Origin of the sequence: Campylobacter concisus (assembly GCF_015229965.1) — a bacterium.
In the GTDB taxonomy this organism is placed as follows: domain Bacteria; phylum Campylobacterota; class Campylobacteria; order Campylobacterales; family Campylobacteraceae; genus Campylobacter_A; species Campylobacter_A concisus_BD.
This window is the reverse complement of sequence record NZ_JAAKZB010000010.1, coordinates 1-57,671: the sequence shown is the minus strand read 5'-3', so window position 1 is coordinate 57,671 and position 57,671 is coordinate 1. Positions and strand designations below refer to the sequence as shown.

Below are 57,671 nucleotides of genomic sequence, written 5' to 3'. Positions count from 1 at the left end.
AGATGGCAACCGTTGGGCAAACCTCGGCACAACGACCGCAAATTTCGGTCCTGCGCTCGTGATACTGGCAGATTGATGAGTCGTATTGCGTAAAGCTTTTGTATCTAAATTTTGGGCTTTTTGCATTTAAAATTTCAAGCACTTTTTCATCTTTTAGCCCTGAAATTTCATAGCAGCCGCTTTGCTTTAGCATATAATCCCTTGCGTTTTCAACCAAGAAAAAGTCGCAATCAACCTCAAATTCATCATTTGCTCTAAGCACCAAAACGCTTAGCTCGCCAGCAGCGCCATATATAAATTTAACCTCAAAGTGCGTAAGCTCTATCACTTTGTAGCCATTTTCTTTTAGTAAATTTGCTAGCTCTGCTCGGCCTGAGTTGCTTACTATCACAACATTTTTGCCGACCTCTTTTTCGTAATCCACATCCTTTGCCATATCAAAGGCGCTCGCTCTTGCCTCGTAGAGTAAAAGGGTATTTTTGGCTTTTTCTAAGACGCTTGCGGTGGTATTTTTAAGGTAGAAATTTATCTCAGGTGCGACGACATTTGCCTTTAGCTTTGGAGAGTTTGAGACTAGATAGTCGCCATTTTCGTTGTTGATCTCTATTTGCTCATTTAGCATCAAAGCATCGTCAAAATCGTTATAAAAGCCAAATTCTTTCATTGTTTCTCCTATTATCAAAAACGGGCTTATTCTAATATTAATGGGATTAATAGACTCTGAAATTTATATCCTCTTTTTTTGCTCTAAGTTTTAATTTATAATATTTTTATGTTAAAATCACGCCTTGGTAAAACTAACTTACTAGGAGCGCAAATTGAACGATTTAAGAAATATCCCACAAGTTGATAAGATCATAAAAAACGAAGCATTCTCAGGGCTTGATACGAGTTTAGTCACTATGCTTGCAAGGCAAATTTTAGATGAAGTTAGAGCTAAAATTCTAAATGAAAATGCAAGCTTTAGCAGCGAAGAGATAATAAATTTGATCCTAGATGAGTACTATAAATTTAATGAAGCTAGCCTTCAAAGGGTGCTAAATTTAACCGGTGTCACCATACATACAAACCTCGCTAGAAGCGTTATCGATAAAGAAATTTTAAAACGGGCAACACCTGTTATCACAGGATACTCAAACCTTGAATACAACCTAAAAACGGGCAGCCGCGGCAACAGATATGACTACGTTGGCTCGCTAATAGCAAGGGCATTTGGCTTTGAGGACGCCATCGTTGTAAATAACAACGCAAGCGCTGTATTTTTAGTGTTAAACACCTTTGCAAAGGGCAGGGAGGTGGTCGTTAGCAGAGGCGAGCTAGTCGAGATCGGCGGTAGTTTTAGAGTGCCTGAGGTGATGGCAAATGCAGGATGTATCTTAAAAGAGGTCGGCACTACAAACAAAACTAGGCTAAGAGACTACGAAGAGGCGATAAGTAATGAGACAGCGATGCTTGTAAAGGTTCATAGATCAAATTTTGACATCGTTGGGTTTAGCGAAGAGACCACGGCAAATGAACTAAACGAGCTAGCAAGCAGGCAAAATTTGATAGATTATTTTGATCTTGGCAGTGGATTTTACGGAAATTTACCATTTAATCTTGACAAAAACGAGCCAGATCTAAAAAATTTAAAAGATGTTTCGCTAGTTAGCTTTAGCGGCGATAAGCTGCTTGGTGCGGTGCAGTGTGGCATAATCGTCGGCAAAAAAGAGCTCATCGCAAAGCTTAGGAAAAACCAGCTTTTAAGGATGCTTCGTGTCGATAAAGTGATCATCTCGCTTTTGGCTGAGAGCATGAAAGCTTATCTAAACAAAGAATTTGAGCTAATCACAACGCAAAAACTGCTTCACAAAAGCGTAAAAGAGCTTGAAGGCTTAGCAAATTTTATAAATAAAAGCCTAAAAACTTTGCTTGAAATAGTGCGAACTTCTACCTTTGTGGGAGGTGGGGCGATGCCAAATAAAAAGCTGCCAAGTGTGGCTTTGGCATTTGGTGGCGACGCAAATTTAAACGAGCTAAAATTTAGGCAAAAAAAGGTGATCGGCCGCATAGAAAATGATAAATTTATACTCGATCTTAGATCACTTTTAGATGAGGACGTAGAAGTGCTAATAAAAATAATAAATGAAACGGAAGAAAAATGAGTTTAATAATAGGAACAGCAGGACATATCGACCACGGAAAAACCGCGCTTATAAAGGAGCTAAACGGCTTTGAGGGGGATAATCTTGAGGAGGAGAAAAAGCGTGGTATAACGATCGATCTAAGCTTTTCAAATTTAAGCAAAAATAGCGAAAATATCGCATTTATCGACGTGCCAGGGCATGAAAATCTCATAAAAACGATGATAAGTGGCGCGTATGGCTTTGACGCGTGCTTGTTTGTGGTGGCGGCAAATGACGGGCTTATGCCTCAAAGCTTGGAGCACCTTGAAATTTTAAATCTCCTTGGCGTGAAATCTGTGATCGTAGCGCTTACAAAGTGTGATCTCGTTGATATTGCCACCATAAATTTAAGAAAAAAAGAGATAAGAGATGAAATTTCTAAATTTAAAAACCTGCAAATTTTAGAAATTTTCGCCGTTAGTATAAAGGATAAGGCAAGCACCGATGAGCTTAGAAACTATCTCTTTACACTAAGAGCCAAAAAGCGCGATGAGGACGGCATTTTTAGATACTACATCGATAGGGTTTTTAGCCTAAAAGGTATCGGTAGCGTCGTAACTGGCACCGTCATAGAGGGAAGTGTGAGTAAAAATGAGAAGCTTTTAAACTATGACGCTGGCAAAGAGGTGCTAGTAAGAAGCGTGCAAAGTCACGATGAATTCGTAGAGCGCGCAGGTGTGAGCAGCCGTGTGGCGCTTAATCTAACTGGTATTGAGCTTAGCGAGCTAAAAAAGGGGCAACTACTTAGCAAAAAGGGCTTTTTTAGGGGATTTAGAGAGGTTGATGCGGTAGTAACTGCAAAAAATTTGATCCACTCTCAAAGCGTTACCTTTTGCGTGGGCGCTAAAAACGTGCCTGCAAAGGTGCTAATCCTTAGTCAAAAAGATGATAGCTACTTTGTGAGCTTTAAATTTCAAAGCGATATGTTTTTGAAATTTGACGAGGCCTTTGTTCTTATCTCAGACGCGCGTGTGATAGGTGGTGGTAGGGTGCTAAACCCTGTACTTGAGCCACTAAAAAAGGCTGGCAAAATTCTCTTTTTAGCCTCGCTTTTAAAGCATGATTTTGTTGAAGCCTTTTCTATACTTAAAGAAGCCCACAAAAATGGCTTTGGCATCATCTCTTCTTATCAAAGATTTGGTCTAAATCACGAAGAGGCTGTGGCAGTTGCTAAAAAAGTCTCAAACGTCTTTGTCGATGAAAAGGCTTTAAATATCTACGATCTAAGCGCGGTTGAGCGGATAAAATCAGCCATTAAATTTATGATAGAAAAAAATGAATTTGCTGTCTTTTCAGCTCAAAGTATCAGCCTAAAACTTGCTTGGGCTAGCCAAAATTTAGCCCAAAAAGCGCTTGATGAGCTTGAAAGTATAAATTTAATCGCAAAAGATAGTGGCGTCTATACCAAAAAAGGCGTTGATCTTAGCAAGTTAAAAGTAAGGCTTGAAGAGAAAATTTATGAAATTTTAGAAAGTGGTAAGCTTGCTCCAACTGCGCCATATAATATATATGATGATCTTGAGATCGATAGGGTTAGCGGCGATAATGCCCTTAAAAAACTAACCGCAATGGGCAGGGTCATAAGGCTGGAGCATAACCTTTTTATCACTAGAAATTCGCTAAAAATGGCACTTGATAAGCTAAGAGATATCATAAAAAATCAAGGCTTTGTAAATGTCACAAACGCCAAGGATGCGCTAAATTTAAGTAGAAAATATATAATCGCCTACCTTGAGCAGCTCGATCTTGAGAGTGACATAATGAAGCAAGGAAATGATAGGGTTTTTCGCAGTTAGTATTCATTTACAAAAAGCAAATATAATCCGCCAAATTTTTAAAAAGGATAAAAATGAAAAAAGTGATCTTAGCCTCAATCATCGCGGCAACTAGCCTAATGGCAGCAAGCGATAAGCAAATAGAGGACTTCTACTCTCAAATGGTTGATAGTAGCGTAAAAGTAAAGGTAGCTGATCGTCACAAAGTGGCAGGCGATATCGAAGCTGTCGTGGTAAAACTAAGCAAAGATGGCAACTCACAAGATGAGATAGTTTTTACAATAGGTGACTTCATCTTCCCAGACGTGATCGATCTAAAAGAGCAAAAATCATACCTTGCTGAAGTGAAAAAAGAGGTCATCGCAAAGGGAATTTCTAAAATTTATAAAGATGAGGACAAGGCAAACATCATCGTTCTTGGTAGTGACCCTAAAAAGCCAACTATCATAATGTTTTCAGACCCAGAGTGCCCATACTGCAGAGCTGAGCTAGCAAAGATCGAGACAACGCTAAAAGATAGCAACGTTGAGATCGTCCTAACTCCAGTACATGATGTCTCATCACTTCAAAAAAGCTCACTAATCTACAAAGATGCAAAAGCTGCTAAGAGTGACAGTGATAAGGTTAAAATTTTAAGAAAATACTACGCTGAAGACTACAATGTAGATGATAAGAGCGTTAGTAAAGAAGATGTCGCAAAGATCGATAATCTACGCAAAAAATATTTTGCAGCTGGCGTTAGATCAGTGCCATTTATCGTAAATAAAAGCGATCTAAAATAACATTTTCTAGGGAGCTCTCCCTAGAATTTCTACTACAAATAAATTTTATAAATTTAAAGTATATTTAACTATATTTTTAATAAATACTTAACATTCTTAATTAAACTTTTATATTTACTTTGCTTAACTTAGAAATATGCTAAATTTACATAGTTTAACTTTAGGGCGCTAAAATGCCCTAAAATAGGCTATTTGCGATATTTTAGAATTTTAAAATATGCAAATTTTACATATCAATGAACCAAATTTCTCAAAAATTTTTGAGGCATAAGGAGAAAAAATGCAAGGATCAAGAAGAGATTTTCTCAAAAAATCTCTAAAAGTCGGTGCTGCCAGCGGAGTACTCGCAGTCTCAGCCGTAGCAAAAGTGACTAGCGATGACTTGGCTCCTGATGACAATGGCGTTGTCGTAGGCAAGTCTAACAAAAAAGAGGTGCTTTATAAAAAAAGCAAAAACTGGGAAACCTACTATAAAATCGCATACTAAGGGAGAAAACCATGAGTGATGCACGTATAGGAAGACGTTCATTTTTAAAGCTAGCCGCACTAGGTGCTGGCACTACAATGGCTTTTGGACAAAATGATACGATAAGACACGCTAGCGCGGAAGAGATAAAAGATCCTTTCCCTGGCTCAAAAAAGGTTAGAACTATTTGTTCTATATGCTCAGCAGGCTGTGGTATCGAAGCTGAGGTACAAGATGGCGTTTGGGTTCGTCAAGATATGGCGATGTTTCACCCGATATCTCAAGGCTCACACTGCTCAAAAGGTATCGATCAGATCGACCTTACACACAGCAAACAACGCATCAAATATCCTATGAAAAAAGTTGATGGCAAATGGCAGAGAATTTCATGGGATCAAGCTGTAAATGAGATCGGCGATAAGATGCTTCAGATCCGCAAAGAAGATGGTCCTGATAGCGTTATATTCTTAGGATCTGCGAAATTTAACAACGAGCAAGCATATTACTTTAGAAAATTTGCTGCGTTTTGGGGCACAAACAGCAACGACCACGTAGCAAGAATTTGACATAGCGCAACAGTCGCCGGTGTGGCGAATACTTGGGGTTATGGCGCAATGACAAACCACTTTGGAGATATGGCTGCAAATTCAAAATGTATATTTATAATAGGTGCAAACCCAGCTGTGGCAAACCCAGTTGGCGGTATGAAGCACACTTTGCAAGCAAAAGATAGAAACAACGCAAAGGTGATCGTAGCTGATCCAAATTTTACAAAATCAGCCGCACACGCTGATCTATACCTAAGACAAAGATCAGGCACTGATATAGCACTTGTTTATGGCCTTATCCATATCATCTTAAAAAATGGCTGGGAAGATAAAGAATTTATAAAAAATAGAACTTACGGCATCGACGAGATAGCAAAAGAGGCTGAGCACTGGACACCAGAGGTCACATCTGACGTTACAGGCGTGCCAGTTGATAAGCTGATAGAGGCTGCAAATATCCTAGCTCATACAAAACCAGGTACTGTGGTCTGGGCACTTGGCATCACTCAGCACTCAGTTGGTAGCTCAAATACGAGAATTTTACCTATCCTTCAACTAATCCTAGGCAACATGGGCAAACCAGGTGGCGGCTGTAACATCATCCGTGGTCACGACAACGTTCAAGGCTCAACCGACATGTGTAACCTCTCAGATAGCTTGCCGATGTATTACGGACTAACTGACGCGGCTTGGAAGTATTACTGCCAAGGCTGGGGTGTTGATTATGACGAGTTTGTAAAACGCTTTGCAGTCTCAACTAAAGAGCCAAAACAAGGCGGCACACCAGTTAAAAACACTGTTTTTGAAGAGTATTACTACCACGATCCTAAAAATCCAGAGGATAGAAACTGGAGAAATGAAAAAGGCTGGTCGCTTTCAAAATGGTGGCAAGGTGTCTTAAAAGAGGAAAATACCTTTAGCAGCGGCGCATTAAGGGTTCTTTGGGTTCAAGGAACTGGCCTTACATCTATGGCACACCTAGCTAAAATTCAAGAAGCAGCTTCAAAACTAGATATGATCGTAGTTGCTGAGCCATTTGTAAATGAAATTTCTATCCTTTCAGATAGAAAAGATGGCGTTTATATCTTGCCAGTGGCAACTGCCTTTGAAAACGAAGGTCACCTAAACGCTACAAACCGCTCAGGTCAGTGGAGAACAAAAGTCGTTGATCCACTTTATGAGAGCAAGGGCGATCACGAAGTAATGTTTGCATTTGCTAAGAAATTTGGCTTTTACGATGAATATGTAAAAGGCATGAAGATGGCTGTTGTAGATAGAGAGCTAAAACAAGTAAAAGATGACTTTGTATGGCCAGATGATGCGACAAATGAGATAGCAAGGGTTGGAAATTCTATCGGTTATGGCGGCAGAACTGCTGAGATGTTTAGACGTCACCAAGCAAACTGGGATAAATTTGACCCAGATACGTTAATAGGTCTTGGTGGCGAAGTAAAAGGCGAGTACTACGGCAAGCCATGGCCAGCATGGGATGAAAAACACCCTGGCACACCGATACTTTACGATATGAGCAAGTCTTATGCAGAGGGCGGCTCTGGCTTTAGAAACCGCTTTGGCTTAGAGCATAACGGCGTTAGTCAGCTAGCTAGCGAAGAGAGCACACTTGTTGGCTCAGCCATAAAAGGTGGCTACCCACAAATAACTAAAGATAATATAGAAAAAGTCCTAGGCATCACTCTAACAGAAGAAGAAAAAGCTAAGATAGGACCTAGCTGGAGCATGGACTACAGCGGTATCATCTTAGAAAAATGCCGTGAAAAAGGGGTCGTGCCATATGGTAACGCAAGAGCTAGAGCTATCGTTTGGGAGTTTCTTGATCCTATCCCAAAACATAGAGAGCCTATCCACTCACCACGCTGGGATCTTGTCCAAAAGTATCCGACATTTGATGATCAAGCTAGAAATTTCCGTGTTTCTACTAAATTTAAGTCAGAGCAACAAGCAAAAGACTGGTCAAAAGAATTCCCTATCGTATTTAGCACGCAACGCGTCGTAAATTTAAGTGGTGCAGGAATGATCGAAAGAACAAGTAAATATCTCTCAGCCATCACACCTGAGATGTTTGCTAACGTCCATCCTGAGCTTGCTTTAAAATACGGCATAAAAGATCGCGATATGATGTGGATCCACAGCCCACAAGGCACGAAGATCAAAGTAAGATGCTACCACAGCTATATGGTAACTCCAGATAGAATTTGTATGCCTTACAACTTCGCTGGCGTTATGCAAGGTGTCGATCTCTCAGCTCGCTACCCAGAGGGCACTAAGCCTTATGTTATCGGCGAGAGCTTTAACACAGTTACAAACTACGGATTTGACCCTGTTACTCAAATTTCAGAATTTAACGCAGGTCTTTGCCGCATAGAAAAAGCTGAAGAGAACACCTTTAAAACGTCGTTTTATCACGAGTATGGCGAAAGAGACGCCCTAGGTAAAGAGTAAGGAGAGAAAAATGGCAAGAATGAAATTTTTTGTAGATACTAATAGATGTATCAGCTGCTTTGGATGTCAAGTCGCCTGCTCTTCTGCTCATGAGCTTCCAGTAGGAATTTATAGAAGAAAGGTTATCACGCTTCACGATGGTATCGAGGGCAAAGAGGTATCAACTACTATCGCGTGCCAGCACTGCACCGACGCGCCTTGCGAGCAAGTTTGTCCGGTTGATTGCTTCTACATTAGAGCTGATGGCATCGTGCTTCACGATAAACACAAGTGCATAGGCTGTGGATACTGCTTATATGCTTGTCCATTTGGTGCGCCACAGTTCCCTAAAGATGGGGCATTTGGCGTAAAAGGCGTAATGGATAAATGTACTATGTGCGCAGGCGGTCCAGAGCCAACTAACTCACACGAGGAGAGAGAGCTTTACGGTCAAAATAGAATGGCTGAGGGTAAAGTGCCTATGTGTGCGGCTATCTGCTCTACAAACGCGCTTTTAGTTGGCGACGCTGCTGAGGTTTCAAATGTATATCGCAAACGCGTTATGCTAAGAAATACAGGACTAAACGTATAACACTAAGGAGGGCGCTTGCTCTCCTTTTAAATTTATAAAATTTAAATTATTTTTATGATTTTTATAATCTAAAATTTCATCAATAATTTTTCTTATCTATTGAAATTAGCAAAAATATATAACTTTTTTATCTCGATATGAAATTTTACTCTAACCCTCTAAAGCCCTAAATTTACGTAAAGTTGATTATTAGATTGTAAAAAATATTATTTATACTTTCAATTTACATTCTTTTATGATAATCGTTTTTATTTTAATCAAAGTAAAGCATTGGTAATATTTCACTTTAAAATAATCTCACAGGTGGTTTAACTAATGAATAAATTTTTTAAATTTATGCTTATCATGCTACTGCCTATCTGGCTTGTAGCAAAAAATGACGACTACACACAAGTCGCAGCTCAGATAAAAGAGTCATTACAAAAGGTAATAACAGAGTATAGAGCTGGCAACGTCGAGCAAGCAGTTAGCGATACTCAAAATGCTTATTTTGGTCTGTTTGAAGATGTCGAAGCTGGCATCAGAATAAATTTAGGTCAGAAAAAAGCTTACTCTATGGAGAAGCAGTTTGGCGAGATCAGAAAGGCGATAAAAGCTGGCGAAGCACCAGATGATGTGCAAAAAAGAATAGATCAGATAAATAGCGAAATCGCTGAAGTTTTGCCAGTTATTTTAAATGGACATAAGCTTGTTGGTGAGTATTCAGACAGCCCAGCACAAGCTGCTGCAAGTGGCTATGACATTTCTAAATTTATCCCTGAGTGGAAGGTAGCATTTGAAAATTTATCAGCTACTTTGGATAAAGCCATAGCAAGCTACGAGAGCGATAAACAAGATGATGCTAAAAATTCTATCCAAGATGCTAAATTTAATGATTATAGAAACACTCAACTTGAAATCGCCATTCGCCAATATATAGAAAATGGCAAAAGCATAGATGCTGACATCCAAAGAAAGATGGGTGAAGCGATCAGTGGCATCACAAATGGCATAAGCAAAGATGACTTTAAAGTAAAGCTAGAAGAGATCAAAAAGTTAGCTTATGATGCCGTTGCAAAACTTCCAGCTGAAACAGTAAAACTAGCAAAAGTTGATATGAGTAGTGCAGCATCTAGCGATAGCAGCGAAGATAGTGGCACAGACTACACTCAAACTGTTAAAAACATAAATGACAAAATTCAAGCAGCCATCGCGCTTTACAAAGGTGGCAATAGCGCTAAAGCTATGGGCGATATCCAAGACATCTACTTTGATGAGTTTGAAGGTAGCGGTATGGAGAACAAAGTAGGTGCGATAGATGTAAATTTAAAAACAGCTATCGAAGCTACATTTGGTAACCTTGTAGCCCTTATGAAATCAGGTGCAGACGAAAAAACACTTGAAGAGAGTGCAAGCAAGATGTCATCTCAGCTAGCAGCTGCACTTGAGAAAACTAGCGGTTCAAGCTCACCTTGGACGCTATTTATCTGGGCGCTAACTATCATCTTAAGAGAGGGTTTTGAAGCTCTTATTATCGTTGCAGCCGTCGTTGCATATCTTGTAAAAACTGGCAATGCAAAAGCTATGGGCAAGGTTGTATATAGCTCAGTTGGCGTAGCTGTCATCTTAAGCTTTGTCATGGCTTGGATAATGAACGTCATCTTTGGCGAGGCAGCAGGTCAAAAAAGAGAGCTTATGGAAGGCATCACGATGCTTGTTGCTGTGGGACTTCTATTTTATGTTGGCTTCTGGCTTCTTTCAAATGCTGGCGCTAAAAAATGGAACGACTATATCAAATCTCACGTATCTGAGTCTATCTCAAGTGGCTCAAGCACAGCGCTTTGGTGGACTGTATTTTTAGCGGTATTTAGAGAGGGCGCTGAGACAGTGCTATTTTATCAAGCGCTTATCTTTGATGCAAAAGACTCAGCTGGCTACTTAATGATCGCAGCTGGCTTTGTTGTAGGTCTTATCGTTCTTTTGATAGTCTATTTCTTATTTAAAATTTTCGCTATTAAAATTCCTATTAAGCCATTTTTTATATTTACATCAGCTATCATCTTTTACATGTCGATCGTCTTTGTTGGCAAGGGCGTTGGCGAGCTAGTTGAGGGCAAAATTTTCATCCCAACTATCATAAAAGGACTAAATTTTCCTGACTGGATGAGAGACTGGCTAGGACTTATGCCATATTACGAGAGTTTAATACCTCAAATCATTATGGTGCTTGCCCTAATTATAGGTATCGTTATCATGAAATCAAAACAAAATAAAAACTAATCTTATTAAAAGGAGAGGAAATGAATAAAATTCTTAGTTCAGCTCTAGCACTTAGTCTAGCAGCTGGTTTTGCACTTGCTGGAGAGCACCCAATCGGCGAGCCTGTAGAGGCTAATGGTATGGAGATAGCTGCTGTTTATCTTGAGCCAATCGACATGGAGCCAAAAGGCGTTGATCTAGCTCCAAGCTTGGCTGATCTTCACTTAGAAGCTGACATCCACGCTGTAAAAGGCAACAAAAACGGCTTTGGCGAAGGCGAGTGGATCCCATACCTAAAGATCAACTATGAGCTAAAAAACCTTGATAATGGTAAAACTAAAAAAGGTACATTTATGCCAATGGTTGCAAGCGATGGCCCACACTACGGTGCTAACGTAAAAATGGATACAGGCGTTGGTAACTATGAGCTTAAATTCCACATCGACAATCCAGAAAAACAAGGCTTTGGTCGCCACGCTGACAAAGAGACTGGTGTTGGTAAATGGTTTGAGCCTTTCACAACAACTTATAAATTTCAATGGACAGGTGGTCCTGTTAAATAATCACTTTGGGGCGTTCTCGCCCCTTTTTAAAAATTCTCATAGGGTTTAGTTATGTCAATTTACTTCTATCAGGTCTTTTTAGCCCTCCTTGGATTTACGCTTTTTGCTGCCTTAAATAACAATGGCAAAAGTTTAAAAACGATCTTTTTACCGTCATTTCTTGGCGTTGTTGCTGGTGTGCTTATCTTTAAAGCTGCTCGTCATGCGCTTGTTGATGATCAGTTTAAAATTTTCATAGATTCTGTGACACTAGTTTTTTTACTAATTAGCATTTTATGGATATTTTTCGAGCTTAAGATAGCAAAAATCGTAACGTTTTCTATTTTAGGCATCGGCTTTGGCTTTGGCTATAGCTCAAGTAGCGCTTTGTTCCCGTTATTTGGTGGCGAACTGCTTGACACGCTTTCAGTCATAAGCTTCTTTTTGATGATCTTTGCGATGATCTTGATACTATTTTTATTTTTCTTCATTTCAAATTTAAAAGCAAGCATACCATCATCAATAGCTAAAATTTTAGCTCTTATCACATTAGTATTTTTACTAGTTGATAGAAGCTCACAAACTGCACTTGAGCTTTTGCGTGCAGGCGCTTTAAAGATAAGTAGCGAGCTAAATTCTCAAATTTTATCTATCAGCGCAAAAGGCATCTACGTCACAGAATTTAGTGCCTATTTTTACATAGTAGTGATCCTACTTTTATGTATCATCGCGCTTTGCTTTATGCCAAAAAGTATCGATAAGAGCACGTTTGGCTCTATCAAATACCGCTTTACAAAAGCTATTAGGGAAAATGTCTTTGACAATGCAAAATTTGCATTTTGTAGCGTTTTAATAGCGCTTGGATTTTCACTTTATTTTGATCTTTACGCATCTCGCCCACCTCAAATTTCAGAGCCGATCTTGGTTGAGCCAGTGGGAGATAAATTTATATTTGATGTTGATATGTTAAAAGATAATGAACTTCACAGATTTGCCTACATCACAGATGAGGGCAAACAGATAAGATTTTTCTTGCTAAACCGTTTTAGTGACCGCCCATCTCCAGTCATCGTCTTTGACTCGTGCATGATCTGCGGCGACATGGGCTATATCAAGAAAGGAAACGACCTTATCTGCATCTCTTGTAATGTCAGAATTTTCTTGCCGTCAGTTGGTAAAGAGGGCGGTTGTAACCCGATCCCTATGGCATTTACCTTTGATGGTAAAAATATCATAGTTGATTATAAAACGATCGTCGCAGGGGCAAACTACTTTAGCAAGGTCGTCGAAAAGATGGTGCTTGACCCAGTTAGTCGCAAAAAGGTGAGCAATCTTGATTCAAGATCATATTTATACTACGGACGCACATACTTCTTTGAGAGCAACGAAACTCAGGCGAAATTTGAAGCAAATCCAGAAAAATATGTAGAAACAAATGGAACGTTAAAATGAAAAATATGCAACTAAGAATGATAAAAAGCTCGATCACTGGCTCAAAGGTGCAAAAGACGATGGCGTTTATCACCATCTTACTAGCTGCTCTTTTGATAGCTTGCATGCTAAATATCACGCTAAAAATCGGCGATCAAGTGGCAAGCGAGCTTAGAGGATATGGCTCAAATATCGTCGTTTTGCCACGCGGTGAGAGCCTGAGCATCGAGATCGAGGGTAAAAATTTCACCCCACTAAAATCACAAAATTTACTCCCAGAGGCTGATATCTACAAGATAAAAGAGATCTTTTGGCGAAATAACATCGTCGCTTTTGCTCCATTTTTAGAGGCAAAGGTAAAAGACGCTAAGGGCGATGAGTTTAGCTTTGAGGGGACATATTTTGATAAAAATATCGGACTAAAAGACGAGCCAGAATTTAGCACAGGCGTTAAGAGCTTGTATGGATTTTGGGGTGTTGAGGGCGCTTGGCCAAAAGATGAAAGCATGGATGAAATTTTAGTAGGAGATGAGCTTGCTAAGGCTAAAAATTTAAAAGTTGGTGACAAGCTTAGCCTTGTAGGCAAAAATGGCACAAAAGAGGCTAGCGTGGTTGGCATCTTAAAAGGGGCAAGCGATGAGGCACATAAGCTAATAGGCTCGCTCAAACTTGCTGGCGATCTCTCAGGACACGCTGGCTCATACACAAAAGCTGAGGTCTCAGCCATGACGATCCCAGAAAACGACCTATCGCTAAAAGCAAGAAGAAATTTAGACAATCTTGATAGCGCAGAGTACGACAAATGGTACTGCTCAGCCTATGCAGGATCTATCGCATTTCAGATAGAAGAAAATTTACCAAACGTTAGCGCAAAGGCAAGCCTTCAAGTAAGTGATGCTGAGAGTAATATCGTAAAGAAAATTCAAAGCCTAATGGGCATCGTTAGTATCATCGCTCTTGTGGTCTCAGCTATTGGCATAACGTCGCTAATGACAAGTGAAATTTACCGCCGCAAAAAAGAGATCGGCCTTTTAAAAGCCATAGGCGCAAGTAACTTTGAAATTTACGCCCTTTTTGCTAGCGAGAGCCTTGTGGTTGCCTTTTTTGCAGGCATCACGGGAGCATTTTTAGGATACGCGCTAAGCTACGTGATGTCTTACATCATCTTCTCTCACGGCATAGGCATAGCATGGATCGTGCTGCCAATTAGCGTGGCATTTGCCTTGCTCATCTCAGTCGTTGGCTCGCTAATGCCAATGAGAAACGTCATAAATTTACTACCTGCGGAGGTGCTATATGACCGCAAATAGCAAATTCTTTTACAACCTGATCTACAAAAGCCTAAAAAATGGCTCATCAAGGGTTATGGTCATCGTCATCTCGATCTTACTTGGAGCGTGCGTGTGCGCGGCATTTGTCAATGTCTATTTGGACATCGACTCAAAGGTCTCACGCGAGCTAAAAACTTATGGTGCAAATATGATCTTTGCTCCAAAAGATATGGCGACAAGTGATGATATGAGTGAAAAAACTTATAATGAAATGATCGCTAAAGTGCCAAAAGATAAGCTTTTAGGCGAGAGCGGTTATCTCTTTGCTCAGGCAAATATCGGTCCAACAAATGCCATCGTAATGGGGACAAAATTTAGCAATCTAAAAAAGGTTAAGCCGTTTTTAGATGTTAGAGATGGAACTATGATAAATGTCGATTTTGACGATAAAAACGTGCTAATAGGCGTCGATCTTGCTCGTCAAGCTGGCTTTAAAGCAGGCGATGATATAGAAATTCGTGCCATTGGCTCAAATGAGAGCATAAATGTAAAGATAAAAGGCGTAGTGGCAAGTGGCGATAAAGAGGACGCTCTTTTGATCACGTCACTATCTTTGGCTCAGAAAATTTCAAACAAAGTTGGCAAGACAAACTATGCTGAAGCTGTTGTGCTTGGAAATTTTGACGAGATAACATCACTTGCAAAGACTATAAGCAACGATGAAATAGTCGCAAAACCAGTGGCAAAGGTCTCAAAGTCTGAGGGCTATATCTTAGAGAAGATCAAACTTCTAATGGCTCTTGTCAGCCTTGTCATCTTGCTTATCACTTCAATGTGCGTAAATACAACGCTTAGTGCTATCTTGCTCTCTCGATCACGTGAGATCGCACTTCTTAGAGCCATAGGCGCAAGCAAAAAAGACGTGCTAAGGCTGTTTGGCTTTGAAACATTTGTGACAGCGCTCATCTCAGCGTTAGTCGGAGCGTTTTTAGGTTATCTACTAGCTCAAATTTTAGGTTATGCGATATTTGATTCTAGTATTGATTTTAGAATTCTAAGCATCCCAGTAGCTGTGGTCATATCACTTCTTTTTGCAGCGATCGCAGCGTTTTACCCGATTAAGCGGGCACTTAATAACAAAATGGCAGATACACTAAGAGGAGAATGATATGCAAAATGCACTAGAACTTAAAAATATTTGTAAAATTTTTGGCGATGTAAAAGCACTTGATGATATAAGTTTTGAGGTTAAAAAAGGCGAGTGGGTCAGCGTCATGGGGCCAAGTGGTAGTGGTAAGAGTACGCTTGTAAATATCCTTTCTCTAATGGATACTCCAAGTAGTGGCGTTTATATGCTTGGCGGCGATGATGCGAGCAACCTAAATGCCGATGATACGCTTAAATTTAGACGTGAAAAGATCGGACTTGTCTTTCAGCAGTTTCACCTAGTGCCGTATCTTAGCGCGCTTGAAAACGTGATGATAGCGCAGTATTATCACAGCTCAGTCGATGAAGAGGATGCTAAAAAGGCGCTTGAGGCAGTTGGCCTCTCTCACAGGCTAACGCACAGACCAAGTCAGCTAAGTGGTGGCGAGCAGCAACGCCTTTGTATCGCGCGCTCGCTCATAAACGACCCTGAAATTTTAATAGCAGATGAGCCAACTGGTAACCTTGACGAGGCAAATGAGAGGATCATACTTGATCTATTTTGTAAGCTAAGAAAAGAGGGCAAAACGATACTTCTAGTCACGCACAACCCAGATCTTGGTGAGTATGGCGATAAGATCGTCTATCTAAGACACGGCAAACTAGAGAAGATCCGCACTATCGAAAATCCAAAGGTGCCAAATGCGATATAAAATTTTACTTTTATGCCTAGTCTCAGCCCTAGTTTTGGGCTGCGTCAAGCAGTATGAGAAGCACCACATCACTCTAAATGACTCAAGTGGCATCGATACGCAGTTTTTCCCTACCGAAAAGCGCCTAAAGATAGGCGATAAGCCATATATGCTCTTTTTCTTTGGCACGGACTGCGGAGTGTGCAAGGCTGCGATCCCTGATCTAAACGCACTTGAAAAAGAGTATGGCAAAGAGGTTCAGTTCATTGGCATTTTAGGGCCTAGTAAGGGCTTTGATAAGGATATCGAAATCTTAAAAGAGCACAACATCACCTTTAAAACTACAAGCGACAAGGTCTCAGTGGATTACTTCAGCAAGGCAGTTGGTGGCGTTATGGGCGTGCCAGTTATCTATTTTTTTGATAAAGATGGTAAGATGCGATCAAAATTTATCGGTCTTACACCAAAAAGTGTGCTTGAAGGTGCTATAAGATCGCTCTTATAGGAGTGAAGATGAGAAATTTCTTTTTATTTGTTCTGGCGGTGTTTTTTGTCGGATGTGCTAGCAGCACGCCAAATATCTCAGTAAAAACGAGTGATCCGATCTTTTTTACGCTTGGAGAAGCAAACAAAAGCGTATATGTAAATTTTAAAAATAGTGCGACTGGACAAGATGTAAATGCTGAAATTTTAAGCGAATTTGCAAAGGCTGGCTTTAGAAATGAGCCAAATATCAAAAATGCCGACTTCATCATCCTTGGCGATGTGCAAAGCTTTTCTAGGACAACCAAAAGAGATCCTAGATTTTCAATGGGCATGGGATATGGATTCGGCAGACCAAGTTTTGGCTTTGGCTACTCGATGTTTTTCCCGTTTGATTATGATGATTATGATGACGACTTTAGCACAAACAGCTATGCTTACTACATGCAAGTAAGCGTGCTAGTGCGCCCAAAAGATGGCGGTGAGAAAGCGACAAATATCTCGCTCATGCAAGCTGGCAATGTCTATTCGCCAAGCTACATCTGGCCATTTTTCAAAGAGCGCCTAGCAAAACAGATCGTTAGCTTTTTTTATAACGTCTCACAAAGGTAGAGAAATTTATCTAAAGCTAGGCTTTTAAAGACCTAGCTTTAAATTTTTTTAATTGTCTATCATAAAATCATAAAATTCGTTGTTATATTCTACGTTTCCTACTTTGCTGTATTGTATAAGTGCGGCTTTGATGTTATCGATTTGCTGATACATAAAGCCAAGGGCGGCTCTGTTTTCAACAGCGCTTGGATCATTTAGCTTTGTAAGCTCCAAAAGTGCGATCGCGTTTGTTATTTTGTTCGCTCCAGTGGCGGCCACAGAGGCCAAAAAGAGCGTGCCAGCATCATTTATCTTAAACTCGTCTATGACCTCATTATAAAGCTTATAACTCTCATCAAAGTCATTTGTAAAGATATCCACGTAGGCTAGAGTTTGGATCAAATTTATATTTTTTGGAGCCTCTTTTAGCTCGGCTCTTAGCTTATCGCGCTCCCTTGTTAGCAGGCCTGAGATCTGAAGTAGCTTGATGTATTGCTTTTTGATGATGTCAGCGCCGTGATAAAAGGCATTTGAGTCGAGATTTTTATCGTTAAAGTAAATTTGTATTGCTTTTGCGTACTCTTTGATGTTTTGATCTTTGTTTTTAGAGATGAAATTTAAGATATTTGCGATGATGTCGTTTGGCAAAATTTTCATGAGCTCATCAGCTTTTTTTGACATTAGCTCATCGTTGTTTGAAATTTTAGCGGTGATGATATCAAAGGCTAAATTTAGCGTCGTAGGCTCTTTTGGCTCTTCAAGCCACCTTATCATCGCACTTTGGTTGCCACTAACTAGGCTTAAAAGCGAGGCATATAAATTTACAGGCTTTAGGCTCTTGTCGTTTTCTAAATTTTCGCCGATCTCTTCAACTAGTTTTGGATTTAAATTTCTATTTATATCCATGCAGATCGCGCCAAAGATACCTGAAAGATGGTTATTTACATCTTGATGATAGCTTGCTATAAAGTGCTTTGCTGCAAGGCTAAAATTTCCAAGCTGAGCGTAGCTAAGAGCTAGGTTGTACTGCAAGATAGAGTGGTTTGGATAGGCCTTAGCAAGCTCTTCAAAGTCCTTGTTTGCCTCTTTTAAGCGGTAGTTAAGTGCCTTTGCGATGGCTTCGCTAAGTTTGGCATTGACCTTTGAGGCGGCGGCACTTTGGCTAAGGTAGTCATTTGCCGCTGAGGTATCGTCTAAAAAGACGCTAACTCCGCCTTTTCTTATCTGCTCGATGCTCTGTTTTGCATCAAAAACCTTGTAAGGTGCGAAGTAAAATAGTGTCTCGTAGCGTCTTGTTCTATCAAAAAACATATCGTCGCTAAAGTGCGCCTGAGCTAGGCTGACGTCAAAAAGATCTGGCTTTAGTATGGTCTTTATCTTGTAAATTTTACTTGGCATCGAGGCATTGTAGTCATAAACGTCTTTGATAAATGCTGCCGCGTCACCATAATCAGCCGTTTTTAGATCTATTAACGCCTCAGTCATCTTGATAAGATCGATATTTGGCGTGTTTTTAGAAGCCTTTGTTAGATAGTCCCTTGCCTTGTCGTATTTGCCAAGCCTTGCGTAGAGCTGCGCTAGCGTAAAGTCAGCCTTAAACGCCTTTTGCCCCTCAAGCTTAGCTATGGCTCTCTCATCATCGCCAAGAAGCGATAAAATTTTAGCGCTTAGGTAGGCATACTCGCCCTTATAGTCCTCTGTGCTAGGGTGAGAGAGAGCTTGCAGCGCCTCGTAGTAATTACCCTTGTAATAATTAACTAGCGCATAGTAGTAGCTGTAAAGTGGCGAGCTGTTTTCATACTGCAAAAAGGAGTCCGCAAGCCCTATGTAGTAGTTGAAATTTTTGGTGTTATTTAGCTCAAGCGAGCAAACAGCGGCGTTTATGGCGCTAACTGCGGTATTTTCGCGGTCGGTTATCGCTTTGTTAAACGAGATGATAGCCTCGTCGCATTTTTCTTGTTTCATCTGCGAAACGCCGAGGTTGTAGTTTGAAAGTGACTGGTTATAGACAGCTATGTTTTCATAAATTTTTAACGCTTCAAATTTATTGCCACGCTCGTAGAGCTGGTTGGCCTTGTTTATCATCTCATCGATCTTTGAAGCGCCAAAATTTTGCGTTTGGTAGTTGTTTTCTATATTTTTTACGATAGCTGTAGTGTCTATCTCCTCTTTTTTATCTTTTTTTAGCAAAACAACTAACAAAACAACTATCAAGATGACAAGCACCAAAGCAGCTGCGCCGATGATGATAAAGAGCTTTTTCTTGCTCTTTTTTACCGGTATTGGCTCTGGGATGCTCTCATCTTGCAACACGCCATCACTTGCGATGCTCTCAAGCGAGACGATCTCTTCAGGCGCCTCGGCTTTTGCCTCCTCAGGCGCTTGCTCTGCTTGCTCGCCAGGTGGTTTTAGAACTACAACCTCGTCATCAGCCACTACATATACCTTTTAAGAACTTCTGGAATTTCGATAGTGCCATCAGCCTTTTGGTAGTTCTCCATTATCGCTATTAGCGTCCTGCCAACTGCCAGACTTGAGCCATTTAGGGTATTTACAAGCATATTTTTCTTGCCATCTTTAAAGCGAATTTTTGCTCTTCTTGCTTGAAAATCACGAGTATTAGAGATAGAGCTTATCTCGCGGTATTTGCCCTGACCTGGTAGCCAAACCTCAAGATCTACCGTCTTTGCTGCGCTAAATCCTAGATCGCCGCTGCAAAGAAGCATGTGGCGGTGAGGCAAACCAAGGCTAGTTAGCAAGTCGCTCGCGCAAGATATCATCTCAGCAAGCACGCCCTCGCTTTGATCAGGCTTTGTGATGCTTACAAGCTCGACCTTTTCAAACTGGTGCTGGCGGATCATGCCCCTTGTGTCACGTCCTGCTGAGCCTGCCTCTTGGCGGAAGCATGCTGAGTAGCAAGTCATCTTTATAGGCAGCTCGCTAGCTTCTATGATCGTGTCATTGTATAAATTTGTTACAGGCACTTCGCTAGTTGGGATGAGGTAGAGATCCTCGTCGCGCACTTTGTAAAGATCCTCTTCAAATTTAGGCAGCTGACCAGTGCCAAAAAGTGTGTTTGAGCTTACTAGATAAGGGACATTTACAAGCTCAAAGCCGCGCGCGCTGTTAAAGTCGATCATGTAATTAACAAGCGCTCTACTAAGCCTTGCTCCCATGCCGCGAAGCACGGTAAAGCGAGATCCTGAGAGCTTTGCACCTCTTTCAAAGTCAAGCCAGCCAAGGCTCTCGCCTAGCTCCCAGTGCTCCTTTGGCTGAAAGTCAAATTTAGTTGGCTCTAGCACCGTTTTTATGCAGACGTTATCGTCCTCGTCCTTGCCAAATGGCACGTCATCGTCGGTGATATTTGGCACGCTAAATGAAATTTGCTCAAGTTTTTCTTCGTATTGTTTAACGATCTCATCAGCGTCAGCAAGGGCAGCTTTGTTTAAATTTAGCTCGCTCTTAAGCTCGCTCACGTCCTCACCAGCTCTTGCTTTTACGCCAAGCTCCTTGCTCTTTGCGTTTTGGATCGCTTGGAAATTTTCAAGCGCTTTGCGCTTTTGCTTTAGCTCGTTAAAAGTGTGCAAAAGCTCGTCTAGCAAGCTAGCTTTAACGTTTTTGCCCTCTAGTTTTTTTACGAATTCATCGTAGTTTGTCTCAAGTAGTTTTAAATTTATCATTATCCTCTCCTTAAACCATAAACATAACTTTTGCAAGCAAGACGATCGCCACCGCAAGCGTAAGTGCGATAGGGTGGATGTTGCCAAGTGGGCTAGGGCGCTTAAATATAAATTTGCAGCTTAAATTTGTTATAACCGCAGCCACGATCACCATCGCTAAGAAAAATTTGATCATAAAAGCGATCTGTAAATTTGTCTCAAAGTAGCCTCCAGCCTTGCTGCCGACCCAGTTACTCATCATCATGCCACCAGTTAAAACTAAAAGTAGCACGCAAATAGGCATGATTTTAACAGCTACTGAGCCGATGGCTTGCTTTGCCTTTTGAGCAAGCTCTGGCGGCATCTTTTTGCTCGCCGCTCTTAATATGATCACATCAAAAAATAGATAACCAACAAAAATGATCGCACAAAAAAGGTGAATTATCTGCGCGTAGGGATATAAATTTTGCATATTTTTCCTTATCTGTAAATTCCAACTGCTTCACGCACTTTTTTTATCGTTTCGTGAGCTACATTTTGAGCTTTTTTAGCGCCTAGATCTAAAATTTTAGCCACCTCGTCAGGGTTGTTTTGATAGTATTCAAATTTCTCTCTTGCATCTTTAAAATAGTCCCAAACAAGCTCGTTTAGATAGGCTTTAAAGTGTCCGTGACCTTCTCCTCCACGCTCATATCTAGCCTGCAAGTCGCGCTGTCCGCTCTCATCTAAGAAAAGTTTTGCGATGTTATAGACGTTGCAGTTTTGCCACTGCTTTGGCTCTTCAAGCGGCGTGCCATCAGTCACGATGCTTGAAATTTGCTTTTTAAGCGTCTTGGCGTCTGCGAAGATATCGATAGTGTTGCCGTAGCTTTTGCTCATCTTTTCGCCGTTTGTGCCAGGCACGGTAGCGACATTTTCATCGATCTTTGCCTCAGGCAATGTAAAAATCTCGCCATGTTCGTTGTTAAATTTGATAGCGATATCACGTGCGATCTCTACGTGCTGGATCTGGTCCTTGCCCACAGGCACGACCTGCGCGTTATAAAGCAAGATATCAGCCGCCATCAAAACCGGATAGCTAAAGAGCCCGTGGTGCGAGCTAAGGCCCTTTGCGACCTTGTCTTTGTAGCTGTGCGCGCGCTCAAGTAGCCCCATAGGCGTATGCTGGCTTAGCACCCAGTAAAGCTCAAGCACGTCTTTGACGTCGCTTTGCACCCAGAAAATGCTCTTGTTTGGGTCGATCCCAAGCGCCAAAAAGGCACACGCAGCGTCAAAAGTGTTTTGCCTTAGCGCTTTGCCGTCGCTAAGGCTGGTCATCGCGTGGTAGTTTGCTATAAACATAAACATCTCGTTTTTTTCTTGCATATCAACCATCTGTTTTATCGAGGCAAAATAGTTGCCAAGGTGTAGTTTGCCGGAGGGTTGGAGGCCGGTTAATACTCTCATCTTATCCTTTCAAATTTTGGCTTCGTTTTTTTGAGCGCCTTTAAATGAGTTTGTAAATTTTAATCATCGACAGGCTAAATGCCTAGTCTTGATTAAAATTTAACTGCACAACATTTGTCGCTTTAGCGTTGCGAACAAAGTGAAGCAAAAACCATCTCAAAACACTTCGCCAAAATGCTTTTTTAAATTTTAACGTTACATTAGACTTTTGTATCTAATCTAATCTTAAAATTTAGCTTGCTAGCCCTCACTTAAAAACAAAATTTCGCCTCGCCTAAACAAAAAATTCTTCGCCAAAATGCTTTTTAAATTTTAACATCACGTTAGACTTTATGTGTCTAGCTTGATCTTAAAATTTGACTACACAACATTTGCTGCTTTAACGCTCTATCAAAGTAAAGCAAATTTATCTCAAAATTTCGCCAAAATTTCTAACTACAAAACGTTAAATTTAGCTCAAACATCACAAATTCCAACACCACACTAGACAGCTATCCAGCCTGATCTTGAAATTTATCGTTGCAAGCAGCTCTCGCCACTTTGCAACTAAACTTTTAAAAGTATCCTTATCTCTTTTACGATCTGCTTTGGAGTTTTGCCCTCTACTTCAACGATATAATCAGCCTTTTTCTCATAGAGTTTCTCTCGCTCCAGATGCAGCGCTTCAGCCTTTTTTAGGTCGCTTAAAAGTGGGCGTTTGGCGAGCTTTTTCTCGCTATTTTTGCTATTTTTTAGCCTTTGCATGATCGCATCAAAGCTTGCTTTTAGATAGATCACAGTGCCTATTTTGTTTAAATTTTTAACCTTTGCAAATCCCCCACCTGTCGAGATGATCGCATTTTTGACATTTGTAGCTAGAAATTTAGCTAGATCCTTTTCAAGCTGCCTAAAATGCTCTTCGCCAAATTCATCAAAGATAGCCTTTATCTTCATGTTTTGCGAGCTCTCTAGCAAGTCGTCGCAGTCAAGGTTCATCGTCTTTAGCGCCTTGCCTAAAGCCCTTGCGGTTGTGCCCTTGCCAACGCCCATAAACCCTATCAAAACGATATTATTGTTCTTTGTTTTCATCGCTCTCTCCACGTTTTTTAGGGATTAGCACGATAGGCACGCCAGTTAGGTTAAAGCTCTCTCTAAGCTTGTTCGTTAGGTAGCGTTTGTAGCTAAAGTGCAGGCATTTTGGGCGGTTCATTATGAGCGCTATCATGATAGGTGCTGTCTTAAACTGCACTGCGTAGTAAATTTTCACGACCCTACCTTTGTCGCGTGGCAGTGGGTGCGTTTTGGTCGCTTCACCGATCACTTCATTTAGCTTTGATGTTTGAATTTTTTGGGTGTAGTTTTTGTAAATTTCAACTATGAGTGGGTAAATTTTATGCACTCTTTTGCCACCAAGTGCTGAGACGCTGATGATCGGCGCGTAAGAGAGAAATTTAAACCTATCTTTTATCTCTTTGCAAAGCTCGTCAAATTCTTCGCTGCTTTTGTCCCATTTGTTTAGCACGATGATGACGCCAAGCTCAAATTTCGAGGCGATACCAGCGATACGCTCGTCAAGCTCAGTTAGCGGCTCAGAGCTATCAAGCACTAGTAGCGCCACGTCTGTCTCTTCTAGAATTTTCTCAGTTCTATTTAGTGCGTATCTCTCGATACCCTCGATCTTGCCGCGCTTTCTGATACCAGCAGTATCGACAAACTCAAAAACCCTGCCATCATGCTCGTAAATTTCATTGACTGGGTCGATCGTAGTGCCTGCGACGTCGCTAACAACGGCGCGGCTCTCTTTTACAAGGGCGTTTAGAAGTGAGCTTTTGCCGACATTGACGCGACCTATGATGCCAACTCTTATGTTTTTACTCTCATAGTCTATCTCGTCGCTTAGTTCGCCCTCGTCGTTATAGTTTTCTAAAAAATCATCAAAATCATCGCTTGTATCGGCCTTTATCTGCACTTTCTCTTCTAGGTGCTTTGCCAGCCAGATGCTAAGCTCATCGACGCCAGTGTTGTGGCTTACTGAAATTCCAAATGAGTTTTTCGAGCCAAAATTTACAAATTCCCACTCTCTTTGCTCATCTTTTTTGCTGTCGATTTTATTTATGACTAGAGCGATTGGTAAATTTAGCTTGCTAAGCTCGTAAAAAATGGCTCTATCCTCGTCATCTGGCATCATTTTGCCATCGACCATGTAGAGGATAACGTCTGAGTTTTTAGCCTCTGCCAAGGTCTTTGCTTTTACGTTTTTAAAAAGCTCGCTGCTATCATCAAGCCCGCCGCTGTCGATTAATATACACTCTTTGCCCTCAACTTCGATCTTAGCTTTGTTTGTATCTCTTGTAGTGCCGCTAACGTCGCTTGTTATGGCGATGCGTCTTCTTGCTAAGCGGTTAAAAAGTGAGCTTTTGCCGACATTTGGCTTGCCTACTAATATTACTTTTTGCAAATTTTGTCCTTTTTATGATGGCTGATTATACAAATTTTTCTCTTATATAAAGTATAAAATTACGCTTAAAAGCGCCGAAATAAAAGAAAAAATCAACCAAAATTTAAGCCATTTTTTATTAAAATGAGTGCTTCAAATTTAGAGGTTTTGCGATGTTAAAAAGGTTTTATATTTCACATCTTGGCATTTTTTATATGCTCTTTGCTTGCTTTATGTTTGCCGTGACTGGCGCATTTGCAAAGTATCTGAGCAAAGATATGCCTTCTATTGAAGTTGTTTTTTTTAGAAATTTGATCGGACTTTTCATCGTCATCTACGCCATCTATAAATTTCCATTTAAACAAACTGGCGGGCACTTTTTCTTGCTGATGTTTCGCGGTTTTGTGGGCACGGTGGCGCTTTTTGCCTTTTTTTACAACGTCGCACACGTAAATTTAGCCACAGCCTTTACATTTCAAAAGACAAACCCGATATTTACAGCCATTCTTGCAGCTATCGTGTTTAAGGAGCGGCTAAGCTCGCTTGGCTGGTTTGCTGTATTTTTGGGATTTGGCGGGATTTTGCTTGTTATCCAGCCAAATTTAGGTATAAATAAAACCGATATCATCGGCATTTGGAGCGGTCTTGGAGCGGCTATTGCCTACACAAGTGTCAAGGAGCTAAACAAGAGCTACGGCACAAATATCATCGTGTTAAGCTTCATGCTTTGGGGCTCGTTTTTGCCGCTTATTTGCATGGGGATGGCGGAGTTTTTCACCTATGAGCCTCTGGATTTTTTATTTTCTAAATTTACTATGCCAAGCTGGCACAACGTCGTTTTTATCTTGCTAATGGGGCTTAGTGGCTACTATTTTCAGGCGTTTATGACAAAGGCCTTTGCGGTTGGTAAAAAAGCTGGCGTGATCGCTGCGGTTAGCTACGCTGACGTCATTTTTACGCTTATTATTGGCTATTTTATGGGCGATGCGTTGCCAAATCACCTAGCGCTCGCAGGTATCGTGCTTGTTGTGGTGAGTGGAATTTTAGTTGTTAAAGAAAAATAAGAAATAGGGTAATGCTATGAAAATAGAAATTGGAGAGTCTTTATTTTATTCTTGGCTTCGCCACGTAAAAGAGTGCCAAATAGTGCAAACTAACTGGAAAATTTCTCCAAAATGGGAGATAAAATTTTCAGACGAGTTAGAAAATATAATGTTAAAAACTGATGAGTTTTTTTCTAACAAATACGGATATAAAATTTATAAACAAAATACCTCATTAAATCAACTTTTGCAACAAGCAGAGTGTGATGCACTTGGCGTTTGTATGAGTGATGGAGTTAGTGAAATTTATGCAGTTGATGTTGCTTTTCATGAGTCTGGACTAAATTATGGTGGACTTGATGAAACGGTGGCGAGAGTTGTAAAAAAATGTGTAAGAACAGCTATGTGTATTTATGGATATTTTGGTGTTAAAAAAGCCAATATTATTTTTGCATCTCCAAAAATAAATAAACAAATTTTATATGCCCTACAACCTTGCTTTATTGATCTAAATGAGATGATGCTTGAAATGGGATTGGAATTTGATTTTAGAATAATTGCTAATGATGACTTTTTAAATTCTGTCTTAAAACCTATTTTGGAAGTAGGTGGCAACATAGCCGACACAGCAGAGCTTTTTATGCGCTCTTATCAGATGCTAACTTTATTTGATAAAAAAGAGCCAAAAAGTATTGAAAAAATCGAAAAAGAGAAGCGAAAAATAGTCTCAAATGCTTATCAATTTTCTAAAGAATATATTGACAACAAAAACAATCAAGATGAATACGCAGAGCTAAAAGTCGGACAAATAGCGCGTATCATAATGAGAGAAATTTTAGAAAGTGGTAGAGTGGGTGCAGATGAGATAAGCAGGCTACAAAGTGAAAAATATAGCAAAGATTATCTCGGGCTAAACTATGCTGCATTAGTTAAGGCAGATAGTGAATATGAAAAAGTTCGCTACTATGCGGTCCCAATACTAATAAATGGCATATACTATAAACTTTGTTCTCAATGGTTTGAAGTGCCTGCAAACGACGATAGACAGTTTTTGATAGATTGGATTAGAAAATTTAGAGAAAAATAAAGGAGAAAAGATGATCTTAATCGCTGGACCTTGCGTGATAGAGAGCAAGGAGCTTGTTTTTGAAGTGGCAAAAAGGCTAGTTAAATTTAATGAAAATCCAAAGCTTGATTTTTACTTCAAATCGAGCTTTGACAAGGCAAATCGCACGAGTATTAGCTCATTTCGCGGCCCTGGGCTAGAGAAGGGTTGTGAAATTTTAGCTGAGGTGAAAAAAGAATTTGGCTTTAAAATTTTAACCGATATCCACGAGAGCTATCAAGCTCAGCCTGTTGGCGAAGTGGCTGATGTGCTGCAAATTCCTGCATTTTTGTGCCGCCAAACTGACCTGCTCGTGGCAGCTGCAAAGACAAAAGCGGTCGTAAATATCAAAAAAGGGCAGTTTTTAGCGGCATCTGCTATGAAGCACTCTGTTAAAAAGGTGCTTGAGACAAGAGGTGTGAGCGGCGATGGATACGAGGTCGCAAAGGCAAATGGCGTCTGGCTAACGGAGCGTGGAAGCACCTTTGGATATGGAAATTTAGTCGTTGATATGAGAAATTTGGTTATGATGAGAGAATTTGCGCCAGTCATTTTTGACGCGACCCACAGCGTGCAGATGCCAAGCGCACTTGGCGAAAAAAGTGGCGGAGATGCTAGGTTTGTGCCGTATCTTGCAAGAGCAGCAGCTAGCGTTGGGGTGGATGGATTTTTCTATGAGACGCACATAAACCCTTGCGAAGCGCTTTGCGACGGACCAAATATGCTAAATTTAGACGAGCTTGAAAAGGTCGTAAATGACACGCTAAAGATAGAGGAAATTTTAAATTTTTAAACTAAGGAGAGAGATGAAAAGGATTTTAACGTTACTTTTTGGAGTGTTGTTTTTAGTAGGTTGTGGCTCATCTCAGCCAAAGGTGCCACTTGCTGGCAAGTATAAATTTGAGGGCATTAGCTACACTCATGTGCAGCGCCACGAGCCGACAAAATTTTTCTATCAAAGCCCAAAGATGATCGAGAAAAAGTATAACAAGCAAATCACTGAGGCGCTTACAAAAGAAAATTTGCTCGATCCTAACTCAAGCGACGAGCTAAAGATAAAGGTAACTCACCGCAGGGAATTTATGGGCGAAGCGACCTTTGCTAAAAGCGACAGGATGGGCAATATCTACCTTACTTACGAGGTAGAAGTCGTTAGAAATGGCGAAGTTTTGAGGCATTATGGCTCTAGCGAGCTAAGGTTTAACCCTGGAGTCTTTGGAAATTTAAAGGGGTTAGTTGGACAAAATAACGATGATAGCCTTGAAAATAAGGCGATTAGCGCAAATGTAAAAGAGATCGTTGATACCATAAAAGGTTTGAAGTAAATTTATGTCAAATAGAGGCTTTTTATGGATATTTCTAGGTGCGGTGTCCGAGTGTGGCTGGGCGTATGGGCTAAAGCACGCGTCAAATTTAAGTGAATTTTTGCTTACGACGCTGCTTGTAAGCATAAGTTTTGTCTCGTTTATGAAGGCTTTAAAATATCTGCCTGTAAGCATCTCTTATACTGTATTTGTGGGCTTTGGGACGGTTTTTATCGTCATAGCTGAGATCGTTAGCGACTACGCAGCAAGCGGGATCATGCCAAATTTCATTAGGCTATTTTTCATAGCGACGCTAATTTTAGGCGTGCTTGGACTAAAAGGCATAAAAGAATGATCCATTTTTTAGCGCTTGTACTAGCTGGATGTTGTGAGGTCTCTGGCGTCTTTTTTATCACGAAATTTTCAAAAAGCGCAGGCGTAAAAAAGTGGGCAAATTTCATCCTTTTGCTTGGAAATTTCGCCCTTTCTTTAACGCTACTTAGCTACGCCATGCAGACTATCGCTATGTCGGTGGCGTATGCGATCTGGACAGGCATCGGAGCGATCGGAGCAGTCGTGGTGGGCGTAGTTTTTGAAGGTGAGAAGATAAATTTTAAAAAAGCCTTGTTTTTAGCGCTCATCATCTTTAGCGTCATCATGCTAAAGATAGTTTGATGATTAAACAAGCTTTTGCTAAACTTGCATAAAAAAAGGAGAAAAGATGAAAATAATCGAAGGAAATTTAGCCCTAAAAGGCAACGAAAAGATAGCGATCATAAACGCAAGGTTTAACCACATCATCACAGACCGCTTGGTAGAGGGCGCAAAAGATGCATTTTTACGCCACGGCGGCGACGAGAAAAATTTAACTTTAGTGCTAGTCCCTGGCGCATTTGAGATACCTATGGCGCTTGAAAAGGTGCTTGCAAGCGGTAAATTTGACGCAGTTTGCTGCGTGGGAGCGGTGATAAGAGGCGCAACTCCGCACTTTGACTACGTAAGCGCAGAGACCACCAAAGGCATCGCAAACGTGACGCTAAAATACGCAAAACCAGTCACATTTGGCGTGCTAACGGTAGATAACATCGAGCAAGCGATAGAGCGAGCTGGCAGCAAGGCTGGAAACAAGGGCTTTGAAGCAATGACTGGCGTTATAGAGATGCTAAATTTATACAAAAAGCTAGGAGAGTAAAATGGCCACACGTCATCAAGTGAGACAAGCCATAGTTTCGCTACTTTACTCAAACGAGATAAACCCCGTAACTGCGGAGTTTGAAGAGGAATTTTTAGAAGAGAAAAAGATAAGAAATGAGCGCAAAAATGAGGCGCAGCAGACCTTTAAAGAGGTGCTTGCAAATAAAGAAAAACTAGATGAAATTTTAAAACCACACCTAAAAGATGGCGACTTTAGCAAGGTTGGCGCAACAGAGCTAGCCATCCTTAGACTTGGGCTTTATGAGATGAAATTTAGCCAGACTGATAAAGCTGTCATAATAAACGAGGCGATCGAGCTTGCAAAAGAGCTTGGAAGCGACCAGGCGCCAAAATTTATAAACGGCGTGCTAGATAAGATAAAGGCCGCTCTATGAAGCTCTGCGTCGCTCTTGATATGGCGAGCAAGGATGAAAATTTAGCCCTTGTAAGAGAGCTAAAAGGGCTTGATCTTTGGCTAAAAGTGGGGCTTAGAAGCTACCTTAGAGACGGAGCTAAATTTATAGAGGAGCTAAAAGAGGCAGGGGAGTTTAAAATCTTTCTTGATCTAAAGCTCTATGACATCCCAAACACGATGGCAGGTGCTGCTGAGGTCGTCTCAAAGATAGGCGTGGATATGATAAATTTGCATGCAAGTGCTGGCGAGAGAGCGATGAAAACTGTGATGGAGCGTCTTAATGCGCTGCAAAATCGCCCTTTGGTGCTTGCCGTATCGGCACTTACTAGCTTTAATGAGAGCGAATTTGAAGCGGTTTATAACGATACGCTATCTCACTCGGTTAGGAAATTTAGCCAGATGAGCTTTGAAGCGGGGCTTGACGGCATGGTCTGCTCGGTCTTTGAAAGCAAGCTCATAAAAGACGTGACAAATCAAAATTTCATCACGCTTTGCCCTGGAGTTAGGCCTTTTGGCGAGAGTGCTGGCGATCAAAAGAGGGTTGCAAATTTAGTTAGCGCAAAGCAAGAGGGCAGTGACTTTATCGTCGTTGGCAGACCGATTTATGAAAACGCAAATCCAAGAGAAATTTGCGAACGCATTTTGGAGCAAATTTAACGTCTGCATTTGCGTGAAATTTGACGGGTAATCATTTTAAACATGGTTTTTCGCGTAAGAAATTTTAAATTAGACCACCTCGCCAGAAGCTTGGATAACGACTTAGAGTAGTGTCTAGATAAAATTTAGCAAGCTTTGTAGCGCACGAATAAAATTTAAAATTTAATTACGGCGAGCTTAAAAGAAAATTGAGGTAAATTTTGAGCGATTTTAAGAAAATCCCCTATGTGGGCGAGGCGACCGAAGCTGATCTGCTGGCACTTGGCTACGAGGATATCGCTTCTTTAAAGGGCGCGGATCCTGAGGAGATGTTTGAACGCACAAAGGCGCTTGGGCGAGGCAACGATAGGTGCATCCTCTATATTTACCGCATGGTCTGCTACTACGCAAACACTCCGCACCCAGACAAGGCCAAGCTAAAATGGTGGCTTTGGAAGGATTAAATTTTTTAAATTTGACCACTATTTATAAACAGCATAAACTTTTATCAACTTTTACAAGCATTGAGCCACGGTTTTAACGTTATTTTAAAGCCTTTATGCATAAAATCACAAACTATTATTATCAGAACTTTTTAGTTGACTTTTTGACTTAGTAAAACAAAAACCATAGATAGCAAAGGGTCACTAATATTTTTAATTATATAAATAAGGTAAAAATGAGACTCTGGACGATAAATTTTAAATATCTTGATGCAAAGGGTCTTGTGGCTCTGTGGAGAGAGGCTTTGCTAGCTAAAAATGTTTTAGAAGGGCTGACAAAAGGCTATAAAAACCACCCACAATTAATTAGATTTTACACTCATGAAAACTCTATAGATGTTATAAACGCCTATCTTTTTGAAGTTTATAAAGAGGCTTGCGCTCGTGGATATAAATTTGATGTTGCAAAAGTTGGCAAATTTGACGCAGAAAATTTATCCAAGATCGCCGTTACTAGAGGTCAAATCGAGTATGAATTTAGCTTCTTGCAAGAAAAACTAAAACTAAGAGATTTAAAAAAATACAAAGAAAATTTAAATGTAAAAAATATAGAAATTTCTACCATTTTTACGAAGATAGACGGCGAGATCGAGCCTTGGGAGAAGGTAAAAACGCTTACTTAGTTTTTATACTACAAATTTTTTTAACGATCTCTATCCTATTTATATCCTCAAATTTGATCTTAGTTTTTACGATCATGAGGGTTTTGTCTTTGAAATTTACATCTGAGACTAGGCCGCTATTTTTTACGTATGAAAAGCCGTCGTGGTAGCTCACACGCACTTCGTCAGCTATCTTTATCTCGCTTAATTTTTTTAAAATTTCATCGACCTTGCTCTCATCAAGCTCTAGTTTTTCGCATTTTTCTCGCTCTTTTTGTCGCAAGGCTCGCTCCAATGTTGAGAGAGGATTAAACGAGCTAAAAATTTTTGCCCTATCTTTACTCACCGCTCTTGTGTCCTCCGATCTTTTTGTTTCTATCCTGCCCAGTCGCCTCTGGAAGCAGGTCGATCGCGCGCAGGATCGAGTTTTTACCAAATTTCTCTTTTATCAAATTTAGAGATTTTAGCACCGCTTTTTCTTTGGCGTCATCTTCAAACAGGCTAAACTCAACCAAATTTTCTTTCACTACATCGTTTGCAGATATGCCTATTTGCCTGATTAGCCCAGCATTTTTTATCTTGTTTAAAAGTAGCTCCTCAGCCGCACTCATCAGCACGCTTGAGACATTTGTTGGCGTTTTAAACCTCACGCTTGCACGTTGCTGCGGCTCGAGCTTATCGGCAAATCTCACATTTATCGTTAGCCCACTCGCCCTCACATCTTTGTTTATGAGCCTAAGCGCGAGCCTGTCAGCCATCTCTTTTAGCACGATCACCGCCTCGCAGCGCTCATAGTCTCTAGGCAAAATTTCCGAGCTAAAGTAGGACTTCGTGCTTGGTTTATACGCCTTTATCTCAGCTATCGTCGTTGGCTCTATGCCGTTTGCGTGATCTATCGTGATGTAGGCATCGACGCCAAAAATTTTTTTAAGCAGGCTTTTTGGTGCATTTGCGATATCTTTCATGCAAAAGATGCCGCATTTTTCGAGCTTTAGCCTAGTTTGCTTACCGATACGCCAAAAGTCACTTAGCGGCTGATGTGTCCAGAGCTGCTTTTTATAAAGCTCTTCGTCAAGATAGGCGATGCCGTCATCTTGGTGCTTTGCTAATATATCAAGCGCGATCTTTGCGAGGTATAAATTTGTCCCCATGCCACAAGTCGCCGTCACGCCAGTCGTTTTTAAGATCTCATCCATCATCATTTTCGCCATCTCTTTTGCGCCAAGAGCGTAAAATTTCAAGTAAGAAGTGAGGTCTATGAAGCACTCATCAATCGAATAGACGTAGATGTCCTCTTTGGAGACATATTTTAGATAAATTTCATAGATCCTTGCGGCGTAATCGATGTAAAACTGCATCCTAGGTGGCGCGATGATAAATTTGACATCTCTTGGTATCTCAAAGAGCCTGCAGCGGTTTTTCACCCCTTTTGCACGAAGCGCAGGGCTGACAGCTAGACAGATGCCGCCACTGCCACGACTAGCATCAGCCACGACAAGATCAGCCTTAAATGGATCAAGCCCGCGCTCTACGCACTCAACTGAGGCGTAAAAGGACTTTAGGTCGATAACGGCGTAAATTTTGCTCTTTGGATTTTCATTTTTCATGAGAGGATTATAGATGAAATTTGGTAAAAATTAGTTTGCAAATTTTGTTTGAAATGGCTTAAAATTTTAATAAAAATCTTTTAGAAAAAAGGCTAAATTTGAGTGTAAAGGCCATGCGCTAAAGATACCAAAATAACTCCGTGATCAGAAACTACGCTGAAGTATGCGCAAGAGAGCCGATGCTCATAAACGTAAATGACGCCAAAGCAAAGGGCGTCTCAACTGGCGACGTGGCGAGATTCTTTAACGACAGGGTCGAAATTTTAGTTGGCTCGCTGTCACTCATCATCCCAGAGCACGTCATCGCTATCTGCGAAGGTGCATGGCATGATCCTGAAGCGCTAAACAAAAGAGCCTTTGTAAGCATGGCTGCGTCAATGTCCTAACTCACGACAAAGGCACATCTGGCACCACTCAAAGCAACTGCGGACACAGAGTCTTAGCAAATTTAGAAATATATAAAGGCGAGATTAAGCTGGTCGCTGCGTTTTCTAAACCAAAAATTTTGCAATCTTTGTAGAATTTATAGAAATTTAGCCATCGCTTTGTGGTCAAATCAAATTTAGCCGTAAATTTTCTTTAAATTTTCAAGCTTTGTGCTTGCATTTAGCAGTAGCATATCAGCAAGAACTAGCCTTATCATCGCGGTTGCTACGACGCTGCCACGTATGCCTATGCAAGGATCATGCCTGCCTCTTAGCTCAAAATCAACCGCATCGCCAGCTAAATTTAGTGTCTTTTGCTCTTTAAATATCGAAGGCGTTGGCTTAAAATGGCTCTTTAGCACTATTTCAGCACCACTGCTTATGCCTCCAAGTATGCCACCAGCGTTGTTGCTCAAAAAGCCAAGCTCGTCCATTTCGTCGTTGTTTGCTGAGCCAAGCATAGAGCTTACATTTACGCCAGCGCCGATCTCTACGGCTTTTACGCCGTTTATGCCCATTAAGGCCGCCGCCAAAGCGCTATCAAGCCTATCGTAAAGTGGCTCACCAAGACCAGCTGGCACGCCTCTAGCCACGCTTAAAACCACAGCTCCAACGCTATCGTGCTCGCTTCTAGCTTTATTTACCGCCTCTTTCATCGCCTCTTCGTTGCCAAGGGCGTAAATTTGCGAATTTTTGGCAAAATCAAAATCAACCTTGTCGCTAATAGCTTTGCCAATGCCAAGCACGCCGCTTAAAACTTCTATCTTAAATTCATTCAAAAGCAGCTGCGCAAATGCCCCGCCAGCAACCCTTACAGCTGTCTCTCTGGCACTCGCGCGCCCGCCGCCTCTGTGATCTCTGATGCCATATTTTTTAAAATATGTTAGATCAGCATGCCCTGGGCGGAAAATTTCACGTAAATTTTCATAGTCATTTGACTTTTGGTTGCTATTAAAAATAGCAAAACCTATCGGTGCGCCGGTGCTCATGCCATCAAAGACGCCGCTAAAAATTTCTATCTTATCGGCCTCATCTCTTGCCGTTGTAAGGCTACTTTGTCCAGGGCGACGTTTGTCAAGCTCGCTTTGGATGTAGTCTACGTCGATCTTTAGCCCGGCTGGCAAGCCATCTATCACGCCACCTATCGCCACCCCATGGCTCTCGCCAAAGCTAGTTAAGGTTAGTTTTTTGCCAAATGTATTCAAAATTTATCCTATTTTTTGATTTTTTCTAGCGCTATCTTTGCTGCGAGCTGTTGGGCTTGCTTTTTCGAGCTTCCAACGGCACGTGAAATTTCTTTGCCATTTAGTAGCAAGGCTATCTCAAATTCTTTCTTATGATCAGGGCCAAAAGAGCCTATGAGCTCGTATGTTGGTATGACGCCAAGGGTTGCTTGAGTGACCTCTTGAAGGGCGGTTTTGTAGTCCTTTTCAAGGTGCGCAAAGTCGATCTGCGGATAGCAAAGCTCAAGCAGGCTAATAGAAATTTCTCGCACTTTATCAAGTCCGGCCTCAAGGTAGATAGCGCCCATCACTGCCTCAAATGCGTCGCTTAAAATGCTATCTTTCTCGCGGCCGCCGTTGTTTTCTTCAGCTTGGCTAAGCCTTAAAAACTCGCCCATTTTTAGCCGCCTAGACATATTTGCAAAGCTTTTTTCATTGACAAGCGCGGCTCTTAGCTTACTCATATCGCCCTCTGCGATCTTGCTAAATTTCTTAAAAAGATACTCAGCCACAAGTAGATCCATCACCGCATCGCCCAAAAACTCAAGCCTTTCGTTGTTTAACGCCTGTTTAGTGCTCTTGTGAGTTAGCGCCTCTTCTAAAAGCTCAGATTTTTTAAATTTATAGCCAAGATTACGTTCAAATTCTTCTAAATTTTTCATATCTTATTCTCATCTTTTATTTTTAATGCCTCGTCTCTTGCCATCTGGTCGCACTCCTCATTTTCAGGGTGTCCAGCGTGTCCCTTGACCCAGCTAGCCACGACTTTATGCGGTCTTGAGATTTCTAAATACTCCTGCCAAAGCTCGACATTTTTTACATTTTTGAAATTTCTCTTTTGCCAGTTTGCAAGCCACTCATTTATGCTATTTACCACGTATGAGCTATCGGTAAAAAGCCTTACCTCGCAGGGCTCTTTTAGTGCTTTTAGCCCCATTATCGCAGCTTTTAGCTCCATTTGGTTGTTTGTAGTATATGCCTCGCCGCCACTTGCTTTTTTCTGCGCTTCGTTAAATTTCAATATATAAGCCCAGCCGCCAGCTCCAGGGTTTCCAAGGCATGAGCCGTCACTAAAAAGTGTTACTATCTTCACTTGCTTTTTCTGTGATGTGGGATAAAATTTTGACACTTCCTAGCTCGTGACAGACTGGACAGCGGTAAAAGTGCATAGGAAATGAGTTTTTGCAGTTTTTGCAAACGTAGTTAAAGCTTAGCCCAGCCGCGTCAAATTTAGCATCTTTTAGCCTTTTTATGGCATTTAGCTCAAAGCCGTAAATTTCACATGGCTCATCTATATCGCCCTTTGCGTAAAAGAGGGATTTGTATTTTGGATCGTTTAAATTTATAGGCGTTTTTAAGTTGTAAAGCAGGTCTAGCACATCTTCAAATTTGGCAAAATCTTTTAAATTTTCTAAATTTTCATTGTCTCTTATGAAAAGTGCTAAGATCATGCGCTTTAAAAGCTCAAAATTTTGGCTAAGATGCGAGAGAATTTCCACCTTTTCGCTAAAGCTTAAATTTCTATCATCAAGCGTACTAATCGCCTTTATATAGGCCTTTTGATCTTTTACATTTGTCCCAAGCTCTTCAAGAGAATTTAGTGCATAAAGCGCTTCTTTATAGTTTTTAAGCTTCTCATCTATCATTGTTAAAAAGCGCAGTGCGAGGACGTTTCTAGGGCTTAGCTCAAGTGCTTTTTCAAAGATTTCGCTAGCCTTTTTTAAAAATCCAGCCTTAAAATAGACCTCTCCAAGCTCGTTTAGGATAAATTCTTTCTCGTTTTTATCTTTTACCTTTTCAAGCGCGATTAGATAGACGCCGATCGATTTTTCAAAGTCGCCATTTTTAGCAAAGGTCTGACCTAGCATGCTAAGGCTTGGTATATCTACTTCTGGGCTTTTTAGCATCTGCTTGTGCTCGTCGCTTATGCCATCTTTGCTGTCAAATTTCTTGATAAATTTCTCTATACGTTTTTTTTCATCTTTGCTAGAAAATATACCCCAAGCATAGCTTAAAGCGGCGATCATCAAGATGATACTAAATAGAATAATAAGGCTAAATATCGGATCTCTGTGTCCAATGAAAAAAATATCCACGCTAACACTTTGTAATAAAATTTTACTTTAATTATAACAAAGCAGTTGTATAATTTTGCTTATGATAGATCCAAAATCCATTGAAAAATTAAAAAACCAAATAGACATTGTTAATATCATCGAGCAGTATATCCCAGTTAAAAAGATGGGCTCAAGCTACAAGTGCGTCTGTCCGTTTCACGACGACAAAAACCCAAGCATGAGCATAAATCAAAATAAGCAGATGTATCACTGTTTTGCCTGCAAAGCTGGCGGAGATGCGGTTAAATTTGTGATGGATTATGAAAAGCTAACCTATCCAGAGGCGATAGAAAAGATCGCTCAAATTTCAAATTTCAGCCTTGAATACACAAATGACAAGGTGCCAACGCAAAAAGAAAATAAGCACATTTTAGAAAAGGTAAATGCCTTTTATAGAAGCGAGTTTTACAAAAACGAAGCGGCTGTTAGATATATCAAGTCGCGCGGCATAAATGACGCTATGATAGAGAAATTTGAGCTTGGCTGGGCTGGGGATAGTAAAAGTACTATTAGGCTTTTACAAAATGAAAATATCGATCCAAAAGAGGCGCTTGAGGTTGGCATCGTAAAGCAAAACGAGAAGGGAATTTACGCTAGTTTCATCGAGCGCATAACATTTCCCATCTACTCGCACACGACAAGGCTAGTTGGCTTTGGTGGCAGAACTATTTCAGATCACCCTGCAAAATATGTAAATTCTCCTCAAAGTGCGGTATTTGATAAGTCAAAGCTACTCTATGGCTACCACCTTGCTAGACAAAGCATATTTGAGAAAAATCAGATAATAATAACAGAGGGCTATCTAGATGTCATCATGCTTCACTACGCTGGCTTTACAAACGCTGTTGCAGTGCTTGGCACAGCACTTACTACAAGTCACTTGCCACTTTTAAAAAGGGGCGAGATAAGCGTGGTGCTTTGCTTTGATGGAGATGGCGCTGGCATAAATGCAGCCATAAAGTCGGCTCACCTGCTAAGTATAAATAAGATAGATACCAAAGTAGTCATCATAAGTAACGGCGCAGACCCCGCTGATATGGTCTTTGCAGGCAAGATAAAGGAGCTTAGTGAGCTCTTTGGCTCAGGCGAGGACGCGGTGAAATTTTATATAGAAAAGATCATGCAAAAGTATGACATCACGCGCTCAGTGCAAAGAGATAACTGCCTAAGCGAGATAAAAGCCTATATGGACGAGCTTGGAGAGGAGATAGCAAGCTCGTATGTGACAGAGGTAGCGGCAAGATTTAACCTTACTCCACAAAGCGTAGCAGATAGGTTTGGGCTAAAGCAGAAGCCAAAAAATGAAGCTAAATTTAAAAGAGAATTTAGAAAAAAAGATAAAGATGAATTTAGCAACTCTGTCATGGTAGATGAGGTGCCAGCTGTGATGAACAAAGACCCGCTTGAGTTTGCACTTTTTAAAACCATGCTAAATAACCCAAACTACAGAGATGAGATACTCTCAAAGCTTGGAGCTAGATACTTCATAAAGCATCCTGAGTATCTAAACGCCATCCTTTATAGATACGACGTGAGCGATGAGCAGATGGTTAGAGAAATTTTAATGGACGAAAATATCCATGAGATCACCGATGCAACCACTTTGCAAAAGGCTATTTTAAATATGCAAATCGCCTTTTACGAGAACGAACAGCAAATTTTAAAAGGCTCTGACAACCCAAATAAGATAGAAATTTTAGAAAAACTGCTATTTATCATCAAAGATCTCAAGACTCAGCTTTATAAAATTTAAAAACTCACACTTTTTCAGCTTCAAATCATAAAACAAAATGTAAAATATCTAGAAGTAATAAATTTTCTTAAGTTTATTTTTATATTTAAGGTTCTTTTATGATAAATTCTAAGAGATTTGAGGCAAATTTTAACGCTATAAGCGAGTTTGGAGCGCTAAAAGGTGGAGGGCTAACAAGGCTAGCCTTTAGCAAAGAGGACCTTGAAGCAAGAAAATTTCTTATAAATTTGATAGAAAAAAATGGCTTTAAACTTAAAATTGACAATGTCGGCAACATCTTCGCCATATATGACGAGGGTTGCGAGCCAAACGAGAAGCCAGTTTGCGTGGGCTCTCACATAGATAGCGTGCCAAATGGTGGCTTTTATGACGGCACACTTGGCGTCATGGCTGGTCTTGAGGCGCTAAGCTCTATAAAAGAGGCTGGCATCAAGCTAAAGCGCCCACTTTGGCTCATAAATTTTAGCTGTGAGGAGTCAAGCCGCTTTAAGACAGCCACTATCGGCAGCAAGATAATAAGCGGCAAACTAAGCCAGCAAAGGCTTCATGAGCTAAAAGATGAAGATGGCATCTCGCTTTTTGAGGCGATGAGCGCGGCTGGGTTTAAACCACAAAATTTAGACGAAGCCATCTTAAAAGAAAACTCCCTACACGCCTATCTTGAGCTTCACATCGAGCAAGGCCCAGTGCTTGAGCGAAGCAGCATAAGCGTTGGCGTGGTAAGCGGGATCGCAGCTCCAATTAGATTTGAGATCACTATACAGGGCAAGGCTGATCACAGCGGCGCAACTCCTATGAATATGCGCAGTGACGCCCTGCTTGCCGCTTCACACATCATAATCGCAGCCAATAAATTTGCCAAAAACAAAAAAACAGCTGTCGCAACCGTTGGCTACGCGCATGCAAAACCAGGCGTTTTAAACGTCGTGCCAGGCGAGGCAAGGCTTGGCGTTGATCTAAGAGATATCGATAAGGCTAGCTTAGAGGAGCTAAATTTAGAGCTTAGAAATTTTGTGGGTGAGCTAAGCCGTGAGCTTAAATTTAGCTACGAGATAAGAGAGCTAAGTAGCGACGAGCCAGTAAAACTAAGCGAACACGCCATAAATTTACTTGAAGATGAAGCCAAAAAGCTTGGCATAAAAACGCTTACATTGCCAAGTGGGGCTGGACATGATGCGATGAATTTAACAAAGCTTGCAAGCAGCGTTGGCATGCTCTTTATCCCTTGCGTGGATGGTATCAGCCACAACGTCAAAGAGGCGATAAATTTCAAAGACGCAGTAGCCGCAACTAAAATTTTAACAAACGCACTAATAAGACTTTCAAACGAGGAGTAGTCATGGATAAAATAGCAAAATTAGCACTATCTTTAAAAGAGGATATGATCAAAGATCGCAGATACTTTCACTCGCACCCAGAAACTGGCTGGTTTACCTTTTTTACGACTGCGGTTTTGGCAAAAAGGCTTAGCGAGCTAGGCTATGAGGTGAAGCTTGGCGAAGAGGTCGTAAAAAGCGATGCAAGGCTAGGCGTTGGCAGTAAAGAGCAGTGTCAAAAGGCGATCGAGCGGGCAAAAAGTCTTTTAAATCCTGACGAGGCAAAATACCTTGAATGCATGAAAGATGGTCTAACTGGCTTAACAGCCTTCATCGATACAAAAAGGCCTGGTAAATTTAGTGCATTTAGATTTGATATTGATAGCGTTGATGTGACAGAGAGCGCAGAGGCCGCTCATAGACCTTGCAAAGAGGGCTTTGGCTCAGATATCGCTGGTATCACGCACGCTTGTGGGCATGATGGACACATGGCGATGGGTCTAGCGCTTGCAAAGCTGATCGCTAAAAATTTAGATGATTTTAATGGCAAATTTAAATTTATATTTCAAACAGCAGAAGAGGGCACAAGAGGCGCTGTGGCGATGGAGGCTGCTGGGGTGCTTGATGGGGTTGAGTACCTACTTGGCGGACACATCGGCTTTCAAGCAGAAACAAATGGGGGCATAGTTTGTGGCACAAACAAACTGCTTGCAACTTCTAAATTTGACGTGCATATCACTGGCCGCTCAGCCCACGCAGCAGGAGCGCCAGAAGAGGGAGCAAACGCCCTTTTAGCCGCTGCTCAAATGGCTCTAAACATGCATGGCATCACAAGGCATGCAAAGGGCGTGACTAGGATAAATGTAGGCGTTTTAAGAGCTGGCGAGGGCAGAAACGTCATAGCACCAAACGGCTATTTAGCCTGCGAAACAAGGGGTGAGGATACAAATTTAAATGAATTTATGTATAAAAAATGCATGGATATCGTAAAAGGTGTGAGTGAAATTTATGATGTCGATAGCAAAGTCGTGATGACTGGGGGCACAAGCGGAGCAAATAGCGACAAAGAGGTGACTGAAATTTTCTATGAAGCGGCAAAGCAAAGCCCATTTATAGATGATGATAAGATCGTTAAAGAGCTTGACTTTGGCGCTTGCGAGGACTTCGCCCACTTTATGAGAGCTTTGCAAGATAGGGGCGCAAAGAGCGGATATATGATGATCGGTACAAATTTAAAAGCAGGCCATCACAACAGCAAATTTGACTTTGACGAGGAGTGCTTGGTCTCTGGGGTTGATATCTATCTAAGGGCTGCTTACAAACTAAATGGAGCTAAAAAATGAAAAATGCTTTACTAATCAGCGCTTCAAGCTACCAAGATACTGGCTACTTGAGACACTGCAAAAATTGGGTCAAGGACTTCTTGGGCGAGAGTGGTAAGGAGGAGATTTTATTTATCCCTTATGCTGGAGTTAGACGAAGTAATGACGAATACGAGCAAAAGGTGATCGACCGCCTAAAAAATAAAAATATAAAGTCGATCCACCACTACGAAGATAAAATTTCAGCTATCAAAAACGCTAACAGTATCGCGGTTGGCGGAGGCAATACCTTTATGCTGCTTTACACGCTTTATAAGCTAAATTTAATTGAGCCTATAAAAGAAGCTGTGGCAAATGGCACAAAATACTTTGGCTGGTCAGCTGGCGCAAACATCGCTGGCAAGACGATGATGACGACAAATGATATGCCTATCATCATGCCAAAGTCATTTGATAGCTTAAATATCTTCCCATATCAGATCAATCCGCACTTCATAAGTGGCAAACTAGCAGGTCATAACGGCGAGAGCAGGGAGGAGAGGCTAGAGGAGTTTTTAATAGCAAATCCAAAAGAGACTATCTATGCTTTGCCTGAGGGCACAGCTTTGCTTATAGAGGATAGCGAGGCTGAGGTCATAGGACACAGCGAAATTTTAAAATTTGAGTATCAAAAAGAGATAGAAAAAATAGAAGTTGGAACTAAATTTAAAATCTAAACAAGGAGAGAGGTATGGAATCATTCAAGCTAATTGCTGCCATTCTTGGCATCGTTGCAGTTGTAGCACTTCTAGTCTTAAAAAAAGAGACAAGAACGGTGCTAATAGGTGTTGGTTTGGTGCTTTGTATAATCGCACTAAAACCGATGGGGGCACTAAGTGCTTTTACTGACTACATGACTAAAGCAGGGCTTATAAAAGCTATTTGTGCTAGTATGGGTTTTGCTTTCGTTATGAAATATACAATGTGCGATAAGCACCTTGTTGCGCTTCTTACAAAGCCACTTAGAAACGTAGGATTTATCTTGATCCCTGTAACAACCGTGCTAACTTACTTTATAAATATCGCTATCCCTTCAGCTGCTGGCTGCTCGGCTGCTGTTGGTGCGACGCTTATACCACTTCTAATGGCTTCAGGCGTTCGCCCTGCGATGGCTGGTGCGGCTGTTTTTGCAGGCACATTTGGCTCAGTCCTAAGCCCAGGCTCTGCGCACAACATATATGTGGCTGACCTTGTTAAAAAGACAGTTGAGGGATATACAGTTCAAGACATCATAAAAGTGCAAATTCCTAGCGCATTTACAGCTCTAGCTATCGTAGTTGTCATGCTAACTATCGTTGCAATATTATTTAAAGACTATCAAAAAGGTACAAATTTCACTCTTGAAAGCGGTGCCGCAAGCGAAGAGAAGTCAGCGTTTAAAGTAAATTTGATCTACGCTCTTATGCCACTTGTCCCACTTGTCATCTTGGTTATCGGCGGAACAAGCCTAGCAAAAGACTACAGCTTTTTGGCATGGACAAAGATGGGCGTTGCTGAGGCGATGATACTTGGTGCTATCATAGCTATCTTTGCTACGCTTACAAACCCACAAAAGATCACAAAAGAGTTCTTTAACGGCATGGGTCACGCTTACGCTGATGTTATCGGTATCATCATCGCAGCTGGCGTCTTTGTCGCAGGTCTAAAGGCGTGCGGAGCTGTTGATGTGGTCATAGCGTGGCTAAAAACCGATCAAAGCTACGTTAAATTTGGCGGAACATTTGTGCCATTTATCATGGGTATAGTTACAGGCTCAGGCGACGCTGCTACATTTGCATTTAACGAAGCTGTCACAACAAATGCTGCTGCTCTTGGCTTTGAGCAAGATAAGCTTGGTATGGCTGCGGCAATCGCAGGCTCACTTGGACGTTCAGCTTCTCCGATCGCTGGAGCTGCTATCGTTTGTGCAGGCATTGCTATGGTTAGCCCAGTCGAGCTTGCAAAAAGGACATTTTTAGGTATGTTTCTCTCTGTTGTGGCGATCGCATTTTTCGTCATCTAAGGATGAAAGATGGATATCGTAGAGAGATTTATAAACTATACGAAATTTAACACCACGACAAATAAAGAGAATGGATTAAAAGGCATCATGCCTTCTAATCCAACCGAGTATGAGCTAGCTCTTTTTATAAAAGATGAGCTTAGCTCGCTTGGCATAAAAGATATCATCTTGCAAGATAGTGCTATCTTGATAGCAAAGATCCCTGCAAACTGCGAAAACGCCCCAAGTATCGCCTTTTTTGCGCACTTAGATACAAGCAGCGAGCAAAAAAATGACACGAAAGCGAAGATAGTAAAATACACAGGCGGCGACATCTGCCTAAACGAAGAGCAGGGCATCTACCTTAAATTTAGCGATAACCCAGAGCTTAAGAAATACGTTGGTGACGACATAGTCGTGACTGACGGCACTAGCTTGCTTGGCGCTGATGATAAGGCGGCGATCGCTAGTATCGTAAATATGGCTAGCTTTTTCATGCAAAATCCTGAGATCAAGCACGGCAAGATCGTGATCTGCTTCGTGCCTGATGAGGAGCAGGGCTTGCTTGGTGCAAAGGCGCTTGATGTAAATCTACTGGGAGCTGATTTTGGCTACTGCTTAGACTGCTGCGAGATAGGCGAGCTAATATATGAAAACTGGAACGCAGCTGACTGCACGATGGTCTTTAAAGGCGTTTCGGCTCATCCGATGAACGCAAAGGGCAAGCTAGTAAATTCGCTACTTCTTGCGCATAAATTTATCTCGCTTTTGCCAGGCGGCGAAGTGCCAGAGTGCACCGAGGGCAAAGAGGGCTACTTCTGGGTGAAAGAGCTTAGCGGAAACAGCGCAAAAACGACGCTTAAGATTGACATTAGAGAATTTGACGAAGAGAAATTTCAAAAAAGGCTTGAGTTTTTAAGTGAGATGGCAAGCTCTTTTAACAAAATTTATGGCGATCGTTGCGAGATCACGCTAAAAACACGCTATGAAAATGTCTTTAAATTTTTAAAAGATGAAAATTCGCTCCCGATAAAACTAGCAAAAGATGCCTTTAGCGAGCTAAATATCACGCCAAACATAAAGCCGATGCGAGGCGGATATGACGGCGCTGCGATCTCTGCAAAGGGCGTGCCAACGCTAAATTTATTCACAGGCGGAAATAACTTTCACTCTATCTTCGAGTACTTGCCAGTTAGCAGCCTAAAAGCCGCAAGTGAAGTGATCAAAAAAATCATAATTAACGCTGCTAAATAAACTTCATAAAAGCCTAGATTTAGTAAATTTAGGCTTTAAATTTTACTTTCAGGACAAAAATGAAGGCTTTAGCTTTGTTTAGCGGAGGGCTTGACAGCATGCTCTCTATGAAAATAATAAGCGATCAGGGTATCGAAGTGGTCGCACTTTATATGGATACTGGATTTGGCGTGGATGAGGATAAGCACGAGGTTTTAAGGCGCCGTGCAGCCATGGCAGGGGCTAGCTTAAAAGTGGTTGATATGAGAAACGAGTATCTTCGCGACGTGCTTTTTAACCCAAAATACGGCTACGGCAAGCAGTTTAACCCTTGCATCGACTGCCACGGATATATGTTTAAAACCGCTCTTAATATGCTAAAAAGTGAAAATGCAAATTTTATAATCACAGGCGAAGTCGTAGGACAAAGGCCGATGAGCCAGCGTAGAGACGCACTTTTTCAGGTTAAGCGCCTAGCTGATGACGAGGACGATCTAGTGCTTCGTCCGATGTGCGCTAAGCTCTTGCCGCCAACCAAGCCAGAGCGCGAGGGCTGGGTCGATAGAGAGAAGCTACTTGATATAAGTGGGCGTGATAGAAAGCCGCAGCTTGCTTTGGCGAAAGAATTTGGCTTTGAGGACTTTGCAACGCCTGGAGGTGGCTGCTTGCTAACGATCGAGAGCTTTGCTGTAAAGATAAAAGACTACTTGAAATTTGATAAAGAGATGCGAGATATCGACGTTACGTGGCTAAAACTTGGTAGGCATCTGCGCTTGCCAGAGGGAGCTAAAATGATAATAGGGCGTGATGAGAGCGATAATAACGCACTTTTGGCTCATCCAAATGATAAATTTGAGCAGGTTAAATTTAAAGAGAGCGATGACATCGTGGGAGCTGTTAGCTTCATAAGTAAAAACGCAAGCATTGCCGACAAAGAGCTTGCTGCAAGGCTCGCACTAGCTTATACAAAAGCTAGCAAAGAAGATGAATTTGAAGTTAGCATCGCTAATGAGAAATTTATTATTAGGCCTGAAGATAAAAAGCTAGCACAAGAGTTTTTTGTGAAGTAAATTTATACACTTAAAACACTGTTTTCTTTTTAAAATTGGTATTAGTCTAAGCAAAACCAAAAAATCGCTGCGTCAGATAGACCAAAAGTGCTTCACATGGCTGATGGTAAGAATTTACTTAAGGTCGATGGCACAAATACGATCATAGATGAGTGGATAATGGTTGCAGGTGGGCAAAATGCGGTTTCAAAAGCTGGAAATATGCTTGAAATCAATGCCGAAGAGATCATAAATATAAACCCAGACGTGATCATCATAGGCAGAGCCAAAGCACCAGAAATTTTTAAAAAGCTATATGAAGATCAAGTCTATGCCGACACAAACGCTGTCAAAAACAAAAAAGTCTATGTAAATCCAGCTGGCGTCTTTAGCTGGGATAGATACGGCGCTGAGGGAGCTTTACAAATTTTATGGGCGGCAAAGACCCTGCATCCTGAGCTTTTAAAGATGTGAATATCGAAGCTGAGACAAAGAATTTTTATAAAGAGTTTTTACACTACGACCTAAGCGACAAAGAGGTTGGCTACATTTTAAATGGGCTAGATCCAGAGGGTAAATAGAAATTTATAGCGAGCAAGTTTTTTCTCGCTCGCTAAATTTAAAGCTAAATAAATAGATTTTTTAGAATTTATTTTTTGATATAAACTCTTTTGCTGAAGGCACATAGCGTAATTGCTTTGGCTTTATTGGATGTTTTTCGCTACTTATTATTTTTTTAAAAGGTAGTAGCTTTAACTCTCCATCTGGAGAAAGAACAATAGAGTCAAATTTGTATATTTTCTCTCCTACGGCCTTTGATATCACTATATCATGCAGCTTTTCTAATGCTGTTTTGGAATTTGTTTTATTAGCAATTATTTTATTTATCATATTGCTATTTTCGATGTTGATTTTTGCAAATTTTATCTCGCCACTTTTATCTATACTAAAAATATAGTAGTTTTTTCCATAGTAGCCAATATCTATAAAAAGTTCATTTGACTCGAGTTGATTTGTTAAATCACTTATTTTTATATCTTTCATATTGGTTGTAGCATTTTCGTCATCAGAAAGTATGCCCTTGTCGTTTATAAATATCTCATAAATTTCTTCTATTAGAGCTTTTTTATCATCTGAAATTTGCTGATATGAATATCCGCTATCTAAAACATTTGATAAAAATCTCTCGTTAGCTTTTTGAAAAATATGTTTTTGTTCATTGGTTAGAACTTTAAAATTTCTATCTCTATTGAGTTTAAATATCTGATAGGATTTTTTAAAGTAGTCATACGCTTTAGGATAATCGCCCATATAATCATAAACAAACCCTATATCGCTATAGCTGTTGGCAATATCAATATGATCTTTTTCTAGTATTTGTTTTCTTATATCTAAGGCTTTTGTATGATATTTTAATGCACTAACTTTGTCGTTCATTTCGTCGTAAATAGCTGCTATATTGTTATAAATGCTAGCTGTAAGAGGATGATTGTCCCCTAGCTTTTTCTCTTGTGCCTTTAGCGCTTTTGTATAAAATTTTAAAGCATTTTTATTATCGCCCATATGATTATAGATAAGCCCTAGATTGTTATAGCTAATGATATTTTCAGGATGGTTTTCCTCTAAGATATTTTCTCTTAGTTTTAAAGCTTTCATAGTGTTTTCTAAAGCCTTTTGGTGGTCGCCCATTTCTTCATAAATAAGCCCTATGTTGTTGTAGGCAGTGGCTATATCAGGATGATTTTTGCCTAAGACTTTTTCTTGTATATCTAAAGCTTTTGTATAAAATTCTAAAGCTTTTGTATTGTCGTTCATGTTATTATAAATAATGCCAAGATTATTATAACTGATGGCAGTATTTGGATGATCTTTACCTAAGACTTTTTCTTGTATATCTAAAGCTTTTGTGCAAAATTCTAGTGCCTTAGGATAGTTGCCTAAATAATTATAAACAAGACCTATATTGTTATAGCTATTGGCTACATCTGGATGATTCTTGCCTAAAATATGCTCTTGTATCTCTAAAGCTTTTTTATAAAATTCTAAAGCCATAGAATAATCAGCCATATTTCTATAAACAAAGCCTATATTATTGTAGCAAAGTGCAATATTTGGATGATTTTTATCTAAATTTTTTTCATAAATTTTCAAAGTCTTTTTAAAAAATTCTAGTGCTTTTTGATAGTCGCCCAGATAAATATAAGTAAGGCCTATGTTGTTATATGTTATGGCAGTTTCTGGATGATCTTCGCCTAACATTCTCTCTTGCACGCTTAATGCTTTATTGTAAAATTCTAATGCTTTAGAGTGCTCGCCCATCTTTGCATAAATAAGCCCTACGTTGCTGTAAGATGTGCCAATAGTAGGATCGTTCATCCCTGAGATTTTTTCTAATATATCTATGGATTTTTTATTAAATTCTAACGCCTTTGGGTAATTAGCCATGTAGTGATAAATGAGCCCCATATTATTATAGCTAGTGGCAACTTCCGCGTTTTCTTTCCCTAAAATTTTCTCCTGTATAGCCAAAGCTTTTGTTGCAAATTCTAAAGCCTTTTCGTACTCTCCCATGAAAGCGTAGGCAAGGCCCATGTTGTTATAAATGACAGCATTTTTTATATCATCTCTTCCTAAAATGTTTTCCTGAATTTCTAGCGCTTTTGTGTAAGCCTCAATGGCTTTTGAGTAGTTGCCGTTTTGATAGTATTCGTACGCGGCGATGCTGTAGTCATCAGCGTCATCCATAGTAGTAGCATATGCAGCCAAAACTACTAAGGAGATAGCAAATAAAATTTTTCTAAGCATAAATTCGTCCTTTAATAGTATTTAAAATCCGTTACCATCACAATGTATTAGTGTGAAGTTGTTAAATTTTGTTGTTATTTTATTTAAAAAATATAAAAAAGTTCTTATATGTTAAAAGGGCGAGAAATTAAATAAATTTAATAAAAATTTAGCTGGTTTGGTTAACCAAAATTTAGCACCAAAAACCAAATTTAAAAAGAAAGATCCGCCCCAGATGAGGCGGATATGAGGTTATTTTTTAGTAGGAGGATACATCTTCCAGCTGCTATCTACCTTCCAGTCTATTGGGTGGCAAGACATACAAGTATTTAGCTTTTGCGGATGATGCACGGCATGGCATGACTGACACTGAAGCATCTCATTGTCTTTATTGTGAGTGCCTTCATGTGGGTTAGATAGGCCGTAGTGTGCGGTCTTTTTCCTGATATCAGCTATCTTGTGACAGCTGGTGCACTGCTCGTTAGTAAAGCCTCTTTGTTTTGTTGGTGTCTCAAAGTCGCCAGTTGCATACATCCTGACCTCATTTAGCTGCTCACCTATAGTTGGAGTGTGGCAGTCGTGGCATGTTACATTTGCATCTTTATGCTTTTTAGCTAGCAAATTTCCTTTTGTATAAGAGTCGTATTCTGGTTGCATGTTGTGACACAAGATACAAAATTCAGCCTTGTGGCTAGCTGCTTCTATCTGATGAAAAGCTATAAAGCCCACGATAGCGGCTACTATTAGTCCTATTATCGTATATTTTTTTCTATTGCTCATGCTTGTACTCCTTTTGCGTTTGCCGCAGCCTGATAGCCTGCTAAGCGTCCGTAGCATAGGCATGTTCCGTGGCTAGTGCCGGCTAAAACTACTGGATAATCTCCCAAAAAGCGTCCGCCCATAACGTTACCGCAGGCGTAAAGTCCTGAAATTTCGTTATAGTCGGTATCTAGCACATTTGCAGTGCTTGGCTCTACGGTGAAGCCGCCCATGACGACCAGGCTCGCACCTACTCCCATTTTGCCAGCATAAAACGGCGCATGGCGGACTGGAAACATCCTCTTAGCGGTCTTGCCAAAGTCATCATCATGGCCTTTGTCGCATAGCTCGTTGTATCGTTTTATGGTCGCCAAAAACTGTGTTTGCGCCTTTTTGTTATCAGGGTAGAGCTTACTAGCAAGCTCTTCAATGGTGTTTGCTTTTATGACATCAGGCATCTCTTCAATATCTTTTACCGATATATATGATGTTTTGCCTATCGCCCACTGGCAGTCAGGTGGAAGCTTTGGATTATCTTCTACACAGTGGTTTACGCTGCCGTGTGATACGCCCATGAGGCCGACTTGCTCTGGAAATTTAGAGTCAAATACTTGCCAGCCAAAGCCTCCTGGTTGGCGAGAGAGCGGCTGAGTGACTTGCTGACCGCTTAGATCTTCATTTGTAAAGCGCTCTCCCTTTGCATTTGTTAGTAAAAACGCATCAACGCCAAGCGGTCCGCCAAGCGTGTGAGCGACTGGTGCGTGCGGTCCGTCTTCTAGCTTTGCACCTATCCATGAGCCAAGTTTGTGTCCGTCTCCCGTGTTGGTCGGATTGTTTTTGTAGTCTCTGTTTGGAAACGGACAGAAGAAATTTGCCACCCACGGCACAAATGTCTTTACCATCTCAGGGTCATTCATATAATCGCCCGTAGCAAGTATCACCGACTTAGCATTTATCTTGATATATGAGCCATCAGCCATATTTTGCGCGATCGCTCCTTGCATTTTGCCAGTCGTTTTGTCGCGAAGTAGCTTTTTTGCACGAGTTTTAAAGATATACTTTGCACCTTGTTTTATAGACTTTTCATAAACTAGCTCCATCATCGGCTCTTGGCTAGGTAAAAAGGACATAACAGTTGGATAGCTTGGGCTGTTTTCCTTACTTGGGTCGTATCCGGCCGGGAGTGGATAGTGCATAACCATCAAATTTATCTTACTTCTATCAAGCTGCGTATCGGTCTCTTTCATAAAATGCACCGCAGGAGCAAGCTCTATCATCCAGTCAAAGTCCTCGCCGCTGTGATCCGCCCAGTAGTTCCACACTCGCTGATCGGCGCGATAGCCCATCTGTTTTAAGTGTTCATTTATGGCCGCATTCTTGTCATATTTGATACCAAGCTCTCTTTGAAATTTATTGCCTAGAGTGCCGTACTGACCGCTTCTAACCTGAAAGCGACTGGCTTTTTCTAGGACGATAACCCTTGCGCCTTTTTCGCTAGCAGCGCGCGCAGCGTGAAGCCCTGAAACGCCAGCACCGATGATAAGCACGTCGGTTTCAAGCGTCTCTTTTATATCTTTGTCTGAAATTTCAGGCTCAACACCTAGCCATTTTGGCACATCAGGTGCTTTTGTGGTCTCCTTTTCTGGATGGATGAGGTGGTTATTTGGGTTATCACAGCCTGTTAGCAGCGCTGATCCTGCTGCAACTGAGCCAAGTGTGAGTGCGCCACTACGTTTTAAAAACGAGCGACGTGATAGTTCGTTATTTTCTACCATTTTATACTCCTTGCTTTAAGTTTATTTTAATATGTCAAAGTCGTAAGTGGCTCTTAGCCAAAGCTCTTCATCTCTTGTCTTGCCCTTAGAATCGCCGTTTGTATATTTTAGCTTTCTATCTAATGTTTCATAGATAGCTGATAGTTTTAGACCCTTAACCGCAGGGACTTTGTAAGTTACTTGCATGTCCCAGCCCTTTACGTTGATTCTAGTTCCTGGTGCTTGACCATGAAGGCCACCTGATCTGACGTTGCTACCATTGTGCTGTTTGCCATACCAGTAGTCAGCATCCACTCTAAGACCCTCGGCGCCTACATTGCTAAGGTCGTAGCCTGCGCTAAATTTATGTAAATTCATACCAGCAAAATTCATAAATAAAAACGGACCATAGATCGGAGTGGCCGTAAATGAGCCAACGTCGTTTCCTATGCCTTGAAGCGACATCTGGTTTTTACTAACGGTTGAGTATGCGTATCTAAAATCAGCGCCATAAGCGTTGTAAAGCCCTATCATGCCTGCATAGTAATCGCCGTTAAAGTCGAAATTCTCTTTTAAAGTGCCGTTTGTTCTTGAGCCTTTATACATAAAGTCTATGCCAACGATCGCGTTTTCAAAAAGCGTAGGCGTTTTGTAGCCAGCAGCTGCGAAGTAGAAATTTATATCGCCTTTTGAGTTGGCTGCGTCATCGTATTCAAGACCAGATACGTTTGCATAACCGGCCGTGAGCGAGACGCCAGGGATGCCGCTATATGTTACAAACGAGTTAAAGATATTGTCAAATTTATAGCCGTAAGGCCCAAAGCCACCGATAACAACTCTATCTTTAAACCTTGGCGCGCCGTGATCTCCACCAGTTACTGCGCTTGATCTACCTGCAAATTTCCAAAAGTCAGCTAGGCCGATAACGGTATTTATACTATCAAGCTTTATCCTAGCGCTCACGCCCTCAAATGCCTCTTTGTAGCCCACGTCCGTGTTTGTTGCCACGAGCGGCGGCACTAGGCCTGTGTATTTTGAGTTGTAGTACTGGCGGCCTAATTTAAAGTCGATGTAGTCATTCTCATATCCTAAGTAGGCCTCTGAAAGTGCTACACCTTCGCTATTCCAGTCATAGGCAAAATACTCTTTTGCAGCCTTTGACGGAGCAAAATTTACTAAGCCCTGAGCCGTAAGACCAAGCTTAAAGCCATAGTAAGAGCCAGTTAAGAACCTAAGCTCAGCACCTAAACCACCGATGTGCTCGCGAATTTTATTTGTTCTGCTAGCTGGCGGGAAGTACTCTGTCGAGTCCATATCGTAGTATGAAAATAAGGTCGCACCCATAGTGCTTGCCTGCAAAGCCTCTTCCAAGCTCTCACTCGCACTTGTACAGGTCGCCATAGCCATAAGTGCAGCCAAACTAAGAGCAAATTTACTCTTGCTTGTAGTTAAAAAAGATGTTTTCACTCTAAACTCCTTAAATTTCTTTTTTAGGCATTTAACAATGCCGCCTTTTTAAGCTTGGCTTATCGCATCATCACTTGCGATCATGCCACGCTATGTAAAATTTACCTTTCAGTTTTTGCCATTTGGTGATATGTCTAGAATAACCACGCCCTTTTAAAACACAAAGCCACTGTGTTTTATGGCATCCCCCTTGGATTTATTAGTGAAATCATAACACGCAGGCTCACGAAAAACGGTAAGGTTTTGGTAACATTAACTAAAAAAATATTTTTAGTTTCAAAATTTAAAATTTGATATAATCACCACTATGATAGAAGTTTTACTTATAGAAGACGACCTTGAACTAGCCGAGCTTTTAAAATATGCACTTGCAAAAAGCGAGATAAGCGTAGCCATAGTCACAAACCCGCTTGAGGGACTTAGAATTTTAAATGAGAAAAATACCTTTGATGCATTGGTACTTGACCTTGGCTTGCCTGATATGGACGGCCTTGAGGTGTGCAAGCAGGTAAGGCATAGCTACCCGTCGCTACCTATCATCATCTCATCGGCTCGCAGCGAAACGCTAGATAAGATAAAGGGCTTTGAGCTTGGGGCGGACGACTACATGGCAAAGCCCTATGAGCCAATAGAGCTTGCATTTAGGCTAAGGGCGATACTTCGCCGAGGGATACAAGCCGGCAATGACTCCAAAACCTTTTGCGTAGATAAACAAAGACGCACCATATTAAAAAATGGAGAAGTCATAGCGCTTACAAAGGCAGAATTTGACATCTTTATCTACCTTTATGAAAAAGAGGGGATAGTCGTATCAAGAGAGGATATTTTGTTAAATTTAGGTCAGGCTAAATTTCAAAGCGGGCTAAAAAGTATCGACGTAGCCATAGGGCGCTTGCGCCAAAAGATAGGAGACGACCCTAAAAATCCACACTTCATCCACCCCGTGCGCGGTATAGGGTATAAATTTATCAATGCGTAATATATCTATCATAAAACTCATATCTTTTTTCTTTTTTGCCGCGCTCATTACGGTAAATTTGGCATTTTTTATCGAATCAAAAAAGCAGATTAGAGACGCAGAGTATCATACTTATGAGCGCTTTATGCTGGGTATGCGTATACGAGGACAAGTAGAAGGCAACGCGGCTAAACAACTAGCGCAAATAGGTCTTAAAAGTAGCGAGCTTGATCCTATTAAGATCAGGCAAGGCGGAGAGAAAATTTATAGCGACTCGTATGCTGATATGATAAGGTATAACAAAAAGTTTTATTTTGTGCCTAGATTTTCTTCTATCGATCCAAAAATGTTTTCACGCATTATGGATGCGGCAGGGCTTAATATATCAAGCAAAGATGACATAGCAAAAAACGATGTGCCTTTAGAAAATTTAGAAGAAATTTCTTCAAATGGCATTTGGGTGCTTTGGCTCGTAGTAAATATAGTAATGGTCGCATTTTTTATAGTCGTTTTGAAAAAACTGCTAAGGCTTAGAAATTTAAAAAATATGATAAGAAGAGCAGGCGAGGAGGATAAATTTAGGCTGATAAAAGTAGAGGCAAACGACGAAATAGGCCAAATCGCTGGCGAATTTAACACGACTATGCAAAAGATAGACGCCATAAAACAGGCTAGAGCGCTCTTTTTGCGTAATATCTTGCATGAATTTCGCAACCCGATAATGAAAGGGCGGATCATGGCGGATATGATCGCTGAAATTTTACAAGACGATAAGGCGGGAGACAGGTTAAAACAAATTTTTATAAGGCTAGAGATGATACTAGGCGAGGTTGTCAAGGTCGAAAAACTAGTATCGAGCGAGTGGGAGCTTAAAAAGAACAAACACCGAGTCATAGACATCGTAGATCACTCGGTAGATATGCTTTTGCTAAAAGATACAAGCCGCATAGATGTGCTAGCAGATGGTGAGATAAGCGCTGTTGAGGTTGATTTTGAGCTTTATGCGACCGGAGTTAAAAATTTGATCGATAATGCCTTAAAATACTCAAGCGACAAAGTCATCGTAAGGATAGATAAAAATGCTCTGTGCATCAGCAGCGTGGGAGACGAGCTTGAGCAAGAAAGACTTGAGTTTGATAGGGCGTTTAATAGAAGAGTAGAAACTTCAAATTCTGGACTTGGACTTGGACTTTACATAGCAAATCAAATTTTTAAAAAGCACGGCCATGCCCTAAAATACAAACACGAAGATGGTATAAATATTTTTATGATATGTTTTGGGGAGTGATTTAAATAAGAGCTGCTTTATAAGTCTCCTTAATATATTTAGAATTTCGCTGAGTAGTCTTATATTTTGACAAAAATTTAAAGCAAATCTATTTTTTATGGTATTAAAAGGACGATGGCTTTATAATCATTGGAATTTTTAAGAGACTGTCCCACTTTAGTAACTAAGTGTTCCACTCTTAAAGGAAATTTTAAAGAAATGGAAAGAACAAAAGCATCACTGCTAGTGCCTAAAATAGGATATTTTGGTGTCAAAGGGGAGACTTGAACTCCCGACCTCCGGCTTATGAGGATTTTTTATATGAGCTCCTAAAAGCCTGAAATACGCACTTTAGACGATTTTTTGCTTAGTGATTACATAAAACTGTTCCATTTTTGACCGGTTGGCTATTAAATATGGGACAACACTTAAGGGAGCGAAACGGTATATATTACTACCGAGCCACACTTGCTCCAAGCATTAGAAAATTTTTTAACGAAAAGCGAGAAATTTGCTTCTCCACATCCACTAATCTCTTGGAAAAAGCCAGAAAAAGGGCTAAAATTCTAGATAACAATCTTTACCTGATAAAAAGGGCGGTTCACATGAATCTTAGTGATAGCATAATCCAATCTTTTGTAAATTCGTTTATGAAAGTAAAGCTTAGTAAGAGCATCAAAGAGCACTCTCTTCTTAATAAGAAGATGGATGTAGAATTTCTAAATGCGCTCAATGACTACTTTAAACAAAGTTTGATAGATGGCGATCTACCTCAAATTTTAATTAAGGATATAAGCAATATCGCTAACACTGCTGGCGCTCTTGGTAGCAAGGATAAAGAAAACATAGGACAAACTCTTTTAGAGAAGAACATACTAACACTTAACTATCTTGTATCAAAGCTTGAGAAGAGCAGCGTGCTTTTTGATGACAAGCGTGAACACTGTTTTCTCGAAGATGATTCTAGTGATAACTTAGCCAAACATGCCAAACCTAGTTCGTTTGACGTTAAGGACATAGCTTCATTTCAAGAAAATATAAAAGAGCTTGAAGATGGCGGCTGTTTGCCTATTACAGATGGGCAGCTTAAGGCTATGGCTCAGAGGATTAGCGAGACGGTTTATGCCATACTAGATCAAAAGTATGGCTCAACTTCAAATTTAAAGCTAGTAAGAACAAAGAATAGCCATAGAAGCATGGAAGATATCATATTGGATCCAAATCCACCAAAAAATATCAAGATAAAATTAGATGACGATAGTAGCTTTAGTATTTTTAATCCTAGCGCCCAAGTAACACAAGAGTATGAGATCAGACAAGCATTGCAAGCGACATCTAGCTCTAGCAATAAATTCTCAGCTTTAAATTTAGAAGATCAAAAGAGCTTAAAGGATGCATTCGAGATATTTGAGACAAACACTAAAAGAGCTGACAAGTGGTCGCCAGATACGCAAAGATTAGTTACTGGCGTAAAAAAGCTCTTATTTTTATACTTTAACGAAGATACGCCAGTTTATAGGATCACGAGAGATAACTTGCTTGAATTTAGAGATCTTCTTTATAAAATTCCAACTAAGCTAGCTCAAAAGAGTAGGTATAAAGATAAAAGTTTATCTCAGATACTTAAGCTAGGTGAAAAGGATGACAAACTCTCTGAACCCACTATCCAAAAATATATGATAAGGGTTATTCAGTTTTTTAACTACTGCTTTGATAGTGGCTATATAGGTAAAAGCATAACTGCAAAAATGAATGTGAAGATAGACATAGACCCTAGTGAAAGGGCAGTGCTTCCATACGAAGCATCAGAAGCTAGGAAGATCTTTGAGATAGTAACTAGTATCAAACAAAGTGGTAAATCTCCAAGCTCAAGGATAGAGGCTAATGAGCTCTACTATGTCACAATGATAGCTGCTTATAGTGGCATGAGGATAAAAGAGATCACACAGCTTCATAAGGAAGATATAGCCTTAAAAGATGGAATTTACTGCTTTAACATAAATACAAATGATGGTAAAACCACCAAGACCAAAAACAGCATTAGGTTTGTGCCTATCCATAGTAAGCTCATAGATCTAGGTCTGCTAGAATATGTTAATAGTAAGAAAAACGGAAATATATTTAAGGTAAGCAATAAGGACTTCTCTGAAATTTTTAGAAGCCAGATCCAAAGAAAGTTTATAGACAAAGACTCTAAAAAGACCTTCTACTCTTTTAGACACTACTTTATAGACTATCTAGTGCAACGCGAGGTAGAAGCAAATCTTATAGCCCAGATAGTAGGACATGAAAAGCAGTATAAAATTTTGCTAAACACCTATGCTAAACCTATTAATGCAAACACACTAAAGGCTAAAGTAGAGATGGTATCGTATGATAATGAATAGGAGTAAATTTCAAAGCATAAACTTTTAAGACTATCTTTATATCTTATTTAGTATTATTTTAGGTATTAAATAAAGGATAAAAATGCAAACCATACAAGCAAATTTCACAGCTAGCATAAGCGAGCTAAAAAAGTCTCCAGCTCAAATTTTAAAACAAGCTGGAGATAATGTCGTAGCCATACTAAACCACAATGTCCCTAGCGCCTATCTAGTACCTAGCTCTGTCTATGAAAAGATGAAAGAGATAATAGAAGAGTATCATCTAAGCAAAGCAGTAGATGCTGCTCTAGCAAGTGGTGAAAAGCCAGTAAAAGTAAGCTTAGATGAGCTATGAGCTAGAGTTCTTGCCAAGTGCTTTAAAAGAGTGGCAAAAGCTAGACAATAGCATAAAAGTGCAGTTTAAAAAGAAGCTAAGTGAGCGTCTAGAAAACCCAAAGGTTACCAAAGACAAGCTACGAGGCTATGAAGATGTCTATAAGATCAAGCTAAGAGATGTCGGCTACCGCTTGGCCTATCAAGTAAAAGATGATGAGATCGTAGTATTGGTGCTAGTTGTTGGCAAAAGAGAGAACAACGAAGTATACAAGATGCTAAAGGATAAATTTAACTAAGCATTAAGCTAGACTTTAGTCTTCTGTGATTTGCTAGTAACTAATTTTATGTTATTAGCTTGTCCTATCTAAGTGCTCTTTTATGATGAGCATAACCCCTTACATTTTTATTATTTTATTTTCTTGATTTCATAC

The 57,671-nt window shown here is 40.6% G+C and carries 56 protein-coding genes and 2 pseudogenes (1 of these 58 running past the window's edge); 41 read left to right on the top strand and 17 right to left on the bottom strand.

The window, feature by feature from the left end:
* Positions 1-664, bottom strand: the start of a protein-coding gene (locus tag G6W43_RS05865; RefSeq protein WP_103617872.1) for a 4Fe-4S dicluster domain-containing protein. The gene continues 1,010 nt to the left of window position 1, outside the view; only the first 664 of its 1,674 coding nucleotides appear in the window; the start codon lies at positions 662-664; the stop codon falls past the left edge of the window.
* A 154-nt stretch (positions 665-818) separates the two neighbouring features.
* Here G6W43_RS05865 and selA point away from each other — a divergent pair, with 154 nt between their 5' ends.
* The 15 genes and pseudogenes from selA (at position 819) to G6W43_RS05790 (ending at position 17,182) form a co-directional block, all read left to right on the top strand.
* Positions 819-2,144 (top strand): L-seryl-tRNA(Sec) selenium transferase, encoded by a 1,326-nt coding sequence (gene selA / locus G6W43_RS05860; protein ID WP_194169349.1) that lies wholly within the window; start codon positions 819-821, stop codon positions 2,142-2,144.
* Positions 2,141-3,961, top strand: a complete 1,821-nt coding sequence (gene selB, locus G6W43_RS05855) for a selenocysteine-specific translation elongation factor (RefSeq protein ID WP_194169348.1) — start codon at positions 2,141-2,143, stop codon at positions 3,959-3,961. The genes selA and selB overlap by 4 nt, the downstream gene beginning before the upstream one ends.
* A 53-nt stretch (positions 3,962-4,014) precedes the next feature.
* Positions 4,015-4,722 carry a thioredoxin domain-containing protein gene (locus tag G6W43_RS05850; RefSeq protein WP_012001218.1) on the top strand — a complete coding sequence of 236 codons (708 nt, stop codon included), beginning with the start codon at positions 4,015-4,017 and terminating at the stop codon, positions 4,720-4,722.
* 280 nt (positions 4,723-5,002) lie between these two features.
* On the top strand, positions 5,003-5,209 hold the full coding sequence (locus G6W43_RS05845; protein WP_004317725.1) for a twin-arginine translocation signal domain-containing protein: 207 nt from the start codon (positions 5,003-5,005) through the stop codon (positions 5,207-5,209).
* Between the two features lie 11 nt (positions 5,210-5,220).
* A pseudogene (locus G6W43_RS10810) lies at positions 5,221-5,481 on the top strand (hypothetical protein); the annotation flags it as partial.
* Positions 5,464-8,196, top strand: a complete 2,733-nt coding sequence (locus G6W43_RS05835) for a formate dehydrogenase subunit alpha (RefSeq protein WP_342672223.1) — start codon at positions 5,464-5,466, stop codon at positions 8,194-8,196. The pseudogene G6W43_RS10810 and the gene G6W43_RS05835, both read left to right, overlap by 18 nt.
* A 10-nt stretch (positions 8,197-8,206) precedes the next feature.
* A complete protein-coding gene (gene fdh3B / locus G6W43_RS05830; protein WP_021084543.1) occupies positions 8,207-8,767 on the top strand; it encodes a formate dehydrogenase FDH3 subunit beta in 561 nt (186 codons plus the stop codon).
* 315 nt (positions 8,768-9,082) lie between these two features.
* The gene (locus G6W43_RS05825; RefSeq protein WP_148789871.1) at positions 9,083-11,026 is read left to right on the top strand and encodes an FTR1 family iron permease; all 1,944 of its coding nucleotides are present in this window, start codon (positions 9,083-9,085) and stop codon (positions 11,024-11,026) included.
* Positions 11,027-11,046: 20 nt separating this feature from the next.
* Complete coding sequence (locus G6W43_RS05820; RefSeq protein WP_009294901.1) at positions 11,047-11,568, top strand: iron transporter; 522 nt, start codon at positions 11,047-11,049, stop codon at positions 11,566-11,568.
* A gap of 51 nt (positions 11,569-11,619) precedes the next feature.
* Positions 11,620-12,999: a Fe-S-containing protein gene (locus G6W43_RS05815; protein ID WP_103607794.1), complete on the top strand. Its 1,380-nt coding sequence runs from the start codon at positions 11,620-11,622 to the stop codon at positions 12,997-12,999.
* Positions 12,996-14,288 (top strand): ABC transporter permease, encoded by a 1,293-nt coding sequence (locus tag G6W43_RS05810; protein ID WP_103607795.1) that lies wholly within the window; start codon positions 12,996-12,998, stop codon positions 14,286-14,288. Before G6W43_RS05815 ends, G6W43_RS05810 begins: the two co-directional genes overlap by 4 nt.
* Positions 14,275-15,417: an ABC transporter permease gene (locus G6W43_RS05805; protein ID WP_103617881.1), complete on the top strand. Its 1,143-nt coding sequence runs from the start codon at positions 14,275-14,277 to the stop codon at positions 15,415-15,417. Before G6W43_RS05810 ends, G6W43_RS05805 begins: the two co-directional genes overlap by 14 nt.
* Position 15,418: 1 nt before the next feature.
* On the top strand, positions 15,419-16,108 hold the full coding sequence (locus G6W43_RS05800) for an ABC transporter ATP-binding protein (protein ID WP_004317741.1): 690 nt from the start codon (positions 15,419-15,421) through the stop codon (positions 16,106-16,108).
* Entirely contained in the window at positions 16,098-16,592 is a 495-nt protein-coding gene (locus G6W43_RS05795) for a TlpA family protein disulfide reductase (RefSeq protein ID WP_009294896.1), read from the top strand. The genes G6W43_RS05800 and G6W43_RS05795 overlap by 11 nt, the downstream gene beginning before the upstream one ends.
* Before the next feature lie 8 nt (positions 16,593-16,600).
* On the top strand, positions 16,601-17,182 hold the full coding sequence (locus tag G6W43_RS05790) for a hypothetical protein (RefSeq protein ID WP_009294895.1): 582 nt from the start codon (positions 16,601-16,603) through the stop codon (positions 17,180-17,182).
* Between the two features lie 48 nt (positions 17,183-17,230).
* On the opposite strand, the gene G6W43_RS05785 is transcribed toward G6W43_RS05790, so the two are convergent.
* Genes G6W43_RS05785 through trpS form a run of 4 tightly spaced genes read right to left on the bottom strand, consistent with a single transcriptional unit; the run spans position 17,231 to position 22,266 of the window.
* Positions 17,231-19,597 (bottom strand): tetratricopeptide repeat protein, encoded by a 2,367-nt coding sequence (locus G6W43_RS05785; RefSeq protein ID WP_194169347.1) that lies wholly within the window; start codon positions 19,595-19,597, stop codon positions 17,231-17,233.
* Positions 19,597-20,841 (bottom strand): serine--tRNA ligase, encoded by a 1,245-nt coding sequence (serS, locus tag G6W43_RS05780; RefSeq protein WP_194169346.1) that lies wholly within the window; start codon positions 20,839-20,841, stop codon positions 19,597-19,599. Before serS ends, G6W43_RS05785 begins: the two co-directional genes overlap by 1 nt.
* Before the next feature lie 10 nt (positions 20,842-20,851).
* Positions 20,852-21,292, bottom strand: coding sequence for a copper resistance protein CopD (locus G6W43_RS05775; protein WP_149701267.1), 441 nt, complete (start codon positions 21,290-21,292; stop codon positions 20,852-20,854).
* 8 nt (positions 21,293-21,300) lie between these two features.
* Entirely contained in the window at positions 21,301-22,266 is a 966-nt protein-coding gene (trpS, locus tag G6W43_RS05770; protein ID WP_149712467.1) for a tryptophan--tRNA ligase, read from the bottom strand.
* A 334-nt stretch (positions 22,267-22,600) separates the two neighbouring features.
* Between trpS and G6W43_RS05765 the strand changes: the two genes are divergently transcribed.
* The gene (locus G6W43_RS05765) at positions 22,601-22,753 is read left to right on the top strand and encodes a hypothetical protein (protein WP_194169345.1); all 153 of its coding nucleotides are present in this window, start codon (positions 22,601-22,603) and stop codon (positions 22,751-22,753) included.
* A gap of 59 nt (positions 22,754-22,812) precedes the next feature.
* On the opposite strand, the gene G6W43_RS05760 is transcribed toward G6W43_RS05765, so the two are convergent.
* A complete protein-coding gene (locus tag G6W43_RS05760) occupies positions 22,813-23,334 on the bottom strand; it encodes a shikimate kinase (RefSeq protein WP_194169344.1) in 522 nt (173 codons plus the stop codon).
* Positions 23,315-24,703 carry a ribosome biogenesis GTPase Der gene (gene der, locus G6W43_RS05755; protein WP_194169343.1) on the bottom strand — a complete coding sequence of 463 codons (1,389 nt, stop codon included), beginning with the start codon at positions 24,701-24,703 and terminating at the stop codon, positions 23,315-23,317. Before der ends, G6W43_RS05760 begins: the two co-directional genes overlap by 20 nt.
* 152 nt (positions 24,704-24,855) lie before the next feature.
* Between der and G6W43_RS05750 the strand changes: the two genes are divergently transcribed.
* The 11 genes from G6W43_RS05750 to G6W43_RS05700 all read left to right on the top strand — a co-directional run bounded on the left by G6W43_RS05750 (position 24,856) and on the right by G6W43_RS05700 (position 31,505).
* Positions 24,856-25,746 carry a DMT family transporter gene (locus tag G6W43_RS05750; RefSeq protein WP_021086097.1) on the top strand — a complete coding sequence of 297 codons (891 nt, stop codon included), beginning with the start codon at positions 24,856-24,858 and terminating at the stop codon, positions 25,744-25,746.
* A 16-nt stretch (positions 25,747-25,762) separates the two neighbouring features.
* On the top strand, positions 25,763-26,812 hold the full coding sequence (locus G6W43_RS05745) for a hypothetical protein (protein WP_103617888.1): 1,050 nt from the start codon (positions 25,763-25,765) through the stop codon (positions 26,810-26,812).
* 10 nt (positions 26,813-26,822) lie between these two features.
* Positions 26,823-27,623: a 3-deoxy-8-phosphooctulonate synthase gene (kdsA, locus tag G6W43_RS05740; RefSeq protein WP_004317708.1), complete on the top strand. Its 801-nt coding sequence runs from the start codon at positions 26,823-26,825 to the stop codon at positions 27,621-27,623.
* Between the two features lie 13 nt (positions 27,624-27,636).
* Positions 27,637-28,155 carry a hypothetical protein gene (locus G6W43_RS05735; protein WP_103617889.1) on the top strand — a complete coding sequence of 173 codons (519 nt, stop codon included), beginning with the start codon at positions 27,637-27,639 and terminating at the stop codon, positions 28,153-28,155.
* 4 nt (positions 28,156-28,159) lie between these two features.
* Positions 28,160-28,489, top strand: a complete 330-nt coding sequence (locus G6W43_RS05730; RefSeq protein WP_194169342.1) for a DMT family transporter — start codon at positions 28,160-28,162, stop codon at positions 28,487-28,489.
* On the top strand, positions 28,486-28,809 hold the full coding sequence (locus tag G6W43_RS05725) for a DMT family transporter (RefSeq protein ID WP_021086010.1): 324 nt from the start codon (positions 28,486-28,488) through the stop codon (positions 28,807-28,809). The genes G6W43_RS05730 and G6W43_RS05725 overlap by 4 nt, the downstream gene beginning before the upstream one ends.
* 46 nt (positions 28,810-28,855) lie before the next feature.
* Complete coding sequence (gene ribH / locus G6W43_RS05720; RefSeq protein WP_021084559.1) at positions 28,856-29,326, top strand: 6,7-dimethyl-8-ribityllumazine synthase; 471 nt, start codon at positions 28,856-28,858, stop codon at positions 29,324-29,326.
* Position 29,327: 1 nt separating this feature from the next.
* On the top strand, positions 29,328-29,723 hold the full coding sequence (nusB, locus tag G6W43_RS05715) for a transcription antitermination factor NusB (RefSeq protein ID WP_149723075.1): 396 nt from the start codon (positions 29,328-29,330) through the stop codon (positions 29,721-29,723).
* Positions 29,720-30,400: an orotidine-5'-phosphate decarboxylase gene (gene pyrF / locus G6W43_RS05710; protein ID WP_194169341.1), complete on the top strand. Its 681-nt coding sequence runs from the start codon at positions 29,720-29,722 to the stop codon at positions 30,398-30,400. The genes nusB and pyrF overlap by 4 nt, the downstream gene beginning before the upstream one ends.
* Positions 30,401-30,600: 200 nt before the next feature.
* A complete protein-coding gene (locus G6W43_RS05705) occupies positions 30,601-30,843 on the top strand; it encodes a helix-hairpin-helix domain-containing protein (protein ID WP_103617893.1) in 243 nt (80 codons plus the stop codon).
* Between the two features lie 215 nt (positions 30,844-31,058).
* Positions 31,059-31,505, top strand: a complete 447-nt coding sequence (locus tag G6W43_RS05700) for a pyrimidine dimer DNA glycosylase/endonuclease V (RefSeq protein WP_194169340.1) — start codon at positions 31,059-31,061, stop codon at positions 31,503-31,505.
* Here the strand turns inward: G6W43_RS05700 and G6W43_RS05695 are convergent.
* Both G6W43_RS05695 and G6W43_RS05690 read right to left on the bottom strand, forming a co-directional pair.
* Complete coding sequence (locus G6W43_RS05695; protein ID WP_048809743.1) at positions 31,498-31,830, bottom strand: YolD-like family protein; 333 nt, start codon at positions 31,828-31,830, stop codon at positions 31,498-31,500. The genes G6W43_RS05700 and G6W43_RS05695 overlap by 8 nt on opposite strands.
* Positions 31,823-33,091 carry a DNA repair protein gene (locus tag G6W43_RS05690; RefSeq protein ID WP_194169339.1) on the bottom strand — a complete coding sequence of 423 codons (1,269 nt, stop codon included), beginning with the start codon at positions 33,089-33,091 and terminating at the stop codon, positions 31,823-31,825. The genes G6W43_RS05695 and G6W43_RS05690 overlap by 8 nt, the downstream gene beginning before the upstream one ends.
* Positions 33,092-33,222: 131 nt before the next feature.
* Here G6W43_RS05690 and G6W43_RS10805 point away from each other — a divergent pair.
* Positions 33,223-33,611: pseudogene (locus G6W43_RS10805) on the top strand (molybdopterin dinucleotide binding domain-containing protein); the annotation flags it as partial.
* Positions 33,612-33,653: 42 nt separating this feature from the next.
* Here the strand turns inward: G6W43_RS10805 and aroC are convergent.
* The 4 genes from aroC to G6W43_RS05665 are packed head-to-tail and all read right to left on the bottom strand — an operon-like array spanning position 33,654 to position 36,835.
* The gene (gene aroC / locus G6W43_RS05680) at positions 33,654-34,721 is read right to left on the bottom strand and encodes a chorismate synthase (RefSeq protein WP_194169338.1); all 1,068 of its coding nucleotides are present in this window, start codon (positions 34,719-34,721) and stop codon (positions 33,654-33,656) included.
* 8 nt (positions 34,722-34,729) lie between these two features.
* Complete coding sequence (gene rnc / locus G6W43_RS05675; RefSeq protein WP_021084206.1) at positions 34,730-35,401, bottom strand: ribonuclease III; 672 nt, start codon at positions 35,399-35,401, stop codon at positions 34,730-34,732.
* Positions 35,398-35,832 carry a ribonuclease HI gene (gene rnhA / locus G6W43_RS05670; RefSeq protein WP_194169337.1) on the bottom strand — a complete coding sequence of 145 codons (435 nt, stop codon included), beginning with the start codon at positions 35,830-35,832 and terminating at the stop codon, positions 35,398-35,400. Before rnhA ends, rnc begins: the two co-directional genes overlap by 4 nt.
* Positions 35,810-36,835 carry a tetratricopeptide repeat protein gene (locus G6W43_RS05665; protein WP_194169336.1) on the bottom strand — a complete coding sequence of 342 codons (1,026 nt, stop codon included), beginning with the start codon at positions 36,833-36,835 and terminating at the stop codon, positions 35,810-35,812. The genes rnhA and G6W43_RS05665 overlap by 23 nt, the downstream gene beginning before the upstream one ends.
* A gap of 61 nt (positions 36,836-36,896) precedes the next feature.
* Between G6W43_RS05665 and dnaG the strand changes: the two genes are divergently transcribed.
* The 8 genes from dnaG (at position 36,897) to G6W43_RS05625 (ending at position 46,023) form a co-directional block, all read left to right on the top strand.
* Complete coding sequence (dnaG, locus tag G6W43_RS05660; RefSeq protein ID WP_194169354.1) at positions 36,897-38,609, top strand: DNA primase; 1,713 nt, start codon at positions 36,897-36,899, stop codon at positions 38,607-38,609.
* 98 nt (positions 38,610-38,707) lie between these two features.
* Positions 38,708-39,946: a M20 family metallo-hydrolase gene (locus G6W43_RS05655; protein ID WP_194169335.1), complete on the top strand. Its 1,239-nt coding sequence runs from the start codon at positions 38,708-38,710 to the stop codon at positions 39,944-39,946.
* A gap of 2 nt (positions 39,947-39,948) precedes the next feature.
* Entirely contained in the window at positions 39,949-41,268 is a 1,320-nt protein-coding gene (locus G6W43_RS05650; RefSeq protein WP_194169334.1) for an amidohydrolase, read from the top strand.
* Positions 41,265-41,963 (top strand): dipeptidase PepE, encoded by a 699-nt coding sequence (pepE, locus tag G6W43_RS05645; RefSeq protein WP_194169333.1) that lies wholly within the window; start codon positions 41,265-41,267, stop codon positions 41,961-41,963. Before G6W43_RS05650 ends, pepE begins: the two co-directional genes overlap by 4 nt.
* A gap of 14 nt (positions 41,964-41,977) precedes the next feature.
* Complete coding sequence (dcuC, locus tag G6W43_RS05640) at positions 41,978-43,288, top strand: C4-dicarboxylate transporter DcuC (protein WP_194169332.1); 1,311 nt, start codon at positions 41,978-41,980, stop codon at positions 43,286-43,288.
* Positions 43,289-43,297: 9 nt separating this feature from the next.
* On the top strand, positions 43,298-44,521 hold the full coding sequence (pepT, locus tag G6W43_RS05635; protein ID WP_194169331.1) for a peptidase T: 1,224 nt from the start codon (positions 43,298-43,300) through the stop codon (positions 44,519-44,521).
* Between the two features lie 59 nt (positions 44,522-44,580).
* Positions 44,581-45,570, top strand: a complete 990-nt coding sequence (locus G6W43_RS05630; protein WP_103617907.1) for an argininosuccinate synthase domain-containing protein — start codon at positions 44,581-44,583, stop codon at positions 45,568-45,570.
* A gap of 96 nt (positions 45,571-45,666) precedes the next feature.
* Complete coding sequence (locus G6W43_RS05625; protein ID WP_410369150.1) at positions 45,667-46,023, top strand: ABC transporter substrate-binding protein; 357 nt, start codon at positions 45,667-45,669, stop codon at positions 46,021-46,023.
* Positions 46,024-46,191: 168 nt separating this feature from the next.
* Here the strand turns inward: G6W43_RS05625 and G6W43_RS05620 are convergent, their stop codons facing one another.
* The 4 genes from G6W43_RS05620 to G6W43_RS05605 all read right to left on the bottom strand — a co-directional run bounded on the left by G6W43_RS05620 (position 46,192) and on the right by G6W43_RS05605 (position 52,313).
* Entirely contained in the window at positions 46,192-48,354 is a 2,163-nt protein-coding gene (locus G6W43_RS05620) for a tetratricopeptide repeat protein (RefSeq protein ID WP_103617908.1), read from the bottom strand.
* A gap of 231 nt (positions 48,355-48,585) precedes the next feature.
* On the bottom strand, positions 48,586-49,113 hold the full coding sequence (locus tag G6W43_RS05615) for a cytochrome c3 family protein (RefSeq protein WP_107785770.1): 528 nt from the start codon (positions 49,111-49,113) through the stop codon (positions 48,586-48,588).
* A complete protein-coding gene (locus G6W43_RS05610) occupies positions 49,110-50,867 on the bottom strand; it encodes an FAD-dependent oxidoreductase (protein WP_149712450.1) in 1,758 nt (585 codons plus the stop codon). The genes G6W43_RS05615 and G6W43_RS05610 overlap by 4 nt, the downstream gene beginning before the upstream one ends.
* 21 nt (positions 50,868-50,888) lie before the next feature.
* Positions 50,889-52,313 (bottom strand): metalloid reductase RarA, encoded by a 1,425-nt coding sequence (locus tag G6W43_RS05605; RefSeq protein WP_194169330.1) that lies wholly within the window; start codon positions 52,311-52,313, stop codon positions 50,889-50,891.
* Between the two features lie 307 nt (positions 52,314-52,620).
* Between G6W43_RS05605 and G6W43_RS05600 the strand changes: the two genes are divergently transcribed.
* The 5 genes from G6W43_RS05600 (at position 52,621) to G6W43_RS05580 (ending at position 57,536) form a co-directional block, all read left to right on the top strand.
* Positions 52,621-53,292 carry a response regulator transcription factor gene (locus tag G6W43_RS05600; RefSeq protein WP_219809271.1) on the top strand — a complete coding sequence of 224 codons (672 nt, stop codon included), beginning with the start codon at positions 52,621-52,623 and terminating at the stop codon, positions 53,290-53,292.
* Positions 53,285-54,559 (top strand): ArsS family sensor histidine kinase, encoded by a 1,275-nt coding sequence (locus tag G6W43_RS05595; RefSeq protein ID WP_107785767.1) that lies wholly within the window; start codon positions 53,285-53,287, stop codon positions 54,557-54,559. Before G6W43_RS05600 ends, G6W43_RS05595 begins: the two co-directional genes overlap by 8 nt.
* Before the next feature lie 584 nt (positions 54,560-55,143).
* Positions 55,144-56,925 carry a site-specific integrase gene (locus tag G6W43_RS05590; protein WP_194169329.1) on the top strand — a complete coding sequence of 594 codons (1,782 nt, stop codon included), beginning with the start codon at positions 55,144-55,146 and terminating at the stop codon, positions 56,923-56,925.
* A gap of 82 nt (positions 56,926-57,007) precedes the next feature.
* A complete protein-coding gene (locus G6W43_RS05585) occupies positions 57,008-57,259 on the top strand; it encodes a type II toxin-antitoxin system Phd/YefM family antitoxin (protein WP_054195888.1) in 252 nt (83 codons plus the stop codon).
* Complete coding sequence (locus tag G6W43_RS05580) at positions 57,249-57,536, top strand: type II toxin-antitoxin system RelE family toxin (RefSeq protein ID WP_103573149.1); 288 nt, start codon at positions 57,249-57,251, stop codon at positions 57,534-57,536. The genes G6W43_RS05585 and G6W43_RS05580 overlap by 11 nt, the downstream gene beginning before the upstream one ends.
* Positions 57,537-57,671: the final 135 nt, after the last annotated feature.

Excerpts from the sequence above, each read along its gene's own strand:
- G6W43_RS05585 (WP_054195888.1), top strand. The coding sequence starts at position 57,008 with ATGCAAACCATACAAGCAAATTTCACAGCTAGCATAAGCGAGCTAAAA.
- G6W43_RS05760 (WP_194169344.1), bottom strand. The coding sequence starts at position 23,334 with ATGAAAACAAAGAACAATAATATCGTTTTGATAGGGTTTATGGGCGTT.
- G6W43_RS05800 (WP_004317741.1), top strand. The coding sequence starts at position 15,419 with ATGCAAAATGCACTAGAACTTAAAAATATTTGTAAAATTTTTGGCGAT.
- dcuC (WP_194169332.1), top strand. The coding sequence starts at position 41,978 with ATGGAATCATTCAAGCTAATTGCTGCCATTCTTGGCATCGTTGCAGTT.
- G6W43_RS05795 (WP_009294896.1), top strand. The coding sequence starts at position 16,098 with ATGCGATATAAAATTTTACTTTTATGCCTAGTCTCAGCCCTAGTTTTG.
- pyrF (WP_194169341.1), top strand. The coding sequence starts at position 29,720 with ATGAAGCTCTGCGTCGCTCTTGATATGGCGAGCAAGGATGAAAATTTA.
- G6W43_RS05820 (WP_009294901.1), top strand. The coding sequence starts at position 11,047 with ATGAATAAAATTCTTAGTTCAGCTCTAGCACTTAGTCTAGCAGCTGGT.
- G6W43_RS05625 (WP_410369150.1), top strand. The coding sequence starts at position 45,667 with ATGGCTGATGGTAAGAATTTACTTAAGGTCGATGGCACAAATACGATC.
- G6W43_RS05700 (WP_194169340.1), top strand. The coding sequence starts at position 31,059 with ATGAGACTCTGGACGATAAATTTTAAATATCTTGATGCAAAGGGTCTT.
- G6W43_RS05615 (WP_107785770.1), bottom strand. The coding sequence starts at position 49,113 with ATGAGCAATAGAAAAAAATATACGATAATAGGACTAATAGTAGCCGCT.
- G6W43_RS05730 (WP_194169342.1), top strand. The coding sequence starts at position 28,160 with ATGTCAAATAGAGGCTTTTTATGGATATTTCTAGGTGCGGTGTCCGAG.
- G6W43_RS05775 (WP_149701267.1), bottom strand. The coding sequence starts at position 21,292 with ATGCAAAATTTATATCCCTACGCGCAGATAATTCACCTTTTTTGTGCG.
- G6W43_RS05725 (WP_021086010.1), top strand. The coding sequence starts at position 28,486 with ATGATCCATTTTTTAGCGCTTGTACTAGCTGGATGTTGTGAGGTCTCT.
- G6W43_RS05580 (WP_103573149.1), top strand. The coding sequence starts at position 57,249 with ATGAGCTATGAGCTAGAGTTCTTGCCAAGTGCTTTAAAAGAGTGGCAA.
- kdsA (WP_004317708.1), top strand. The coding sequence starts at position 26,823 with ATGATCTTAATCGCTGGACCTTGCGTGATAGAGAGCAAGGAGCTTGTT.
- trpS (WP_149712467.1), bottom strand. The coding sequence starts at position 22,266 with ATGAGAGTATTAACCGGCCTCCAACCCTCCGGCAAACTACACCTTGGC.
- G6W43_RS05735 (WP_103617889.1), top strand. The coding sequence starts at position 27,637 with ATGAAAAGGATTTTAACGTTACTTTTTGGAGTGTTGTTTTTAGTAGGT.
- G6W43_RS05690 (WP_194169339.1), bottom strand. The coding sequence starts at position 33,091 with ATGAAAAATGAAAATCCAAAGAGCAAAATTTACGCCGTTATCGACCTA.
- G6W43_RS05610 (WP_149712450.1), bottom strand. The coding sequence starts at position 50,867 with ATGGTAGAAAATAACGAACTATCACGTCGCTCGTTTTTAAAACGTAGT.
- G6W43_RS05805 (WP_103617881.1), top strand. The coding sequence starts at position 14,275 with ATGACCGCAAATAGCAAATTCTTTTACAACCTGATCTACAAAAGCCTA.
- dnaG (WP_194169354.1), top strand. The coding sequence starts at position 36,897 with ATGATAGATCCAAAATCCATTGAAAAATTAAAAAACCAAATAGACATT.
- G6W43_RS05815 (WP_103607794.1), top strand. The coding sequence starts at position 11,620 with ATGTCAATTTACTTCTATCAGGTCTTTTTAGCCCTCCTTGGATTTACG.
- G6W43_RS05745 (WP_103617888.1), top strand. The coding sequence starts at position 25,763 with ATGAAAATAGAAATTGGAGAGTCTTTATTTTATTCTTGGCTTCGCCAC.
- selB (WP_194169348.1), top strand. The coding sequence starts at position 2,141 with ATGAGTTTAATAATAGGAACAGCAGGACATATCGACCACGGAAAAACC.
- nusB (WP_149723075.1), top strand. The coding sequence starts at position 29,328 with ATGGCCACACGTCATCAAGTGAGACAAGCCATAGTTTCGCTACTTTAC.
- G6W43_RS05620 (WP_103617908.1), bottom strand. The coding sequence starts at position 48,354 with ATGCTTAGAAAAATTTTATTTGCTATCTCCTTAGTAGTTTTGGCTGCA.
- G6W43_RS05630 (WP_103617907.1), top strand. The coding sequence starts at position 44,581 with ATGAAGGCTTTAGCTTTGTTTAGCGGAGGGCTTGACAGCATGCTCTCT.
- rnc (WP_021084206.1), bottom strand. The coding sequence starts at position 35,401 with ATGAAAAATTTAGAAGAATTTGAACGTAATCTTGGCTATAAATTTAAA.
- G6W43_RS05810 (WP_103607795.1), top strand. The coding sequence starts at position 12,996 with ATGAAAAATATGCAACTAAGAATGATAAAAAGCTCGATCACTGGCTCA.
- G6W43_RS05600 (WP_219809271.1), top strand. The coding sequence starts at position 52,621 with ATGATAGAAGTTTTACTTATAGAAGACGACCTTGAACTAGCCGAGCTT.
- G6W43_RS05790 (WP_009294895.1), top strand. The coding sequence starts at position 16,601 with ATGAGAAATTTCTTTTTATTTGTTCTGGCGGTGTTTTTTGTCGGATGT.
- G6W43_RS05595 (WP_107785767.1), top strand. The coding sequence starts at position 53,285 with ATGCGTAATATATCTATCATAAAACTCATATCTTTTTTCTTTTTTGCC.
- pepE (WP_194169333.1), top strand. The coding sequence starts at position 41,265 with ATGAAAAATGCTTTACTAATCAGCGCTTCAAGCTACCAAGATACTGGC.
- G6W43_RS05650 (WP_194169334.1), top strand. The coding sequence starts at position 39,949 with ATGGATAAAATAGCAAAATTAGCACTATCTTTAAAAGAGGATATGATC.
- G6W43_RS05655 (WP_194169335.1), top strand. The coding sequence starts at position 38,708 with ATGATAAATTCTAAGAGATTTGAGGCAAATTTTAACGCTATAAGCGAG.
- pepT (WP_194169331.1), top strand. The coding sequence starts at position 43,298 with ATGGATATCGTAGAGAGATTTATAAACTATACGAAATTTAACACCACG.
- fdh3B (WP_021084543.1), top strand. The coding sequence starts at position 8,207 with ATGGCAAGAATGAAATTTTTTGTAGATACTAATAGATGTATCAGCTGC.
- G6W43_RS05590 (WP_194169329.1), top strand. The coding sequence starts at position 55,144 with ATGAATCTTAGTGATAGCATAATCCAATCTTTTGTAAATTCGTTTATG.
- serS (WP_194169346.1), bottom strand. The coding sequence starts at position 20,841 with ATGATAAATTTAAAACTACTTGAGACAAACTACGATGAATTCGTAAAA.
- G6W43_RS05750 (WP_021086097.1), top strand. The coding sequence starts at position 24,856 with ATGTTAAAAAGGTTTTATATTTCACATCTTGGCATTTTTTATATGCTC.
- ribH (WP_021084559.1), top strand. The coding sequence starts at position 28,856 with ATGAAAATAATCGAAGGAAATTTAGCCCTAAAAGGCAACGAAAAGATA.
- G6W43_RS05845 (WP_004317725.1), top strand. The coding sequence starts at position 5,003 with ATGCAAGGATCAAGAAGAGATTTTCTCAAAAAATCTCTAAAAGTCGGT.
- G6W43_RS05850 (WP_012001218.1), top strand. The coding sequence starts at position 4,015 with ATGAAAAAAGTGATCTTAGCCTCAATCATCGCGGCAACTAGCCTAATG.
- G6W43_RS05825 (WP_148789871.1), top strand. The coding sequence starts at position 9,083 with ATGAATAAATTTTTTAAATTTATGCTTATCATGCTACTGCCTATCTGG.